The sequence below is a fragment of the uncultured Albimonas sp. genome (assembly GCF_963977235.1).
Taxonomy (GTDB): domain Bacteria; phylum Pseudomonadota; class Alphaproteobacteria; order Rhodobacterales; family Rhodobacteraceae; genus Albimonas.
Genome location: NZ_CAXBOD010000001.1, coordinates 112,231 through 166,836 on the forward strand (window position 1 = coordinate 112,231; position 54,606 = coordinate 166,836).

Sequence of the window (54,606 nt, forward strand, 5' to 3'; positions counted from 1 at the left end):
CCTGTGGATCCAGGTCGACGATCAGCACGCGCCGGCCCTGTTCCGCCAGCGCGGCGGCAAGGTTGATCGTGGTGGTCGTCTTTCCGACGCCGCCCTTCTGGTTGGCGACGGCAAGGATGCGGCGGCGAGCGCCGTCAGGTCCGGTGGAGGGGGCCACGCGAGAACTCCTGTATCTCCAGAATGACGGCGTCTGGGTCCGTCCTGGAGGGGTGAGCGCGGTGTCGAATATGCCAACTCCGAGCGGTCGCGGTCAATTCGTCACCGGCGCCTGCGCCCTTGGGAAACAGACAAATCGTGTCCGGACCGGCCAACCTCTCGGCAAAGCCGAGCAGTTTGTCGAGCGAGGCGAGCGCGCGCGCAGAGATGACGTCGCGGACGCCCGGCGTCACGGCCTCGATCCGGGAGGGCAAGATACTCATTTTCAGCCCCATTTCGCCGGCCGCGGTGCTGAGAAAGGCGCATTTTCGGACGTCGCTTTCAACCAGCGCCAGGTCCAGTGACGGATTTCGCTCCGCCGCCATGGCCCCGATCACCAGTCCCGGGAACCCTGCTCCCGACCCGAGGTCGATCCATGTCCGGGCCTCCGGCGGCGCGAGATCGAAGAGCTGCGCCGAGTCCGCGATATGCCGGGTCCAGACCGCCTCGACAGTCCCCCGCGCCACCAGATTGATTTTCGGGTTCCACTTCGCCAGAAGCGCGGCGAGGATCGCCAGCCGTTCGCGTGTTTCACGTGAAACACCGTAGGGGGCGAGGGCGGTCTCGGCCTCGGTCATGCCTTTGCCACCCGATTGGATTCGTCTCGTCCTGACCGGCGGGCATGAATCATCAGAAGCGTCAGGGCTGCCGGCGTCATGCCCTCGATCCGCCCCGCCTGGCCCAAAGTTGCCGGTCGAGCGCGCGCCAGCTTCGCGCGTAGCTCGTTGGACAGGCCCGCGATCGCACCGAACTCCATATCCGATGGCAGGGTCAGAGCGTCCTCCCGCCGAAGCTCTGCGATGTCCCTCGCCTGCCGCTCCTCATAGCGCGCATAGCGCGCATCGATCTCGATCTGGCGAGCGATATCCCCAGGGATATCGGAGAGCGCCGGCCAGATGCGGGCCAACGAACCCAACGTCTCCTCGCCATAAGCCAGCAATTCCAACGCACTACGACGTTGACCATCCTGGGACACGGCAATGGACCAGCTCCGCGCTTCTGTCGGCGTCAACATCAACGACTCGCCAACCGATCGCCCATGTTCCAGCGCTTCCGCCTTCACCCTGAAGGCCTCTGCTCGCGAGGCGCCGACACACCCCAACGCCATCCCCTTGGGCGTAAGTCGCTGATCTGCGTTGTCGGCGCGAAGAGTCAGGCGGTATTCGGCGCGGGAGGTGAACATCCGATAGGGCTCCGCAACCCCCCGAGTAACCAGATCGTCGATCATCACGCCAAGGTACCCCTCGGCTCGGTCAAAGACGACCGAAGGTTCCCCAGCAGCAGATCGGGCCGCGTTCAGCCCAGCAACCAGACCCTGCGCGGCCGCCTCCTCATAGCCGGTCGTTCCGTTGATCTGACCCGCGAGGAACAACCCGGCGACACTCTTCACAGCCAGCGAAGATGTCAGCGCGCGGGGGTCAACGTAGTCGTATTCGATGGCGTAGCCCGGCTGAAGGATCTCGACCCGCTCAAGACCCGGGATCGACCTGACATACGCCTCCTGGACATCCTCCGGCAGCGAGGTGGAGATGCCGTTGGGGTATATCGTTGTGTCGTCAAGCCCTTCAGGTTCCAGAAAGACCTGATGAGAGGTCTTCTCGGCAAACCGGACAACCTTGTCCTCGATCGATGGGCAGTACCGCGGTCCAACGCCTTCGATCCTGCCGCCATACATTGCCGAACGGGACAGGTTCTCCCGGATGATCTCGTGGGTCCGCTCGGTCGTGCGCGTGATATGGCAGGGGACTTGCCGGGCCAGAGGTCCACGCGAGAGGAACGAGAACAGCTCCGGCGAGTCATCGCCTGGCTGCGCCTCCAATTGCCCCCAGTCAATCGTGCGCCCATCAAGCCGCGGGGGCGTCCCTGTCTTCAGACGGCCAAGCGGCAAGGCGAAATCATCGATCCGCTCGGCCAGGCGGACCGAGGCGTTGTCGCCCATGCGCCCCCCCTCGATACGTCGATCGCCGATGTGGATCACGCCGCGCAGGAACGTGCCGGTTGTCAGCACGACCGTCCTACCAAGGACTCTCGATCCGTCTGACAAGACAACGCCCGATATCCGATCGCCTTCGAGGAGAAGATCGATGACCTCGCCGGACAACAGCGAAAGATTCTCCCGGGCATCAAGGGCTTGGCGCACTGCGCTGCGATAGAGGCGTCGGTCGCACTGGGCCCGAGGGCCCTGGACGGCGGGTCCCTTCCGTCGATTCAAAAGTCGAAACTGGATGCCCGCGGCATCGGCCGCGCGACCCATCACTCCGTCCAGGGCATCGATCTCGCGCACGAGGTGACCCTTGCCAAGACCGCCGATCGCCGGATTGCAGGACATCTCGCCAATTCGAGCGAGATCGTGAGTGATCAGCACCGTTGCAGCGCCGGTTCGGGCCGCAGCGTCTGCGGCCTCGGCGCCGGCATGGCCGCCGCCGATCACGATGACGTCGAAGCGGTGTTTCACGTGAAACGCTCCCGGAGGGGTTCGGAAAGGGCCGCCTTGCGGACTCACTTGCCGAGGCAGAACTCGGCAAAGATATCGTCCAGAACGCGCTCCGCATCAACCCGGCCGAGCAGCGTCTCGAGCGCGCGTGTGGCGAGCCGGAGTTCTTCAGCCGCGATGTCGAGCGCCTCTTCGCCTCGCGACAGCCAGACGGACGCGGTGGAGAGATGGGCGAGACCCTCCTCAAGCGCACGCCGATGGCGCGCCCGAACAACAGCGGAGGCGCCGGCAGCCCTCGCCGCCAGCCGCGCGCCTATCGCTGCGGTGAGCTCGTCGAGTCCCTCGCCACTGGTCGCAGAAATCCGCAATGGCCCCGCAGTCTTCGAGGGCAGGAGATCGGCCTTGCTGTCGACCCACAGGTCGTCGACCTGAAGGAGCCCGGCGGGCGGATCCACGCCATCCGGTGGCCTGAGATATACCCGAAGGTCGGCGTCCTCCGCCCTCTGGCGAGCACGGGCGACGCCCATCGCCTCGATAGGATCGCTTGTGTCCCGGAGTCCGGCCGTATCCAGAAGCGTGACCGGCAGGCCGGCAAGGTCCACATGAACCTCGATCACATCCCGGGTCGTTCCGGCGATCTCTGAGGTGAGGGCCGCGTCTCTCCGCGCCAGAGCATTGAGCAGCGTGGATTTTCCCGCGTTCGGGGCGCCGATCAACGCGACCTCGAACCCGTCCCGGATACGCTCGGCAGCGGCGGCGCCGGCCAAGGCCGATGTGATCTCAGCCTCGACGGAGGCGATCAGCGAAAGGACTTCCGGAGTGACATCCTGGGGGACCTCTTCATCGGCGAAGTCCATCACCGCCTCGACCAACGCGCGGGCGCGTATCAGGTGGCTTCTCCATGCGGCAGCCGAGTCCCCCAAGGCGCCGCGCATTGAGCGTAGCGCCTGGCGACGCTGGGCTTCGGTCTCCGCGCCGACCAGATCCGCAAGGCCCTCGGCCTCCAGCAAATCGATCCGCCCGGCCTCAAGGGCGCGTCGGGTGAATTCTCCTGGTTCGGCCAGGCGCAGACCGGGCAGGGCATTCAACGCCGCGAGCAAAGCGGAAACCGTAGCCGGCCCGCCATGCCCCTGGATCTCAAACGACTCTTCGCCGGTGAACGAGGCGCCCGAGGCAAAGCGGATCACCAGAGCCTGGTCGAGCAGCTCGCCACCGACGCGAAAATCGCGAAGCGCAGCACGGCGGGGTTCGGGGAGGTCGCCGACCAGGGCGAGCAGGGCGGCATCGGCGGACGGACCCGAAACCCGGATCACCGCGATGGCCGCCCGGCCCCGGCCGGTGGCCAAGGCAAAGATCGTGTCGCGAGGAGGAGCTGCGGGGGGCATGAGCCCCCGTCAGGCGTTCATCGAGTCGAAGAACTCGGAGTTCGTCTTGGTCTGCTTCAGTTTCCCGAGCAGGAACTCGATCGCGTCGGCCGGGCCCATCGGGTTGAGGATGCGGCGCAGCACGAAGACTTTGGCCAGCTCCGACTTCTCGACCAGCAGATCCTCCTTGCGGGTGCCCGACTTGAGGATATCGATCGCGGGGTAGACGCGCTTGTCGGAAACCTTGCGGTCGAGCACGATCTCGGAGTTGCCGGTGCCCTTGAACTCCTCGAAGATCACCTCGTCCATGCGGCTGCCGGTGTCGATCAGCGCAGTGGCGATGATCGTCAGCGAGCCGCCTTCCTCGATGTTGCGCGCCGCGCCGAAGAAGCGCTTGGGGCGCTGCAGGGCGTTGGCGTCGACGCCGCCGGTCAGCACCTTGCCCGAGGACGGAACCACGGTGTTGTAGGCGCGACCCAGACGGGTGATCGAGTCCAGCAGGATCACCACGTCGCGCCCGTGTTCGGTCAGGCGCTTGGCCTTCTCGATCACCATCTCGGACACCGCCACGTGGCGCGTCGCGGGCTCATCGAAGGTCGAGGCCACGACCTCGCCCTTGACCGAGCGCTGCATGTCCGTGACCTCCTCCGGCCGCTCGTCGATGAGCAGCACGATCAGGTAGACCTCGGGGTGGTTCTTCTCGATCGAGTTGGCGATGTTCTGCAGGATCACCGTCTTGCCGGTGCGCGGCGGCGCCACGATCAGGCAGCGCTGGCCCTTGCCGATCGGGCTGACCAGGTCGATGACCCGCGCCGTCTTGTCCTTGATGGTGGGATCTTCGATCTCCATCTTCAGCCGCTGATCGGGATACAGCGGCGTCAGGTTGTCGAAGTGGACCTTGTGGCGGGCCGCTTCAGGCTCATCGAAATTGAGCTTGTTGACCTTCACGATGGCGAAGTAGCGCTCGCCCTCTTTCGGCGCGCGGATCAGCCCCTCGACCGTGTCGCCGGTGCGCAGCGCGAACTTCCGGATCTGGTTGGGCGAGACATAGATGTCGTCGGGACCGGGAAGGTAGTTCGCTTCGGGGCTGCGAAGGAAACCGAAGCCGTCCTGAAGCACCTCGAGAACGCCGTCGCCCGAGATCTCCACATCGCGGTCCGCCAGTTCCTTGAGGATGGCGAACATCATGTCCTGGCGGCGCAGGGTGGAGGCGCCCTCCACCTCCAGCTCTTCCGCGAAGGTGAGCAATGCGGTCGGCGACTTCGCCTTTAGCTCGGCGAGCTTCAGTTCTGAGATGTCCATCTGGCGCCTGTGTGAGCCCGCTGATCGAACAAAGGAGGGTGCCGGCGGGATAGGGGAGGGGTGCGGGCACGCTGAACGCGTGCCACGGTTGCAGCGTCATACGCGCAACCGACAGGAAATGTCAAACGACCTTCACGTCATGCAGTCGTTTTCGCCCCGGCGAGCGCAGCCCGGCGAGGCGAAAACGTTCAGAACGGCTCCACGATCGCCATGATGACGATGCCGACCATCAGCAGGGCCGGGATCTCGTTCACCATCCGGAAGAAGCGGCCGGACCTGCGGGCGGGATCGAGCGCGAGCTCCCTCCGCCAGCGGGCGCACAGCATGTGGTAGACGGTCAGCAGAACCACAAGGGTGAGTTTGACGTGCAGCCAACCGGCCGTGGCCAGGACGTCCGGCCCCAGCGCCGTCAGCGTCAGCAAGCCGAACAACCATGACGCGATCATCGCGGGATTCATGATGCCGCGCAGCAGCTTGCGCTCCATTACCTCGAATGTTCGGGCCTGTGGAGAACCTTGTGGAGCGGTTTCGGCGTGATACACGTAAAGCCTTGGCAGATATAGCAAAGCCGCCATCCAGGCGATCACGGATATAACGTGGGCAGCTTTCCACCAAATGTAGTTAACGACGATCCAGTCCAGCACAGTTTTCAACCCCTGATGGCATCGAGCAGGATATGGACGTTTTCAGGGTCCGCATCCGGCGTGATGCCGTGGCCAAGGTTGAAAACGTGCGGCCCGCCAGAGAGATCCTCGCGGATCCGGCGCGCGGCCGCCGCCAGCGGCTCTCCGCCCGCCACCATCAGCAGCGGATCGAGGTTCCCCTGCACGCAGACATGCGGCTGGAGCCGCTCGGCGGCCCATCTGGTGGGGACATGCTGATCGATCGCGACGCAATCAGCGCCGCAAGAGTCGGCGAAACGCTCCAGCCAGGCGCCCGCGCCGCGCGGGAACGCGATCACCGGGAGACCCGGGAACCGCGATTTCAACTCTGCGGTGATCCTGCGGTTGGGTTCCAGGCACACCCGCTCGAAATCGAGCGCGCTGAGCGAGCCGGCCCAGGAATCGAACAGCTTCACCGCCTCGGCGCCCGCTTCGACCTGGCGCGCGAGATACTCGATCGTCGCCTCGGTGATCAGATCGAGGAGGGTGAAGAAGGCGTCCGGTTGCTCCAGCAGCATCCGGCGGGCGGGTTCCTGGTTGGGGGTGCCGCGGCCGGCGATCATGTAGGTCGCCACGGTCCAGGGCGCCCCCGCGAAGCCGATGAGCGCGACCTCGGGGGGGAGCGTCTGCGAAAGGATCCTCACCGTCTCATAGACCGGCGCCACGGTGTCATGGATCGCCTCGGCGGGTCGCAGGGCGGCGACCTCCTCGGCCGTGGCGACGGTCGAAAGGCGTGGGCCCTCGCCGGGAACGAAAGTCAGGTCCGCGCCTAGCCCCTGGGGCACCAGCAGGATGTCGGCGAACAGGATTGCTCCGTCGAAGCCGAAGCGCCGGATCGGCTGCATCGTCACCTCGGCGGCGAGCTCGGGCGTATAGCACAGGTCGAGGAACGAGCCGGCCTTCTCCCGCGTCGCCCGATACTCGGGCAGGTATCGGCCCGCCTGTCGCATGAGCCAGACGGGGGGAACCCGAAGGGTTTCGCCCGCCAGAGCGCGGAGCAGCGGTTTTGCCTGTGAGCTCATGGAACCTCGTCAGGGGAAGAGGGTAGATAGGATGTGGTTGTTTGTTGGTCGGTGGATAACGGGGATCACCGTTGAGCGCGAGGGAATCCACAGGTTAATCCACGGTCGTCCACAACGCTCCCCAGCCCGGGAAAACGTTGTGGGGATAAGTTTCACAAATCAGCCACATTTAAACGTCGAGAGATCAATCGCTTGCAGGCGTGTCTTGCCGCGCCGACTCCGGTCCGTTCTCCGACGTTCCCCGGCCTGTGAAAGACGCGGAAGTTATCCACAGCCTGAGGGGAAACGTCAGGCGCCGTCCTCCACAGCTTGGCGGAATGGACGGTTTTGCACACGGCTCTGAGGCGCCGGCGCCACAACGGCCGTTTCGCGCCGGTTATCCCCGATGTCCCCCCTTATCCCCACCCGGGTCGCTGCCTAAGGTGCCTGACAAAGATAAACGTCCGGTAACCAAGGGAGGCACGATCCGCGGTGATAGAGCGGTCGGCTCGGCACGTGCTGCATCTGCTGTCGGACTCGACGGGAGAGACGGTGTCGGCAGCCGCCGGCGCCGTGATCAGCCAGTTCGAGGGGCTGGAGCTGACCCGCCGGATCCACGTCTTCGCGCGCTCCCGCCGCGAGATCGACCAGGCGCTCGACTCCATCGCGGCCGAGCCCGGCCTGGTCGCCTACACCCTGCTCGACGAGAAACTGGCCGACCACCTCCGCGCGGGATGCGAGCGGATCGGCGTCCCGGCCGTGGCGCTGCTGGACCCGTTCTTCCGCGCGCTGACCGACTTTGTCGGCGCCCAGCGCGGCAAGAAGCGGCCGGGACGTCAGCATGACGTCGACCTCAGCTATTTCGACCGGGTGTCGGCCATCGACTATGCCATGGCCCATGACGACGGCGCGACCTCCAACCGGCTGAAGAAGGCCGACGTGATCCTGGTGGGCGTGTCGCGCACCTCGAAGACGCCGACCTGTCTCTATCTCGCGGTGCGCGGCGTGAAGGCGGCGAACGTGCCGCTGGTCCCGGGCGCCTCGCTGCCCAAGGGGCTGGAGGAGGCGATCGGCCTCGGCATCCCCACCGTCGGGCTGATCGCCTCGCCCTCGCGGCTTGTGCAGGTGCGCGGCCAGCGGCTCGAGGCGATCGGGGCCGCGCCCGGCATGAACTCCGCCGCCTACGCCGATCCCGAGCGGGTGCGCGAGGAGGTCTCCCAGGCGCGCCTGCTGTTCGACCGGCTGGGCCTGCCGGTGATCGACGTCACCCGACGCTCGATCGAGGAGACGGCGGCCTCGATCCTCGCGATCCTGCGCGCACACGGCGAGCCCGCCGCATGAGCGACCCCGTCATCCTCGCCTCCGCCAGCCAGGCCCGCGCCGAGATGCTGCGCGCCGCGGGCGTCGAGATCGAGGTCCAGCCCGCCCGCGTCGACGAGGAGGAGATCCGCATCGCCTTCCGCGCCGAGGGGGCGAGCGCGCGCGACCTCGCCGACGCGCTGGCCGAGATCAAGGCGAAGAAGATTTCCGCCAGGCGTCCCGGCGCGCTGGTGCTCGGCGCCGACCAGACGCTGGCCGCCGGAGAGGACCAGTTCGACAAGCCCCGTGACCGGAACGAAGCGCGGGCGCAGCTGTTGACGTTGCGGGGGCGGACCCACCATCTGCATTCGGCGGCGGTCATCGCACTGGACGGGAAGCCGATCTTCCGTCATGTCGGAACTGCGCGGCTGGCGATGCGTCCCTTTTCCGAACGGTTCGTGGATGACTATCTGGATCGTCTGGGAGCCGCCGTCCTGGACACCGTCGGCGGATATCACCTCGAGGGGTTGGGGGCGCAGGTGTTCGCGCGCGTCGACGGCGATCACTTCACGGTCCGGGGCCTCCCGCTGCTGGAGGTTCTCGGGTTTCTGCGGGCGAGAGGGCGTCTGATCGAATGAGTGCGAACCGACTGCCGCTCGCGGGCGTGCTGGGCTGGCCCATCGCGCATTCGCGCTCGCCGCGGCTGCACCGGCATTGGCTGTCCCGCTACGGGATCGAGGGCGACTACATCACCCTCGGGGTCGAGCCGCGCGACTTCGAGGCGGCGTTCCGCGCCCTGCCGCTGCTGGGATTCCGCGGCGTGAACGTGACCATCCCCCACAAGGAATCGGTGCTGCGCCTGGCGACCAAGGTCTCGGACCGCGCCGCGTTGATCGGGGCCGCGAACACCATCACCTTCCGCGAGGACGGCTCGATCTACGCCGACAACACCGACGGCTACGGTTTCCTAGAGAACCTGCGCGCCGGCGCGCAGGGGTGGAAGGCGGCCGAGGGGCCGGCGCTGGTGCTGGGCGCCGGCGGCGCCTCGCGCGCGGTGATCTCGGCGCTGCTCTCGGACGGGGCGCCGGAGATCCGGCTCGCCAACCGCACCCGCTCGCGGGCCGAGTTCCTGGCCGGAGAGTTCGGCGGCCGCGTGAAGGTGGTCGACTGGCTGCACATCGAGGACGCGCTGGACGGCGTCGCCACGGTGGTCAACACCACCTCGCTGGGCATGACCGGCCAGCCGCCGCTGCAGATCTCGCTGAAGCGCGCGCCCAAGACCGCGCTGGTCAACGACATCGTCTACTCCCCCCTGATGACCCCCCTGCTGGAAGAGGCGCAGAGCCGCCGGATGCGCTGGGTCGACGGCGTGGGGATGCTGCTTCACCAGGGCCGCCCGGGCTTCGAGGCCTGGTTCGGCGTGGCGCCCGAGGTCGACGCCGACCTGCGCGCCGCCGTGCTGGCGGGATGAGCGGCATGAAACTGATCGCGCTGACAGGCTCCATCGGCATGGGCAAGAGCACCACGGCGAAGATGTTCGCCGAGGAAGGCGTGCCGGTCTGGGACGCCGACGCCGCGGTCGCGCGGGTCTATGGCCCGGGCGGCGCGGCCGTGCCGATGATCGCGGAGCTGCTGCCCCACGCCGTTTCCGGCGAAGGCGAGCAGATGCACGTCGACCGCGCCGCCCTGCGGGCCGCGGCGACCGCCGATCCCGCGCTGATCCCGAAACTCGAAAAGATCGCCCACCCGCTGGTCGGCGAGGACCGCGCGGAGTTCCTCGCCCGGGCCGAGGCCGAGGGTCGGCCGCTCGCCCTCTGCGACATCCCCCTGCTGTTCGAGACCGGCGGCGAGCGACGCTTCGACGCCGTGGTGGTTGTCACTGCGCCGCCCGACGTGCAGCGCGCCCGGGTGATGGAGCGGCCGGGGATGAGCGAGGCGACCTTCGAGACGATCCTCGCCAAGCAGACCCCCGACGCCGAGAAGCGCGCGCGGGCGGATTACATCGTGGACACCTCGCAGGGGCTGGAGCCCGCCCGCGCCCAGGTGCGCGCGGCGCTGGCGAAGATCCGGGAGAGCTGAGCCATGCGCGAGCTGGTGATGGACACCGAGACCACCGGCTTCGAGCCGAAGGAAGGTCACCGCCTGGTCGAGCTGGGCGCGGTCGAGCTGTTCAACCACGTGCCCACCGGCCGCGTCTATCACCAGTATCTCAATCCCGAGCGCGACGTTCCCATCGAGGCGTTCAACGTCCACGGTCTGTCCTACGACTTCCTCTCGGACAAGCCGCTGTTCCGCGACGTGGCGGGGGCGTTCCTGGAGTTTCTCGGCGACGCGAAGCTGGTGATCCACAACGCCGAATTCGACATGCGCTTCATCAACGCCGAGCTTGGATGGCTGAAGCGGCCCCCCCTGCCGATGGAGCGGGCGATCGATACGCTGGCCATCGCGCGCAAGCGTTACCCCGGCTCGCCCAACACGCTGGACGCGCTGTGCCGGCGCTTTGGGATCGACAACTCGGGGCGCGAGAAGCACGGGGCGCTGCTCGACTCCGAGCTGCTGGCCGAGGTGTATCTCGAGCTGATCGGCGGGCGGCAGCCGGATTTCGCGCTGTCGACCTCGAGCGGGCGCAGCGGTGCGGGCGCCGAGGCCAGGGCCTACACGCCCCCGGCCCGCCCGCGTCCCCTCCGCCCCCGCCTGACCGAGGCGGAAGCCGAGGCCCACGCGAGTTTCGTCGCCGAGATGGGCGATGCGGCGCTGTGGACGAAGCTTTCGGCCGGGTCCTGAGCGCGCAGATCGCAATCCCCACGGGTCGAACTCGATAGATCGCGTCGGCCGTGCATCGCGCGCGGCCGGACGCTCGCGCCGGGTCAGCCTGCCGCGGCGGTTCTCCTGTCGGCGCTGGTCTGGGCCTCGATCAGCGCCTCGGTCGCGACGCGATCGGCGGGACGTCCGAACAGCCACCCCTGGCTCGACACGCAGCCGGCCTGGCGCAGGAAGGCGAGCTGCGCCTCCGTTTCCACCCCTTCGGCGAGGACCGGGATGTCCAGCGCCTCCCCCAGGATCAGGGTCGAGCGCACGATGGCCGCGCCCTGCCGGTCGTCGGGCAGGTTCTGGATGAAGCTGCGGTCGATCTTGATCTTGTCGAACGGGTAGGCCTTGAGCGTCGCGAGCGAGGCGTAGCCGGTGCCGTAGTCGTCCATCGCCACGCGCACCCCCGCCCGTTTCAGGGCCGAGATCACCCGGCGCGCCCGCTCCTGGTCGGCGATCAGGCTGGCCTCGGTGATCTCCAGCTCCAGCCGCCCGGCGTCGAGGCCGGAGACCAGCAGCGCGTCCATCACCGTCTCGGCGAAGTCGGGACGGGCGAGCTGTCGGGGGGCCACGTTGACCGCGATGCTGATCCCCCTGGGCCAATGCGCGGCGGTCTGGCAGGCCTCCTGCAACACCCAGTCGCCGATCTCGTTGATCAGGCCGGTGGTCTCGGCCAGCGGCACGAACTCATCGGGCGAGACCAGGCCGCGGGTTGGGTGACGCCAGCGCAACAGAGCCTCGAAGCCGACGATGCGACGGGTGGCGTTGTCGTTCTGGGGTTGGAAGAACAGCTCCAGCTCCAGGTTCTCAAGCGCGGCCTTCAGCTCCATCGTCAGGGCGGAACGCCCGCGGCTCGCCTCGTCCATGCGGGCGTCGTAGACCAAGATCGGCTCGTCCGCAGCGCCCTTGGCGCGATACATGGCAAGATCGGCGCGGCCCAGCAGCGCCTCGACCGAGCGGCCATGCTCGGGCGCCACGGCGACGCCGAGGCTGGCGCCGACCGAGAGCCGGGCGTCGGGCCATTCGACCTCGCCGGTCATGGCGTCGTGCAGGCGGCGGGCGAAGGCCAGCGCCTCGGCCCGGGCGGCGCCGACCTTCAGCGCGATGAATTCGTCCGCTCCCGCGCGGCCCAGGATCTCCCCCGCCTGCAGCCGGGCCGAGGCGCGATCGCTCAGGGTCTTGAGCAGGTGGTCGCCCGCGTCGAGCCCGTGCACGTCGTTGATCGGCTTGAAGCGATCGAGATCGAGGACGATCACCGCGATTCCCGCCTCCAGCGCCGCATCGGCCCGCAGCAGCCGATCGAGCGAATTGCGCAGACTGGCGCGGTTGGGCAGCCCGGTCAGCGGGTCATGAAAGGCGGCGTAGGTCAGCCGCTCCCCATGTTCCTGGCGGCCGGCCTCGTCGATCAGGAAACTGGACGCCCCGACCAGCAGGATCAGCGCCGTCACCGCGACCACCATCATCGCCAGCAGCGAGTCGGGGACCAGGTCCGCCCCTTCGGGCGGCGCCGCGCCGGTGGGCGAGACGGCGAGCGCCCCCATCGCCGTGAAATGGGTAACGCAGATCGCCAGCACGAAGAACCCGGCGCCGCCGCTCCAGCAGAACCGGGTGACGGGCCGCGCCAGACGGTTCGCGGTCAGCGCCCCCAGCGTGGGCCCGGCAATCGCCGAGGCCGCGACAAGATCGGCGTCCCACTCGAAGATCCCGGCCATCTGCACCGAGCTCATGCCCAGGAAGTGCATTCCCACGATGCTCGCGCCCATCACCGCGCCGCCGGCCTCGGCCAGCAGGGACCCGTTCGAGGCGCGGATCATCGTCTGCCCCACGAGCACGCCGACCATCGCGACCAGCAGAGAAAGCAGTGTGAGTTCAGCGTCGTAGCCGTGGGGAACGCCCGGATCGAAGCCCAGCATGGCCACGAAGTGCGTGGTCCAGATCGTGGCGCCGCCGATCACCGAGGACTGCACGATGAACCAGGCGCCGCGGCGCCCCCGCTCCTGCGGGACCATGCGAAACAGCCGCGCCGAGATCAGCGAGCCGATCAGCGCGGTCAACGCGGCAAGGAACACCAGGCGCAGGTCATGGCCGTCCTGGATGCAAGTTAGGATGCGGATCACGCTGGGCCCGTCGGGATGCTCTGTTTCTGTCCCGGGACCCTGACACGATTCGCTTTATGGAGAGTTTCGCCGCGCAGTGGCCGGTGCGGGCGCGGGGCGCCCGATCCGGGACCGCGGCGGTCCCGGAGCCCAAAGCGGGCCGACGGCGCGCCGTCGGCCCGCCCGCGTCCGGATCAGGCGGTGCCGGCGGGCTGGCCGCCCTGGGCGGCCTGGCGACGGGCGACTTCCTGGCGGTAGATGCTGACGAAATCGACCATGTCCAGCATCAGCGGGGGATAGCCGCCGTCGCGGGTCACGTCGGCCACGATGCGGCGCGCGAAGGGGAACAGCTGGCGCGGGCACTCGATCAGCAGCAGCGGATGCAGATGCTCCTGCGGCACGTTCTTGATCGAGAACAGGCCCGCATAGTCCAGCTCGGTGATGAACACCGTCTTCTCTCCGGCCTTCGAGGTGGCCGAGAGCTTCAGCGAGACCTCGTAGCGGTCCTCGCCGCGCGGCTTGGCGTCGAGGTTCACCGAGACCTGGATCTCCGGCTTGTCCTCGGGCAGCCCGCCGGACTGGGCGGCGACGTTCTCGAACGACAGGTCGCGGACATACTGCGAAAGAATCTGGACCTGCGGCTGCTGCTGAGGCTGCTGCGGCGGGATCTGGGCGTCGGCCATTGGCGCGGGCTCCGAGTGTTCCGTGGGTCGGACAGGCGAGAATTGCGGGCGCAGCGCTAGCACGCAGGCGTCCGGGCCGCAACGTGAACGGGCGCGGCGGCGGCGAACGAGCCGGGCCCGGGATCAGGGATCGCGGGTCCAGCCGCTCGCGCCCGGCGGAGGCGGGTTCGGGCGGTCCGAGGCGTCGTCCTCGGCGGTTTCGAACTCTCCGTCGATCACGTCTCCGCCAGCGGGACTGCGGCCCGGGCCGGCCTGCGGGCCGTGCGGACCGGGTCGGCCGGCATGGGCGCCCGCGCCCGGACCGGCCCCGAAACCGCCGGGGGAGGAGGTCATCACCACCCTGCCGCTGCGCACGCCCGCGGCAAGGCGCGCCGCTCCCCAGCGGATCAGCGCGGCGCGCACCGGGGGCAGCAGCAGGGCGATTCCGCAGGCGTCGGTGAAGAATCCCGGCGTCAGAAGCAGGATGCCCGCCACCAGGATCATTGCCCCGTCGGCGATGGGACCGCTGGGATCTCCGCCCCGCGACAGGCTTTCCTGCAGGCGCATCATCGCGCCCCGGCCCTGGCGGCGCAGCAGCCAGCTGCCGGCGAGCGCGGTCCCGATCACGGTCGCGAGCGTCGGCCACAGGCCGATGACGCCGCCCACCTGGATGAACAGGGCGATCTCGATGATCGGCACCACCGCGAGCAGGATGAACAAGGGCATGTCGGCGGGTCTCCTCCGTCGTAGTGTCGGTCGCGAACCTCTTCGCGAAGACCCCGTCCCGGACCGTCCCGCACGCCGGTCCGCTTGCGCGGCCGCGTCGCAGGCGTCTGGCCGTTGGACAGGGGCCGCCGCTCACCTTACATAGGCAGGCGGAAGCCAGCCCGCCACGTTCGCCGCTTCCCGGATCCGCATCCGGGGATCGGCGCCTGCATGAAGACGCTCGAGATGGACGACATGACCCAGCTCATTATCCTCGCCGCCATCGCGATCTTCGTCCTGTGGCGGCTGAAGGGCGTGCTCGGGACGCGCACCGGCTACGAACGCACGCCCGGCGAGCGGCCGGGGCCCACGCCCGCCCCTGCCCGCCGCAAGAGCGGATTCGAGGTGATCGAGGGGTCGGCCAACGCCGATGCCGCGATCGACGCCGACATCGCGCGGGTCGCCGACGTGGACGGCGAAACCGGCGAATCCCTGCGCCGCATGGCCCGCGCAGAGCCCGGCTTCCGCCCCTCGGAGTTCGTGGACGGCGCCAAGCAGGCCTACGAGATGATCCTGATGGCCTTCGAGACGGGCGACACCCGCTCGCTGCGCCCGCTGCTCTCCGACGAGGTCTACCAGAGCTTCGCCGCCGCCATCCGCCAGCGCGAGACCGACGGCCTGACCGTCGAGGCCCGCTTCGTGGGCGTGAAGGAGGCCCGGATCTTCTCGGCGATGTTCGCCGAGGAGGACCGCGAGGCCGACATCGAGGTGCGCTTCGTGGGCGAACTGGTCTCGGTCGTGCGCAACGCCGAGCACCAGGTGGTCGAGGGCGATCCCAACGAGATCCGCCGCCAGACCGACTTGTGGACGTTCACCCGCAAGATGGGGTCGAACGACCCGAACTGGATCCTCACCGCCACCGGCGGCTGAACGGCGCGCGGGGCCCCGGCATGGCCACCCGCCGCCGCCGGCGCGCCCCGCTCCTCTCCGAGGCCGACCGCGCCCTCTGGCGCACCGCCATGCGCGACGCAACCCCGCTCGAGGGACGCGATTCCGCCCGCGGCGACCTGCCCGGCGACGTCCCGGCGCCTCCCCAACCGCGTCCGCCCGAGGGCCGCGAGGCGCCGCCGCCCGAGGCGCCGCCCCCGGTTGCGGCCCCTCTGCGGGCGCAGCTTCCCGCGCATCCGCCGTCGGGCGGCGCGCTGCGCCCAACCGGCCGGCCGCGCCCTGCGACCACCGCGACGTTCCATCCGCCCGCGCTCGACACCTTCGATCCGGCCGCCGGGCTCGACCGCCGCACGGCCGAGCGTCTGAAGCGCGGCCGCCGCCCGCCCGAGGCGCGCCTCGACCTCCACGGAATGACCGCCGACCGCGCCCACGCCAGCCTGTCGAGCTTCATCCGCTCGACCCGCGCGCAGGGCCTGCGCTGCGTGCTGGTGGTGACCGGCAAGGGCGGCCGCAAGCCGGTCGAGGACGCCCCCTTCATGCCCGAGCGCACCGGCGTGCTGCGTCACTCGGTCCCTCTGTGGCTGGGGCAGGCGCCGCTCGCGCACATGATCGTGGGCATCTACCCCGCCCACCGCAATCACGGCGGCGACGGCGCCCTCTACGTCTACCTCCGCAAGATCCGGGGCTGAGCCAGAGCCGGAGCCGGCGCCGTCCCGCGGCGCCGACGGCGCGCCTTGCGAAGGCGGCGCGGCGACGTCCGGGCCGGATCTCGGGAGGCTGCGGGAGAGCCTCGCCCGGCGCGCAAAAAGAAGGCGGCGGCGAAGCCCCTGGCCTCGCCGCCGCTCTGAATCGTCAGGGATCGCCTGGCGGGCGACCCTCACTCTTCCCAGTGGACCTCGCTGAGATCGTTGGCCTGGGTGGGCTGGTTGTCCCACAGGCCCTTGAGCCCCTTCTTGGCCACCACGGTCTTACCCAGCTGGTGGATGAAGCCGTTGACCGCGTCCTCGGCGATCTTGGTCTGCACCGCCTGCTGGATCTCGATCCGCTTGGCCTCGTCGGCCTCGGCGGCGAGCTGCTCCATCAGCGCGCGGACTTCGGTCCCCTCATAATTGAAGTAGTAGTTGTCGCGGGTGTAGATCTGCAGGTCGTCGGGCTCGGTATGGGCCACGATCGTCAGATCGTAGTCGCCGCCCTTGTAGACCTGGTCCAGCCACTGGGCCCACTCGACCGGGATGATCTCCAGCTTGATGCCGACCTCGGCGAGCTGGGCGGCCACGATCTCGCCGCCGCGCCGCGCGTAGACCGGGGGCGGAAGCTTCAGCGTCGCCTCGAACCCGTCGGGAAAGCCCGCCTCGGCCAGCAGTTCGCGAGCCTTGTCGAGGTCATGGGGATAGAGGCCCGAGAGGTCGATGAACGCCGGTCCGGTGGGCGGATAATGCGTGTAGATCGGCGTGCCCGAGCCGAACAACGCCCCGTCGATGATCGCCTGGCGGTCCAGCGTGTGGGCGATGGCCTGGCGCACCTTCAGCTGATCGAACGGCGGCTTGGCGTTGTTGGTCGAGAGGATCGTCTCGCCCTCGGTCGAGCCGCGCACCACGCTGAAGCGGGGATCGGCCTCGATCTGGGGCAGGGTCTCGGGCGAGGGCCAGTTGGGGAACGCGTCCACGTCCCCGGCCATCAGCGCGGCCAGCGCCGCGGTGGGGTCGGAGATGAACTTGAAGGTCACCGAGTCGAGCGCCACCGGCTCCCCCCAGTAGTCGGGGTTCTTCTCCAGCGTCACCGAGGCGCCCTTGGCCCAGTCCCCGAACTTGAAGGGACCGGTGCCGACGGGGTTGGTGGCGGTGTCGGCGGCCGAGGCCTCGTCCAGGATCACCGCGTCGCCCCAGCCCATCTTGTAGACGAAGTTGCCGGTGGGCCGCTTGAGGGTGATCTTCAGCGTGGCGGGGTCGACGACCTCGATGCTCTCGATCGGCTCGAACAGGCCCTTCTGGGCGTTCTGGCTGTCGGGGCCCATGGCGCGCTCATAGGAGAACTTCACGTCGTCGGCGGTGAAGTCCGAGCCGTCGTGGTACTTGGCGCCCTCGACGAGGTGGAAGGTGTAGACCAGCCCGTCGTCCGAGATCTCCCAGGACGTCGCGAGCGAGGGCTGCACCTCGCCGTTCTTGTCGATGCGGGTCAGGCCCTGCAGGACGTTCTGGTAGACGATCTCGTCGATGGCCGCGGCGGCGCCGGCGGTGGGATCGAGGTTCGGCGGCTCCAGCGCGACGCCCAGGTTCACATGCGTCTGCGCGGCGAACGCGGGGCCGGCCACAAGGGCGGCTGTCGCGGCGCCGAGGAGGAAGCGTTTCATTCGTCTCTCCCGGTCGGGGGGTCATTCGGCGTCAGGCCCCGCTTTTCCTTGACGTCCGCGCCAGGGCGGAGGGGCCAGGGTCCTGCGCCCGCATATTCCCCGCCTTAGCCCGCCGCGTCCAGCGTTGCGGACCTTGCGTCGCCCGCGGCGGCGGCGTTGCCGCGGCGCCGGCGGCGATGCTATGCCCGCGCGTCGGGCCGCAGGGGCCCGCGCCAGGTCGGAAGGAGCGCCGCCATGACCATTCCCGCGACCGTCACCGGGGTTTCCGGCCGCATGGGCCGGATGCTGGTCGAGGCGGCGAACGAGCACCCCGAGATCGAGCTGACCGGCGCCACCGAGCGCCCCGGCCACGACTGGATCGGCCGCGACCTCGGCGAGTGTCTCGGCGGCGCCCCCTCGGGCGTGGTGGTCGAGGACGACCCGCTCGAGGCGTTCGCCCGCTCCCGCGCCGTGTTCGACTTCACCTCCCCGGGCGCCACGGTCGCCCATGCCGCGCTCGCCGCGCAGGCGCGCTGCGTGCACGTGATCGGGACCACCGGCTTCTCGGACGCGGATCTGGGGAAGCTCGAGGCGGCCTCGCGCCACTCGGTCCAGGTGCGGGCGGGGAACTACAGTCTCGGGGTCAACCTGCTGTGTGTGATGACCCAGAAGGTGGCCAAGGCGCTCGGCCCCGGCTGGGACGTCGAGATCGTCGAGATGCACCACCGCCACAAGGTCGACGCCCCCTCGGGCACCGCCTTGATGCTGGGCGAGGCGGCGGCGGCGGGGCATGGTTCCACCCTCTCCGAGGTGATGGACTCGGGCCGTCACGGCCAGACCGGCGCGCGCCGCGACGGGGCCATCGGCTTCGCGGCCCTGCGCGGCGGTGACGTGGTGGGCGAGCACGAGGTGATCTTCGCCAACGCCGGCGAGCGGATCATCCTCAAGCACATCGCCTCCGACCGGATGATCTTTTCCCGCGGGGCGATGACCGCCGGCGTCTGGGGGCAGGAGAAGAAGCCCGGCCAGTACACCATGACCGACGTGCTGGGGCTGTAGGCGGCCCGGGCGGCGCGTCCCCGCAATCTCCAGTTGAGGCGGCGGCCGGAAGCGGCGACACAGGACGGGTGAACACGCCCGCGCACCTGATCTTCGCCGCCGCCGCCTTCGCGCGCCCCGCCGCCGCGGGGCCCGAGGGCGCGGCCGCGCGCCGGCGCAACCTCGCGGCGCTGGCGGGCGGGCTCGCGCCCGATCTCGCGTTGTTCCTGCTGGTCGCCTGGGCGCGCTGGGGACTGGGCCACGACCTGCACCAGGTGTTCCGCGAGGACTATGTCTCCCCCCTCTGGCAGGGGATCTTCCGGATCGACAACTCGATCCCGCTGTGGGCGGCGCTGGGGGCGGCGGGGCTGGCGATCTTCGCGGGGGCGGCGCTGCTGCATCTCGCCTTCGACCTGCCGCTGCACCACTCCGACGCGCGGCCGCATTTCTGGCCGCTCAGCGACTGGGTGTTCCGCAGTCCGCTCAGCTACTGGAACCCCGCCCGACATGGCACGGCAGTGGCGCTGGCCGAGGGCGCCGCCTGCCTTGCGCTGGGCGCCCTGCTGTGGCGGCGGTTCCGCGGCGCCTGGGTGCGCGCCGCGATCGTCGCGGCGCTGGCGGTCGAGGCCGCGCCGACCCTGGTCTGGCCCTGGCTTCTGGGCTCGGGTTGAACCCCGCCCTCAGTGCTTCACGCTGCCCGAGAACAGGTTCATCACCACCACCCCGGCGATGATCAGCCCGATGCCGACCAGCGCGGGCGCGTCCAGCCGCTGGCCCATGAACACCCAGCCCACCAGCGTGATCATCACCGTGCCCACTCCCGACCAGATCGCGTAGGCGATGCCGGTGGGGATCGTCTTCAGGGTCAGGGACAGGAAGAAGAAGGCGATGAAATAGCCGATGGCCACCAGGATCGTGGGCCCGAGCCGGGTGAACCCGTCGGAGGCCTTCAGGAAGCTGGTCCCGAACACCTCGCCCGTGATCGCGATCAGAAGGTAGATCCAGACCTGCATCGCCCCGACTCCTCATCCTGCGTAGGCAGGCCCTCAGACCACGGCGCCCCGGCGCGAGGCAATAGCGCTACAGCCGCGCGCGCATCGCATCCGCGAAGGCCCGCGCCACCCGCCGGATCCGGGCGAGATCGGCCGTGTCCTGGTGCATCACCAGCCAATAGGCGCGGGTGATCCGGGTGACCTCGGGCATCACCGGGACCAGGCCGGGACGCCGGCGGGCCATGAACTCGGGCAGCATCCCCAGCCCCGCGCCGGCCGCCACCATCTCGAGCTGCACCAGCAGCGAGGTCGAGGCGACCGCGGGCTTCGGCGCCCCCGGGATCTCGGTCAGGTAGTCGAGCCCCTTGTCGAAGATCAGGTCCGGCACATAGCCCACCAGCCGCCATCGGCGCAGCTCCTCGGCCGTGCGGGGGGGACGGTCGCCCAGCATCTCGGCCGAGCCATAGAGCTGCAGGCGATAGTCCGCGATCTTGCGGATCCGCAGCCGGCCGGCGGCGGGCGGCGTCACCACGATGGCGAAATCCGCCTCGCGCTGGGACAGCGAGAAGGTCCGCGGCAGGGCCACGATCTGGATCTCGAGCCGCGGATAGCTCTCGATCAGCTCGGCCACGGCGCGGGGGGCGAGGTGACTCGCCGCCCCCTCCGGCATGCCGATGCGCACGGCGCCCGACAGCTCGTCCTGCCGCCCGCCCACCTCGGCGGCGGCGAGCATGCTGGCGCTCTCCATCGCCTCGGCCGTGGGCATCAGCGCGCGGCCCGCCTCGGTCAGCGCGTAGCCGCGGGGCGAGCGGTCGAACAGCCGCGCCGACAGCGCCCGCTCCAGCGCCCCCACCCGGCGCGAGACGGTGGCGTGGTCGACCCCCAGCGCGCGGGCGGCCTCGGTCAGGCGGCCGGTGCGGGCCACCTGCAGAAAAAAGCGCATGTCGTCCCAGTTCATCGGGCCATTGTGCAGGAATGCACATCCAAAGTGGAGATTCTCCCATTGCTTGCCGCGAAAATTCGTGGAGTGTGGCGACCGACTGATCGACAGGTCGACAAACGCGGGAGGAAACACGCGATGGTCACCGAGCTCACCCACTGGATCGACGGGAAGCACGTCAAGGGAACCTCCGGCCGCTTCGCGGACGTCTACAACCCCGCGACCGGCGAAGTTCAGGCCAGGACGCCGCTCGCCACGGCCGAGGAGATCGACGCCGCGGTGCAGTCGGCCAAGGCCGCCCAGCCCGCCTGGGCCGCGGTCAACCCGCAGCGCCGCGCGCGCGTGCTGATGAAGTTCGTGGAACTCCTGCACCGCGACATGGACAAGCTCGCCGAGGCGCTGAGCCGCGAGCATGGCAAGACCATCCCCGACGCCAAGGGCGACGTGATCCGCGGCCTGGAAGTGGCGGAGTTCTGCATCGGCGCCCCGCACCTGCTGAAGGGCGAGTTCACCGACGGCGCGGGTCCGGGCATCGACATCTACTCGATGCGCCAGCCGCTGGGCATCGCTGCGGGCATCACCCCGTTCAACTTCCCCGCCATGATCCCGATGTGGAAGTTCTGTCCCGCGATCGTGTGCGGCAACGCCTTCATCCTCAAGCCGTCCGAGCGCGACCCCTCGGTCCCCCTGATGCTCGCCGAGTTGATGTCCGAGGCCGGACTGCCCGACGGCATCCTGCAGGTGATCAACGGCGACAAGGGCGCGGTGGACGCGATCCTCGACCATGAGGACATCGGCGGCGTGGGCTTCGTCGGCTCGACCCCGATCGCGCAGTACGTCTATTCGCGCGGCACCGCGGCCGGCAAGCGCGTGCAGTGCTTCGGCGGCGCCAAGAACCACATGATCATCATGCCCGACGCGGACCTCGACCAGGCCGCCGACGCGCTGGTGGGCGCGGGCTACGGCGCGGCCGGCGAGCGCTGCATGGCGATCTCGGTCGCCGTGCCCGTCGGCGACAAGACCGCCGACCTGCTGATCGAGAAGCTGATCCCCAAGATCGAGGCCCTCAAGGTCGGCCCCTACACCGCCGGCAACGACGTGGACTACGGCCCCGTGGTCACCGCCGCGGCCCGCGACAAGATCCTCGGCCTGGTGGATCAGGGCGTGAAGGAGGGCGCGACGCTCGCCGTCGACGGCCGCGACTTCAAGATGCAGGGCTACGAGAACGGCTTCTTCGTCGGCCCCTGCCTCTTCGACAACGTCACCAAGGACATGTCGATCTACAAGGAGGAGATCTTCGGCCCGGTCCTCTCGACCGTGCGCGCGAAGACCTACGAGGAGGCGCTGAGCCTCGCCATGGATCACGAGATGGGCAACGGCGTGGCGATGTTCACCCGCGACGGCGACGCCGCGCGCGACTTCGTCAGCCGCATCAACGTGGGTATGGTCGGCGTGAACGTGCCGATCCCGGTGCCGCTGGCCTACCACACCTTCGGCGGCTGGAAGAAGTCGGTGTTCGGCGACCTCAACCAGCACGGGCCGGACGCCTTCCGCTTCTACACCCGCACCAAGACGGTCACCTCCCGCTGGCCGTCGGGCGTGAAGGAAGGGGCCGAGTTCGTCATTCCGACGATGGCCTGAGACCTGGCGCGGAGGGGCGGGTCAGCCGCCCTTCCGCCGCTGGTGGAACATCCCGCCGATGAAGCCGCCCAGGCCCAGACCGATGATGGTCGCCAGCGGCTCGGGCGGCGGGAATCCCGCCAGGATCATCAGAAGGTTGGCCAGAAAGCCGCCCAGCGCGCCCACGAGCGCGTATTTCACCGGCGTCTCGAACCGGCCGAGAAACGAAAACATGCCGCGCCCCCTGCGCCCCGTTGCGTGTCGGCGGACCCTATCCGCCCCGCGACCCCGGCCGCAAGGAACCGCCCGGCGGGAGGAGGATCCATGGATTTCGCGCTCAGCGAGGAAAGCCAGGCGCTTTACGACATGGCCCTGTCCTTCGGGCAGGACCGCATCGCCCCCCATGCCGCCGAGTGGGAGCATGAGGGCGCCATCCCCCGCGACCTGCTGCGCGAGGTCGGCGCCCTTGGCCTCGGCGCCATCTACTGCTCGGAGGAGCATGGCGGATCGGAGCTGACGCGCCTCGACGCCACGCTGATCTTCGAGGCTCTGGCCCAGAGCTGCCCCTCGGTCTCGGCCTTCATCTCGATCCACAACATGTGCGCGAAGATGATCGACACCTTCGCCTCCGACGAGATGCGGGCGGAGTGGATCCCCCAGCTGGCGACCTTCGAGAAGGTGGCGAGCTACTGTCTGACCGAGCCCGCCTCCGGCTCCGACGCCTCCGCGCTGAAGACCAAGGCCGAGAAGACCAACGAGGGCTATGCCCTGACCGGCAACAAGGCCTTCATCTCGGGCGGCGGGTTCTCCGACGTCTACCTGGTGATGTGCCGGACGGGGGACGCCGGGCCCAAGGGCATCTCCTGCGTGCTGGTCGAGGACGGGGCCGAGGGCCTCAGCTTCGGCGCACAGGAAAAGAAGATGGGCTGGAAGGCCCAGCCCACCGCCCAGGTGCAGTTCGACGGCTGCGCGATCCCCGCGAAAAACCTGCTGGGCGAGGAGGGGCGCGGCTTCGTCTACGCCATGAACGGGCTCGACGGCGGGCGGCTGAACATCTCGGCCTCGGCGCTGGGCGGGGCGCAGGCCGCGCTGTCGAAGGCCGTCGCCTACATGGGCGAACGAAAAGCCTTCGGGCAGCCGCTGGACCAGTTCCAGGCCCTGCAGTTCCGCCTCGCGGACATGGAGATCGAGCTTCAGGCCGCCCGCACCTTCCTGCGCCAGGCGGCGTGGAAGCTGGACCAGGGCGCGCCCGACGCCACCAAGTTCTGCGCCATGGCCAAGCGCTTCGTCACCGACACCGCCTTCAACGTCGCCAACGACGCCCTGCAGCTGCATGGCGGCTACGGCTACCTCGAGGACTACGGCATCGAGAAGATCGTCAGGGACCTGCGGGTTCACCAGATCCTCGAGGGCACCAACGAGATCATGCGCCTGATCACCGCGCGGGCGCTGCTCGCCGAGCGCGGCTGACGGCGAAGGGAGAGACCATGACCGACCTGATCGTCACCACCGAGGGCCGCGCCGGCCGCATCACCATGAACCGGCCCAAGGCGCTGAATGCGCTGAGCTGGGAGATGTCGCTGGCCCTCGAGGCCGGGCTGAACGCCTGGAAGGACGACCCCGCCATCGACCTGGTGGTGATCGACGCCTGCGAGGGCCGTGCGTTTGGCGCCGGCGGCGACATCCGCAACATGTGGGACCACGGCTCGAAGGGCGACTACGCCTATTCCCGCGGGTTCTGGTCCGACGAATACCGCATGAACGCGCTGCTGAAGAACTACCCCAAGCCGGTGGTCTCCTTCGTGGACGGCATCGTGATGGGCGGCGGCGTGGGCATCGCCTCGAACTGCTCGCACCGCTGCTTCTCCGAGAAGACGCTGCTGGCGATGCCCGAGACCGGGATCGGCCTGCTGCCCGACGTGGGCGGCACCTTCATCCTCTCGCGCTCGCCCGGCCGGACGGGCGAGTTCCTCGGTCTCACCGGGACCCGCATCGGCGTCGCCGACGCGATCTTCGCGGGCTTCGCGGACTTCTTCGTGCCCTCGGCCGACCACGCCGCCCTGAAGGCCGAGCTGTGCAAGACCGGCGACGTGCTCGCCATCGGCCGCTACAAGCAGGATCCGATGACGGCGCAGGCGCCCGAAGTCGCCCCGATGCTCGAAAGCCTGCAGTCCGAGATCGACGAGATCTTCGACAACTCCACCCCCATGGCCATCGTCGAGGACCTCAAGGCCTCGGAGGCCGACTGGGCCCAGGCCGCGGCCAAGGCGATCCTGCGCGCCTGCCCGCTGTCGGTCGCCTCGACCCTGATCGCCGTGCGCAACGCCCGCGAGATGACCACCATCGAGGAGGCGCTGGCCGAGGAATACCGATTCACCTTCCGCTCCCAGGAGTTCGGAGAGCTGAACGAGGGCGTGCGCGCCCAGATCGTGGACAAGGACCGCAACCCGCAGTGGGCCTCACCCCGGCTCGAGGATGTGTGGCCGGACCGGGCGATGTTCATGCTCTCGGACCTCGGCGAGAACGAGTGGAAGCACGGGAAGGCCTGATCGCATGATCCTCACCGGCCTCTACGACTCGCCCTTCGCCCGCCGGGTGGCGCTGGCGCTGCATGTGCACGCGCTGCCTTTCGAGCGGCAGGTCCTGTCGGTCTTCGGCGACTTCGAGGCGGTGATGCGCGCCAACCCGCTGGGCCGGGCGCCGGCGCTGCAGCTCGACGACGGGCGGATCGTCTCGGACAGCCGGGCGATCATCGAGTGGATCGAGGACCCCGCCGCCGGCTTCGGCGGCCCGAAGCTGATCCCCGAGGCGCCCGCCGCCCGCGTCGCCATGCTGGAGGCCGAGGGCCTGGCCATCGGCCTCGCCGACAAGGGCGTGGCGCGTTCGGCCGAGAACCGTCGCCCCGCCCAGCTCCAGGACCGCGAGCAGATCCTTCGGCTGGAAAAGCAGCTGTCGTCGGGTCTCGACTGGCTGGAGCGCTGGGCCGACCGGCGCTCGACCTCGGGGGAGCCGGACCGCGCCGACCTCGCCGCCGTCTGCGCGGCGACGTATCTCGCGCACAAATGGCCGGGGGTGTTCGACGCCGACGCCCGCCCGGCGCTGGAGCACTACCGGGCCGGGTGGGAGGCGCGCGCGCCCTTCACGCAGGCCCCTTTCCCGGCCGAGTGACCGGGACGCCAAACGACACGGGAGGAGACGACATGAAGATCGGGTTCATCGGCCTGGGCAACATGGGCGCGCCCATGGCCGCCAATCTCGCCAAGGCGGGTCACGAGGTGACCGGCTTCGACGTGGCCGGGACGACGGCCGAGGGCGTCGGGACCGCCGCCACCGCCATCGAGGCGGCGGAGGGCAAGGACGCCGTCCTCACGATGCTGCCCAACGGCGACATCCTGCGCACGGTCGCGGCCGAGGTGATCCCGGCCATGCGCAAGGGGGCGGTGTTCATCGACTGCTCGACCGTGGACGTGGACAGCGCCCGCGCCGCCCACGATCTCGCGGCCGAGGCCGGCCTGCTGTCGGTCGACGCCCCCGTCTCGGGCGGCATCGGCGGCGCGGCGGGCGGCACGCTGACCTTCATGGCCGGCGGGTCGGAAGCCTCGTTCGAAGCGGCCAAGCCGCTGTTCGACATCATGGGCCAGAAGGCCGTGCACTGCGGCGAGGGCGGCGCCGGGCAGGCGGCGAAGATCTGCAACAACATGATCCTCGGCATCTCGATGATCGGCGTGTGCGAGGCGTTCAACCTCGCCGACAAGCTGGGCCTGTCGCGCCAGTCGGTGTTCGACGTCGTGTCCACCTCCTCGGGCTACTGCTGGTCGATGAACGCCTACTGCCCCGCGCCGGGCATCGGGCCGCAGAGCCCGTCGGACAACGACTACAAGCCCGGCTTCGCGGCCGAGCTGATGCTCAAGGACCTGCGGCTGAGCCAGCAGGCCGCGGACTCCGTCGGCGCGCCCACCCCGATGGGCGCACGCGCGATGGAGCTCTACGAGGCGTTCGTGGGCGAGGACGGCAAGGGGCTCGACTTCTCCGCCATGCTGCCGCGGCTCTCGAAGATGGCCCGCTGAGGCGCACCGCCTGCAACACGGGCGCCCCCGGCCTGACCCGGGGCCTCCTGCGCAACGCCTGCCGAGACCGAAACGGCCGCCGGGGGGATCCTCCCGGCGGCCGCTCTCGTCTCCGGCGCAATCACTCCGGATGGTTGGGGTCGATCCAGCGCACCGGCTCGGGGTTCTCGACCGGGGTGATGTCGAGGTTCACCACCACCGGCTCCTGGTCCGAGCGCACCAGCACGCATTCCAGCGACTGGTCGTCGGCGGCGTTGATCTCCTGGTGGGGCACGTAGGGGGGGACATAGATAAAGTCGCCCGCCTCCGCCTCGGCCACGTACTGCAGCTCATCGCCCCAGCGCATCCGGGCCCGGCCCTTCACCACGTAGATCACCGATTCGAGATGGCCGTGGTGATGCGCCCCGGTCTTGGCGTCGGGGTGGATCGAGACGGTGCCCGCCCAGATCTTCTGCGCCCCGGCCGTGGCGTGCGTGATCGCCGCGGCGCGGTTCATGCCGGGCGTCTGCGCGGTGTTCGCGTCAAGCTCCCCGGCCTTCACGATGCGGATGCCGTGCAGGCGCCAGTGATCGGTCTCGGCGGTCTCTGACATAGCGGTCTCCATGGCGCTCAGGGAATGTCGGGACCCATCCTAGGACGGTCCCGCTCGCGACCCAAGGCCCGACGGGCGCGTCAGGCGGCGAACCTGACCCCCGCGCGCCGGCGCGAACTTGACCCCCGCGCGCCGGCGCGCTTCAAACCGGGCTCCGCCGCCGCCGCTCCGGAGCCGCCGATGACCGCCCTGCCCTGCGACGCCCTCGTCGACCCGTTCGCCGCCGAGGCGGCGCTGCTGGCCCGCCTCGACGCGCTGGGCATCGGCTATGTCCGCCACGCCCACCCCGCCCTGCGCACGGTCGAGGAAAGCCGCGCCCTGCGCGGGACCCTGCCGGGGGCGCACTGCAAGAACCTGTTCCTGAAGGACAAGAGGACCGGCTTCTGGCTCGCGGTCTGCGAGGAGGACCGCGCGATCCGCATCCCCGATCTCGCCCGGGCGCTGGGCGCCAAGCGCTTCAGCTTCGGGGCGCCCGAGGACATGGGGCGCCTGCTGGGGGTGCGGCCCGGCGCGGTGACCTCGCTGGGGCTGATCAACGACACGGGCGGGGAAATGCGGCTGGCGCTCGACGCGCAGATGATGGCGGCCGAGGCGCTCAACGTGCACCCGCTTCACAACGAGGCGACCGTGGCCATCGCGACCGCCGACCTGCGCCGCTTCTTCGCGGCCACCGGCCACGCCCCCGTCGAGGTCGATTTCGACGCGCTCGAGGCGCAGGCCCGGGCCGCCGCGCCAGCCCCCGGCGCCTGAGTCCGCGGCAGGCCGCGCCGCGCGGTCCCGTCCCGCGACAGCGGCATCCCGCGCGCCGGGGTTGTCCTTCACGCTTCGGGCCCCACCTTGCGCCCTCGAGATCGCCGCCGCCGAGAGCAGTCGTCCCGAGCCGCCGCTTGGTTGCGGCCCGGGCGCGCGGCCTCTACTTAGGGGTCGACATCCGGCGGGGCGTCCGCCGGCGCGACGGAGGGACCCGAGCGATGCTGGAACTGGGCCAGGGACAGGCCGCCGCCCCCGCGGGGGGCGACCTGATCAAGGATGTGAACGAAGCGACCTTCATGGCCGACGTCGTCGAGGCGTCGCGTGAGGTGCCTGTCATCGTCGACTTCTGGGCCCCGTGGTGCGGCCCCTGCAAGCAGCTGACGCCGGCGCTTGAGCAGGCGGTGACCGCGGCGGGCGGCAAGGTGCGCCTCGTCAAGGTGAACGTCGACGAGAACCAGATGATCGCCGGCCAGCTGCGCGTGCAGTCGATCCCGACCGTCTACGGCTTCGTCGACGGGCAGCCGGTCGACGGTTTCATGGGCGCGGTGCCGCCCTCCGAGCTCAAGGCTTTCGTCGACAAGCTGATCGGCATGGCCGGCGGCGAGACGCTGGCCGACGCCGTCGCCGCGGCCGAAGAGATGCTCGAGCAGGGCCAGGCCGAGGACGCCGTGCAGGTCTTCGCCGCCATCCTCGAGGAAGACCCCGAGAATCTCGCGGCGCTGGGCGGCCTCGCGCGCGCCTTCGTGGCGCTCGGCCGGCTGGACGAGGCCGAGGCCGCGCTGACCCGCGTGCACCCCGCCAAGACGCAGGACGCCGCCATCTCCCACGCCCGCGCCCAGATCGAGCTGGCGCGGATGACCGAAGGCGGCGCCGACGCCTCCGAGACGGACGCCCTGCGCGCGCGCCTCGAGGCGGACCCCAACGACCACGAAGCCCGGCTCGAGCTTGCCAAGGCCCTGATTGCCGCCCGCGAGCACGACGCCGCCGTCGACGAACTGCTGGACCTGTTCCGCCGCGACCGCGAGTGGAACGAGGGCGCCGCCAAGGCGCAACTCACCCAGTTGTTCGAAAGCCTGGGGCCGAAGGATCCGCTGGTCGGCAAGGGCCGGCGGCGCCTCGCCTCGATGATCTTCGCCTGAGGAAATATGGGTCGCAGGTTCAGCCAGGCCGATCTTCCGGAAACGGTGCCGGTGTTCCCCCTTCCCGGGGCGCTTCTGCTGCCGCGCGGACGTTTGCCGCTGAACATCTTCGAGCCTCGCTACCTGGCGATGATGGACGACGTCCTGCGCTCGGACCACCGCCTGATCGGCATGGTCCAGCCGTTCGAGTGCGAGGAAGGCGATGAGCCTCGCCTGCACTCGATCGGCTGCGCGGGGCGGGTGATCGCCTTCTCCGAGGCCGAGGACGGGCGCTATCTGATCACGCTCGCCGGCGTCTCGCGCTTCCGCCACCGCGGCGAGGTCGAGGGCTTCCACCCCTATCGCCGGGTGAAGGCCGAGTGGTCGGACTTCGCCCGCGACCTCGGCGGGACCGAGAAGGACCCCGGCTTCAACCGCGAACGCTTCCTCAAGACGCTGGGCAAGTTCTTCTCGGTCGCGCAGCTCAGTTCCGACTGGGAGACGCTGCGCGAGGCCGAGGCGGAGATGCTGATCAACTCCCTCTCGATGCTCTGCCCCTTCGAGGTCGAGGAGAAGCAGGCCCTGCTGGAAGCCCCGACGCTCGCCACCCGTCGCGAGACGCTGGCCGCCCTGATGCAGTTCGCCATCGCCTCGGGCGGCGAGGACGGGACCACGCTGCAATGAGCGATCCGGAGGAGCCCGGCCCCGAGGCCCCTCACGACGCGGGGCCGATGGCCCCGCAGCCCGCCCCGGCCGCGCCGCAGGTCTCGCTGGCCGCGCCCTTGCCGACGGGCGGCTCCGGCCGGCTCGCCGTCGACCGGCGCATGCTCGAGGCGCTGGTCTGCCCGGCCACCCAGTCGGCGCTCGACTACGACCGCGAGGCGCAGGAGCTGATCTCCCGCCAGGCCGGGCTCGCCTACCCGATCCGCGAAGGCATCCCGGTGCTGCTGGTCGCCGAGGCGCGGCGGCTGGAGGGCTGAGGCCCCCGCGCCCCGGTCTTCAGATCGGTCTTCAGATCCCCTGCACCAGGCTTCCGCGTTCGAACCGGTAGGTCCAGGTCTCGGTCAGGGGCTCGCCGTTCAGCGCGAGATAGAGGCGCAGGTCCGCCGCCTGCTCCGGCTCGTCCAGCTCCAGGTCGAAGAAGGCGCGCCAGACGTTGCCGCCGGGCACCGGCTCGACCAGCGTGCGCGCGATGCGGCCGACGGAGGTCCAGGCGACCACCTCGGGCATCACGCCGTAGGGGATCTTGCGCATCACCTCGGGACGGTCGAACTCGACGGCCGCCTTCCAGACGTTGTCGGGACGCGCATGCCCCGGCTGGCCGCCGCGGCCGAAGCGGCTTGCCACGGCCTGGGCGATGTTGGTGGCGGGATAGGGCTCGCCGTCCAGCCAGTGCATCCGGTAGCGCAGGCGATAGGCGTTGCCCGCCCGCGCCGGCGCCTCTGGCACCCAGAACACGCCGATGTTGTCGTGGATCTCGTCGTTCGTCGGGATCTCGAGCAACTGCACCGCGCCGCGCCCGAAGGGGCTGAGCGGCTCGATCCACAGGCTGGGGCGGCGGTCGTAGAAGACGCCGTCGCGGTAGTGGTCGAACTCCCGGTCGCGCTGCAGCAGGCCGAAACCGCGAGGATTCTCGTCGACGAAGGCCGAGACCTGGGTGTAGGCGGGGTTGTTCAGCGGCCGCCACAGCCGCTCCCCCGACGAGGTCCACAGCGCCAGGCCGTCGGAATCGTGCACCTCGGGGCGCCAGTCGAAAGGCCGCTCGCGCCCGTATTCGCCGTACCAGAACATCGAGGTCAGCGGGGCGAGGCCCAGCCGCTCGACATCCCGGCGCAGGTGCAGGTTCGCGTCCACCTCGATGATCACCCCGCGGGAGCGGTCGGTCCCGCGCACCGCCCTGAAGCGATAGGCGCCCGTGACCGAGGGCCCGTCGAGCCGCGCATAAACCGTGCAGGGCGCGTCGGGATCGCCGGTCTGCTCGATCCAGAACTCGGTGAAGTCGGGGAATTCCTCCGGCCGGTCGGGCAGCGCGGGGTCGAGCGCGATGCCGCGCGCCGACAGCCCGTACTGCCCCGAGGCGCCGATCGCGCGCAGGTAGGAGGCCCCCAGAAACGCCAGCCAGTCCTGTTTCGCCCAGTCGTCGGCGCCGTTCCATTCCTGGAACCGGAACCCGGCGAAGCCGCTGTCGGCGGGCAGCCGGCGGGCGGGGTTGTCGGCGGGCATGTCGAACAGCCCCGGGTCGTAGGCGAATTCCTGGGCCTGCCCGTCGGCGACCGTGTGCATGCGCACGGATCGCTGGAAGTACTGGCCGAGGTGGAAGAAGGTGACCGGATAGCCGTCCTGGAAGGGCGAACGGTCGGTGCGGAAGGCGATCTCGCCCCAACGCTGGTAGTCGATGACCGAGGTGACCTCGGGCATCGGACGATAGGGCTCTCGCCAGGGCTCCGAGGCGGCGCGTTCGGCCTGCGCGACCAGCTGCTCCCAGGAGAACGGGCGGCGCTCGCCCTGGGCTCGCGCGGGACCGAAGCCTGCGGCCGAGAGGGCCCCGAAGGCTGCGGCGGTTCCAAGAACGGCGCGGCGGGTTGCGGTCATGCGGCTCCTCGCGATCGACAGTCCGGGCGGCGGAAATGAAATGCGCGCGCTTGCGGTATCATGGCCATATGGGCGTCTATCGCGGCGCGCGCCAACGCATCGCCGTCACGGCGCCCGGCGGACCGCTGCGACCCAGCGTCGCCCGAACCCCCTTCCGCGGCGCGTCCGCGGAGGGGCATGCGCGGTCAGTCGTCGGCCAGATCGATCTCGATCAGCTTGATCTCGCCGCGACGGGCGAGGGTCTGGATGCCGTTGACCAGCTCGGCCTGGGCCGCCTCGCCTTCCTTCTGGCGGACGTCGGGCATGCCGGCGAGATCCTCGCGCATGCGGTCCGAGAGGCGCTTGGCGACGTTGCCCAGGATGAACTCCGCCGAGGGGTTCTCCTGCGTCTGGGCGAGCTTCAGGGCGGCCATCAGCACCGGCTCGTCCACGCCGCGGATCACCTTGGAGATGTCGCGCGGGTTCACGCGGCTGGCGATGTCGGCGAAGGTGAACATCACCCGCTGCACCTCCTGCGCCAGCTTCGGGTCGTCCTGCTCCATCTGGCTCAGGAACGTCTCGCGCGCGGCGTTGGAGACGTGGTTCATCAGGCTGGCGATCAGCTCGGCGGGCTTGGCGGCGCCCTGCGTGCGCTCGATCGCCGAGACGAAGTCATGCTCGATGGCCGACTTCAGCATCTCCAGCGCGGCGTTGTCGGGGGTGGGCACCCGGGCCATGCGCAGCACCACGTCGTGGGCGAAGGCGGGTTCGAACCGCTCCAGCAGGCGGGCGGCCTGGTCGGCGCGCAGCTTGGCGAGCACGAGGCACGCGACCTGCGGGTGCTCGGCCGAGAGCCAGTTGGCCAGCGCCGCGTCCGAGGCGTCGGCCAGGCGCAGCCAGATCGAGCGGGTGGAGCGGGCGTCGATCTCCTCCATCACCCGGGCGAGCTGGTCTTCGTCCAGCACCTGGCCGAGGAACTTGCGCGCCTCGTCGAGACCGCCGCGCACCGACAGCTCGTCGCCCATGGCGCCCAGGAACTCGGCCACCACGGCGTCGACGGTCTCGTGGGGGACGCCCTTGAGCTTGGCCACCGCGGTGGCGAAGCGGCGGATGTTGGTCTCCCCCAGCGAGCGCAGGATCTCGGTCGCCGCCTCGGGGCCCAGCGCGACGATGACGATGGCGGCCTTCTGCGCCGGAGTCAGGGCCTCGGGCGCGGGACCGGCCTTCGCCTGCCCGGCGGGATGGCCGCCGGCGGGCAGGTTGCTCTGGGCGGGAACCAGCGCCTCGGCGGGCGGGCTCATGTCGCGTACCCCCGGACCAGGGCGCCGGCCAGCAGCGACCAGCCGTCGGCGGCGACGAAGAAGGCGAGCTTGAACGGCAGCGAGACCACCGCCGGCGGCACCATCATCATGCCCATCGACATCAGCACCGAGGCCACCACCAGGTCGATCAGCAGAAACGGCAGGTAGACGAGGAACCCGATCTCGAACGCCCGCTGCACTTCGGACAGCAGGAAGGCGGGCACCAGCAGCCGCGTCTCGGCGGTGGCGGGCGAGGGCGCGGCCTCCGGCTGCGGGACGGGCGCGCCGGCGTCGGGCGCGGGCGCGGGCGCGGGCAGCGCGGCGGCGGGCACGGCCGAAGCGAGCGCGTCGAGCGCGTCAGGGTCGACGCGCGCTGCCATGAACTCGCGGAACGGAGCGATCACCAGGGGGGCGGCCTCCTCGATCCCGATCTCGTCGTCGAGGAGCGGGCGGATGCCGGTCTCCCAGGCGACGTCGAACACGGGCGCCATCACGAACCAGCTGAGGAACAGCGCCAGGCTGACGATCAGCATGTTCGGCGGCGATTGTTGCAGGCCTATGGCGGAACGCAGGATCGAGAGCACGGTGACCATGAACGGGAAGCAGGTGACGGTCACAGCCAGCGCCGGGGCGAGGCTGAGCAGGGTGATGATGATGAACATCTGGATCGCGCGCAGGGTCAGGCTTTCCTGACCCCCGAGATCCAGCGTCAGCTCCTGCGCCGCGGCCGCGGCGGGGAGCAGAAGGACGACGAGCGCGGCCAGCGCGCACGCCGCCCTCGGCCACGGGCCGGGGCGGCGCGGGCGTCCAGGTATCGCTTCCGCCGCGGCCAAGGTCTCAGACGCCCTGCGAAAGGTCGGCGACCTCGGTCAGGCGCACGGCGAGGCGACCGCTGTCGTCGTCCATCTCCTGCAGTTCGCCCCGCGCGATCAGGCGGTCGCCGATCAGGATTTCGACCGGATCGTCGATGCGGCTGTCGAGCGGCAGCACGGAATCGCGGCGCAGGTTCACCAGGTCGGAGACCAGCGGCCGGGCGCGCCCGACCGAGACCACCACCTCGATCGGCACGCCCAGCACGGCCGAGCCTCGCTTGCTCTTGCCCGAGTCCGAGCCTTCTGCGCGGGCGGGGAGCGGGGCGTCGTCGTCGAGATCGTCAGCCATGGGCGGTTCTCCTATCGGGCGCGGGCAGGTGGCGGTCGAGGGCGGCCCGGGCGGCGGCCAGCGCGGCGTCGAGGTCGATGCCGTCCTCGCCGTCGGCCCAGTCGAGCCGGGCGGAGAGGTCGCCCAGCTCCGGATCCGAGTCGACCTGGGCGGCGAGGCCGCCTTCGGCGAGCGCGGCGCGAACCGCCTCGACCTGGCCGGCGCCGACGCGAACCCTGAGCGGCGCGGGATCGGCCGAGGCGCGGGTGGCGCGCAGCGCCTCGGACACGGCCGCGGCGACCTCGGCGGCGAGGCCCTGTCGGGCGAGCGCGGGCGCGACGCCCGACAGCAGCGCCTCGGCCAGGTCGCGGGCGGCGCGGTCGAGCGTCTGCTCCTGCTCGATCCGGGCGTGGAGCGCGTCGGCGAGCTGTTCGGACAGGTCCGAGAGGATCATCCGCAATGCCGCCTGTCCCTGCGCCTCGGCATGGGCGACGCCTTCCTCGAATCCGGCGGCGCGGCCCTCGCCTCGGGCGCGGGCGAGCAGCGTCTCGACCGGTTCCGCCGGAGGGGCGGACGGCTCGGGCGGGGGGGCCGCTGCAGGCGCGTCCCGCGCGCCGCTCTTGCGTGGCGCGGAGGCGGAGGCCTGCTTGCGGCCGGGCGTCTTGTCGGAGGGGCGCGGCGGCGCGGCGCCGATCACCGAGGTCTCATCCCCTTCGAAACTTTCCCATTTCATCGTCATCATGCCGTCTCACGGGTGGGTTCGCCCTGCTCGAGCCAAAGGCCGAGTAGAGCCGCCGCATCGTCTTTGCGCTCGCCGGTCAGGTCGCGCAGCGAGCGCAGCCGGTCGGCGGTGATCTGGCCGGCGTCGATGACCTCTCCGGCGAGCGCCACGGCGGCCTCGGCCTGCAGCCGCGCGCCGGGTGCGTCGGGCATCGCCTCGAGCTCCAGGGTCTGGGCGTCCTCGATCCGGCGCGTGATCATCGGGCGGAGCACGAACAGGCCCAGCAGCAGCGCCACCAGGCTCAGCGCGCCCAGCTGGATCAGGGTCATGGCGTTGGCGGCCAGGAAATCCGCCGCGCCCGAGGCGCTGGCCGATGTTCCCAGCTCCGTCGGCGCGGTGAACTCCAGCGTGCGCAGGGTCACCACGTCGCCGCGGGCGGGGTCGAAGCCGACGGCCGATTCCACCAGTTCGCGCAGGGCCTGGAGCTCGGCCTCCGGGCGGGGCTCCCAGGCGGTCTCGCCGGCGTCGTTCACGGTGCGGACGCCGTCGACCAGCACGGCGACCGAGATCTTGCGGACCTCGCCGGGGCGCCGGATCCGCTCGCGCAGGACCTCGGAGACTTCGTAGTTCACCCGCTCCCGGGTTTCGTTGGCGGTGCTCGAGGCGCCGCCGCCGCCCTCCTGGCCGCCGTCGGGCAGGTTCGAGGCGACGGTGACGCCGCCGCCCGCGCCGCCCTGCGACTGCTCGCTGGTCTCCTGCGTGTCGGTGTGGATGGCGACGCGTCCCTGGGGGTCGAGCACCCGCTCGGTCACCGTCTCGGAGTTCATGTCGGCGTCGACCATAACCTCGACCACCGCGGCGCCGGGGCCGACCCGGGCCTCCAGCAGGCGCTCGACATTGGCCTTCAGGCGGGCGGCGCGATCCTCGGCCGCCTTGGGGGAATCGGGGCCGCCGTCCTCGGTCAGCACGGCGCCGTTCTCGGCGTCGATCACCGTCACCTGCGCGGCCGTCAGGCCCGGCACCGCCGAGGAGACGAGGTGGCGGATGGCGCTGGCCTGCAGTTCGCCCAGGGCGCCGGAGCCGACGCTGACCGAGACCGAGGCCGAGGGCGTGGGCGCCTGTTCGAACGGGCGCCGCGGCGGGTTGGCGATATGCACGCGCGCCTGGCGCACCGAGGGCAGGGCCAGGATGGTGCGCGCCAGCTCCCCCTCCTTCGCGCGCCAGTAGGCGGCGTCGAACATCTGGGCGGTGGTGCCGAATCCCGACAGGTCGTCGAGCAGTTCATAGCCCCGCGCGCCGGCCTGCGGCAGCCCGTCGGCCGCCAGCGCCATGCGCAGCGCATCGCGCTGGCCCTCGGGCGCCCAGATCGAATCGCCGCGCGCCTCGTAGGGGATTCCGCGCGCCTCCAGCGCCGAAATCACCTGACCGGACGCGGCGGGGTCCAGGCCTGCGTAAAGCAGGCTCATCGACGGTTCGGTCGCCATTCGCGCCAGGCCCCAGACGGCCAGCATGGCCGCGGCGGCGGCAAGCAGGGCCACGATCCGGCGCCGGGCGTCCAGCCCGTTCCACAGGGACGACAAGCGGTCCACGCTGATCCTCTCGCGCAGGGTCCCCCGCCGGTTCACGGGCGAGGGGCGGGCCGTTCTGGCCGCCTCCCTCCCTTGCGGCGTGCGCACTTAAGATTCGGTTAGCCCCTCCCGGTTACCTCATGCCTCACGCCGCTCCGGCCCGACCGGGGTCGGCGCGGACGCAGAATGTGCAGATCCCCGGCGCCAGGCCGGTGCGCGCCGCCGCATTGCGGGGCGCGGGAGATGGGACCGAACGATGGCCGAAGCCGCCGACGTCGACGTCGATGACGCGCCGCCCAAGAAAAAGGGCGGCAAGGGGATGCTGATCGGCCTCCTGGCGATGCTGCTGCTGGGCGGCGGCGGCTTCTATGCGACCTTCTCGGGCATGCTCGCCCTGCCCTTCGGCGGCGGAGACGCCGAGGAAGCGCATCAGGAGCCGCCCGAGGATCATGGCGAATCGGCCGACGTCGCCTTTGTCGAGATCCCGCAGATGCTGGTCACGCTGGGCCCTTCGGCGCGCAGCCGCCTCCTGCGCCTGTCGGCCACGCTCGAGATCGAGCCGGGCCGGGAGGAGGAGGTGACCAAGCTGATGCCTCGGGTGAAGGACGTGATCAATTCCTACCTGCAGGCGCTCGACGAGGCGGATGTCGAGCGGCCGGCCGCCATGGCCCGTATGCGCGCGCACCTGCTTCGCAGGATCCGAATCGTCGCCGGCGAGGACGCGGTTCGCGACCTGCTGATCACCGAGTTCGTCCTGCAATGACCGGTGCGCGGCGGGCGACGCTCGCGTCCCGGTTCGGTCATGGACGACAAACTGGAAGGAGAGGCCGATGGGCCTGATCGCGGACGGACTGCTGATCGCGGCCGCGCTGACCGCGGCGATCTACTGCCATGTGCTGGCCGGCCGGTTGCGCAGCTTGCGTCGCCTGGACGGGGGCGTCGGACAGGCGGTGGCCACGATGGCCTCCCAGACCGACGAGCTGCGCCAGGCGCTGCGCGCCGCCCGCGCGGCCGCGGGCGAATCGACCCGCACCCTGTCCGAACGGACCGCTCGGGCCGAGATGGCCGCCGGACGGCTGGAGCTGCTGCTGGCCGCGATCCATGACAACCAGGGCGGCGCCGCGCCCGCCAACGTCGCCGCGCGACGGGAGGCTCGCCAGGCCGCGGCCTTCTCCTCCCGCCCCCGCCCGCAGGTTGTCGGCGGGACCGGCGCCGCCGCGGCCCGGGCCGCCGAGCCCTTCGACGCCGCCGCGGCGGTCGCCGCCCTGCGTTCGCGCGAGGCGGCGCCCGAGGACGACGAGGATCTTGACGACGGGGAGGACGAATCGGTCGAGGTCGGCTTTCTCGACGCCGATCCCGATGCGGACGCTGGCGCCGCTGCGACGTCGGACGAGCGGGACGCGGACGACCTGGCCGACAACGAGAGCGCGGACGCTGACGACAGCGCGGACGCTGGCGACTCCGCTCGCCCCGCCGCCGTGCGCCGCCTTTTCCGGATCGAGGTCGATCCCGCCGCCGAACCGGACGCCGCCGCCGAGACAGAGAGCGTCCAGCGCACGGCCCGGGGCGCTCCGCGCGCGCGGCCGCCCCGCGGTCGCGGCCTCGCCGATTCCAGCGACGGGACAGAAGCGCTGCGCGCCGCGATCGAGGCCCTCGCCAGGGAGAGCGGCGAATGATCGACCTTCGCGCCCTTTTCCGACGCGGCGCCGGGTCGCCGCCGGAACCTGACCGCGCCGCTGCGGAGGGGTCCAGAGATCGGATGTTTCCCGCAGGTCCTTCGCCCCGCCGAGCCAGCGCGGCGAAGGGCGCGGCGACGGGCCGCCAGGCGGCGCGGGCCCCGGGCGCGCTGCTCCTGATGGGCCTGTGCTTCGTGGGCTCGGCCGGCCTGCGCCTTGCCGATCCCGACGGGGCGCTCGCCAAGGAAGCCGCCGCCACGCTTTCTGGGGCCGGTTCGCAGACGATGGCCGCCGATCCCTGCGGTCCGGGCGCCGACCCCACGGGCCTGCTCTCGGCGTTGAAGCAGCGCGAGAGCCAGCTCGACGCCCGCGCCGCCGAGATCGCCGACCGCGAGCGTCTGCTGCAGGTCGCCGAGGCCAAATACAAGGAGCAGCTCGAGGCGCTGCGCACGGCCGAGGAACGGCTCGCCGCCACGCTCGCCGTCGCCGACGAAGCCGCAGAGCAGGACATTGAGCGTCTGACGGCCGTCTACGAGAACATGAATCCCAAGAACGCGGCGAGGATCTTCGAGTCGATGGACGTGACCTTCGCCGCCGGCTTCCTCGCGCGGATGCGCAAGGACACCGCCGCCAAGATCATGGGCGGCATGAGTGCGGAGCGCGCCTACGCCATCTCCGCCGTCATCGCCGGCCGCAACGCCCGCGCTCCGCGCGAGTGATCCGGCCGCCTGCGCTCCGGATTGGCGGGACGGCAAGGATCGCGCGGCGCGGTCCCGCGGCCGGATCGAGGCGCGGCTGGGCCGACCGCCGTCGCCCGAGCTGTCGCCTGCCCGCTCCCGCGCCTCGGCGAGCGGCACGGAAGACGCGCCTGCGCCGACCCTCTCCCGCTGTCTCGCATTGTCGGTTTTGGGCGCGCCGCGATTCCGCCCTCGCCCCCCGCCTTCAGCGCTTTCTTAACCTCGTCGGCGCACCTTCCGCCCCGGGTCGGACGGGTCCAGCACGGGCCCGATGTCCGAAGCGTGAGGAACGGGGACGCGGAATGTTCGGATTCGTTGGAATTGCGGTGACCTTCATCATGGTCTTCGGCGGCTACATGGCTGCCGGCGGCAAGCTGGGGATCATCCTTCACTCGCTGCCGTTCGAGATGATGATGATCGGCGGCGCCGCGGTCGGCGCCTTCCTGCTTTCGAACGACATGCACACCGTCAAGCACACGCTCGGCGACGTCGGGAAGGTGTTCAAGGGCGCCAAGTGGAAGCCTCAGGACTACCGCGATCTGCTGTGCCTGCTGTTCGAGCTGATCCGCATCGGCCGCGCCAACCCGATGGATCTCGAGGGTCACGTCGAGAATCCCAGCGAGTCTGCGGTCTTCTCCCGCTACCCCAGGATCCAGCTGGACGCGGGCGCCGTGGATCTGATCTGCGACACGCTGCGCGCCAGCTCGATGAACTACGACGATCCCCACCAGGTCGAGGAGGTGCTCGAGAAGCAGTTGGAGACGCGCAAGCATCACGCGCTGCACTCCTCCCATGCGTTGCAGAACATGGCGGACGGTCTGCCCGCCCTGGGCATCGTCGCGGCGGTGCTGGGCGTGATCAAGACCATGGCCGCGATCGACCAGCCCCCCGCGGTGCTGGGTGGAATGATCGGCGGCGCCCTCGTCGGCACCTTCCTCGGCGTGTTCCTCGCCTACGGATTTGTCGGGCCCTTCGCCTCGCGCGTGAAGGGCGTGATCGAGGAGGATCACCAGTTCTACCTGCTGATCCGCGAGGTTCTCGTGGCGGCGCTGCACAACCATTCGCCCGACATCTGTGTCGAGGTCGGCCGGCAGAACACGCCGCGCAGCCTCAGGCCGAGCTTCTCGGACCTCTCCGAGGCGCTGCGCGAAGCGAAGGCCGCATGATCTCCGGCGCGTTCCACTCCGCCTCCCGGGACGGCGGTCCCGGGAGGCGCCCGGCGCGCACGCCGCAGACGCGGCGCGCGCGTCTCGTCGTTCGCCTCGTCGGCGTCGTCGCAGCGATCGCCTGCCTGGCGCTGGCGCTTCCGGCGGAAGCGCAACAGCAGATCCGGCTGCGGGCGGGCGAACATGCGGAGTTCAGCCGGATCGCGCTGGACGTTCCGCAGCTGGTCGAGTGGTCGATCGAGCGCAACGGCCGTCTCGTGACCGTCCTGTTTCCCGATCGCGAGCTGCTGTTCGCCACCGAGCAGATCTTCCCGCAACGCCGCGTCTCGCGCGTGACGAGCGCACGGAGCGAGCGGGGACGCGACGGCACTCGCCTCATCCTGTCGATGTCCTGCAACTGCGTGGCCGAGGCGTATGAGTTCCGGCCGGGCATGTTGGTGATGGATATCCGCGCCGAGCCTGACGAGACCGAAGCCGCCCAGGTGCAGGAGGTCGACGCTGCCGGCCCTGACGGACGCCAGGCCGATGCCCGGCCCGGCGAGGCCGGCGATCAGGCGGGCCAGGGCACGGGCGGCGGTTCGGGCGGCAGTGGCCATGACGCGGCCTCGGGCGCCATGGACGCGCTTGCCATCCGACGGGCCGAGCCCCCGCCGGCGACATCGGGCAGCGTGCTCTCCGGCCCCTCTGGCGGGACTTCGGGGTCCCAACCGGACATGGCGACGACAACGCCCGCCGAACCTCCGACGGCGGACGTCACGCCCGCTGCCGAATCGGGGCAGGACGGTCCCGCCGATGCGGTGTCGATCACCGAGGCGCAACGCCGACTGCTCGAACAGCTCGCGCGCGCAGCTGACCAGGGGTTGGTTCAGTTCCGGGATCCAGGCGGCCCCGACGACCCCAGGACCGAGAAGGAGGAGCAGGCGCATGCCGCGTCCGGCGATCCCGCCGGCGGCACGCCACCCGTGCCCGACCCGCATGCGGCAGCCGATCCGCGCACGCCTGGGTCAGGTCGGCAGCCTGCCGACGGAACCGACCGCGAGGAAGAGGCGAACGCCGCCGGCGGCGCAGAGCTGCCGGAGCCCCAGCCCCAGGTGCAGCTCGATGCGCGGACAGTCTGGGACCGCGATCGCCGCCCGCCGCCGCATCGCGCGGTGACATGTCCTGACGACGCCCTGCTGGACCCGGAGCCCTGGCGCCGCTCGGCCCAGTTCTATGACCGAATGGGCGAACTGCGCGCGAAGATGATGCTGGAGTTTGACAAGCCCGACCCGCGCGCCGCCCTGGACCTCGCCTGGCTGCAGGTCGGCTACGGCTTTGGGGCCGAGGCCCGCCAGACCCTGGACCAGTTTGTTCCCGCGGTGCGCGAGGCGGCGCTGCTGCGCGACATCGCGCTTCTGGTGGATGATGCTGCGCCGATCGAGGGGGGGCCGCTGTCCCAGGGCGACGATTGTCCGGGGCGCGCGGGCATGTGGCGTCTTGCCGCCGGCATGACGCCCGATCCCGCGGCCCTGCGCGATCCGGCCTGGCGCGACTCGGTCCTGGACGCCTTCGCCGAGCTTCCGATCCGCCTCCGGCGTCGCGCCGGCCCGCCGCTCGTCGAGACGCTGACGGCGCTGGGCGAGCTCGACTTCGCCGACGCCGTGCGGCTGCGGCTGGATCGAGCGCCAGGCGATCATGGCGCGCCCTGGCGGCTGGCGCTCGGCCGCCTCGCGCTCGCGCGAGGAGAGGTCGAGCAGGGCGAAACCCTGCTGCGAAACGTGTCCCTGACCGACGGGCCGGAGGCGGCCGAGGCGATGCTGGCGCTGGCCGACAGTCTGCTCGGCCGCCGCGACACCCTGCCCGAGGACCTCATCGAGGACATCGCCCTCAAGGCTTTCGAGCATCAGGGGACCGAGCTTGGCCGACGACTCCTGGTGGCCGAGATCCTCGGCCGCGCCGGTCGCGACCAGCTGGGCGAGGCGTTGCAGGTGATCGAGACCGAGCTCTTCGCCGGCGGCGCTCGCGGCGCGGACCTGGAGGCCGCGATGCGCGCCATCCTGGAACGGGCGCGCGCCTCCGATGTGGGCGAATACGCCTATGCCAGCGCGATCATGCGTCATCGCGACCTGCTCCGTGACCCGGAGGTCTTCGACCCCGCGCGGATCCGCGTGGCGCGGGAAATGACCGGCATCGGGCTCGCGAATGTCGGGATCGAGCTGCTGGCCCCCGCGCTGGCGCGTGGCGGCGGCGAGGCGCGTCTCGCCGCCGCGGCGGCCGAGGTGGCGCTGGACCTGCCCCTGGATACGCTCAAGCGGCTCGAGGGGCTGGCCGGCGACGATGCGGCCCGCCTGCGCGCCCGCGCCCTGCTGGCGCTGGGCCGCGACGCCGAGGCCTTCGCGGAGGTGGCGAGTTCCCTGCCCCAGGGCTCGCCAGAGCGGGCGCAGCTGGCCTGGCGCGCCGCGATCTGGCCCGACGCCGCCCGTCTGCCCGGCGAGGATCCGCGTCGCCTCCTCGCCGCCTGGATGGCGGGCGAGCCACCGCCCGACCCGGCCGACGTGATCGCCCGCGCGCTTGGCGCAGGCGCCGTGCCGCCCGCCGACGCCGGGGAGGGAGCCACGCCGGATCCGGCGGTTGAGGCGGCCGCGGGCGAGGCGTTGTTCCTCTCCCCGCCGGTGGTTGCCGAGCCGCCCTCGCTCGCCGCCGCCCGCCGCCTGATCGAGGCGTCGGAGGCCGCCCGCGCTCGTATCGAGGAGGCTCTGGGCGGGGTCTGACCCGCTCGCCATGCCCGCCTCCCCCTGGAGACGACCCGAGGAGAAACCCGGATGGACAATCCCACATACCTGGCGCTCAGCCGCCAGTCCGGCCTGCTCAAGGAAATGCAGGTCGTGGCCAACAACATCGCCAACGTCTCGACCACCGGCTACCGGCGCGAGGGCGTGGTCTTCGCCGAGATGATCGAAACGCTCCCCGGCGAGGCCGAGTCGATCTCGATGACCGAGGCGCGCGTGCGCCGAACCGACTTCTCGCAAGGGGCGATGACCCGCACCGGCGGTCCGCTCGACGTGGCGATCGAGGGCGACGGCTTCTTCATGGTGCAGACGCGGCAGGGACCGACCCTGACCCGCAACGGCGCCTTCGCCCGGGACGCCGCCGGGGCCCTGGTCACCTCCGACGGCTACCCGGTGCTGGACGAGGGCGGCGCCGCGCTGTTCGTGCCCGCGGTCGGAGAGGTCGTGGTCGCCACCGACGGCACGATCTCGGTCGATGGCGAGGTGCAGGGCCGGCTCGCCGTGGTGACGGTGCCCGAGCCCGAGAACCTGATCCGCGAGGGCGGCGTGATGTTCCGCGCCGACCAGCCGCTGGAGCCCGCCGACGGCGTGATCTTCCAGGGCTTTGTCGAGGACGGCAACGTCCAGCCCGTCGTCGAGCTGGCCCGGATGATCGAGGTGCAGCGCGCCTACGAGCTCGGACAGGCGATGCTGGAGCGCGAGGACGAACGCATTCGCGCCGCCGTTCGCCAACTGGGCGGCCAGGCATGAGCGCGCGGACCCTCAGGCGAGCCCCGGATCGCCAGCGCGAACTCGCCCATGATCCGGGCGGCGCCGACCCGGCGCGCCCGACCCGCCGGTCGCGTCCCGCGTCGGCGGTCGCAAGCCGCGCCGGGCGGTCGCCGAAACCGCGGCTCGCCGCGCCGTCGCTCTCTGTCGCCGTCGAAGGCCGCGCCCGGTCCCGACGTCCCGTCGTCGCCCAGTCCAGGAGGATCCTGCCATGCGCGCGCTGAAGATCGCCGCCACGGGGATGGAAGCCCAGCAGCTTCGGGTCGAGGTCATCTCCAACAACCTCGCCAACATGTCGACCACCGCCTACAACCCGCGCCGGGCGGAGTTCGCCGACCTGCACTACCAGCAGGCGCAGCGCGCCGGCACGGTCAACGCCGCCGACGGCACCGTGCTGCCCGCCGGCGTCCAGCTTGGCCTGGGCGTGCGCACGGCCGCCGTCTCGATGGATGTCGAGCAGGGCTCGCTCCGCCAGACCGGCGGCGAGCTCGACGTGGCGATCGAGGGCGGCGGATACCTCGAGGTGATCCTGCCCAGCGGCGCCTCGGCCTACACCCGCGACGGGACGCTCAAGCGCAACGGGGAGGGGCTGATCGTCACCTCCGACGGCTTTCCGGTCGCGCCCGAGATCACCATCCCCACCGATGCGGTCTCGATCTCGATCAACTCCGAGGGCGAGGTCTACGCCTATTTCGAGGATCAGGTGGGCGGCCAGCTGCTGGACCGGTTCAACCTGGTCAGCTTCGTCAACCAGAAGGGGCTGGAGGCGATCGGCGGCAACCTCTACCTCGAAACCGAGGCCTCCGGTCCGGCGGAGATCGGCGACGCCGGCGTCGAGGGCCGCGGCATCTTCCGGGCCGGCTACCTCGAGGACAGCGCCGTCGATCCGGTCCGCGAGATCACCCGCCTGATCGAGGCGCAGCGCGGCTACGAGCTGAACGCCAAGGTGATCACCGCGGTCGATCAGATGATGGCCGCCACCGCGCAGGTGCGGTGATCGCCATGGCCTTGCCGAGAACCGATCCGTCCCCCGATCCGGCCCGCCCCCGCCGCGCGCGCTCGAGCCCCCGCGGCGCGCAGGGGCGCTCGCGCCTGCGCGCGGGCGTCGTCGTCGCGGCGTTCGCCTGGCTCGCCTGGGCCGCCGCGGCGACGGCCCAGGCGACGTGGGGGCCGCCGGGATGGTCGCCCGGCGGCGTCTCCGCGGGCGCGGCGGGCGAGCCCGGGGTTGTCGCCACCCGCCCGATCCCGAGCCGCACGATCCTGACCGAGGGTGACGTCGCCCTGCGGCCCAGCCCCTTTGGCGTCGGGCTCACCGATCCGGCCGAGGCCGTTGGACTGGAGACGCGCGTCGCCCTCTACGCCGGGCGCCCGATCCGGGCCGAGGACCTCGGCCCCCCGGCGCTGATCGAGCGCAACGCCCTGGTCCTGATGCGATATCAGCGCGGCGCCCTGTTCATCATCGCCGAGGGGCGCGCGCTGGATCGCGGCGCGATCGGCGACCGCATCCGCGTCACCAACCTGTCGTCCCGCCAGACCGTCGTCGGCCGCATCGCCGCGGACGGGGCGGTGGAGGTCAGCCCATGAGCCCCCGTCTCCCCCTCGCCTGGCTGCTGCTTGCGCCGCTGCTGCTCGCGGCCTGCGGCGACCGCCTGGACAACGTCGGCAAGGAGCCCGAGTTCACCGCTCCCGGCCACGCCGTGCGGCCGGCCCCGCCGGTCACCCCCCAGCGGCGCGCCATCGCCACGCCGCCCCAGCCGACGCCGCCGCCGCCCTACGCGGTCGCCTCGCTGTGGCGTTCGGGCCCGGAGTCGCTGTTCGGCGACCGCCGCGCCCAGTCGGTCGGCGACATCCTGACCGTGGTGATCGAGATCGACGACGAGGCCAACATCAACAATGCGTCCGAGCGCAACCGCTCCGCCTCCGAGGATGTCAGCGTCAGCGCGCTGGTGGGCCTGCCCGCGTTGATCGACAACGCCTTCGACGTCAGCACGGACCCTGCGGCGGGGATCGGGTCGTCCTCGTCCTCCTCGGGCGACGGCAGCGTCACCCGGGCCGAGCAGATCACCCTGCGCATCGCCGTCACCGTGGTCGACCAGCTGCCCAACGGCCACCTGGTGGTGGCCGGCAACCAGGAGGTCCGGGTGAACTACGAACTGCGCGACCTGCAGGTCGCCGGGATCGTGCGGCCCGAGGACATCTCGCGGCGGAACGAGATCACCTACGACAAGATGGCCGAGGCGCGCATCGCCTATGGCGGCCGCGGACAGATCTACGACGTGCAGCAGCCGCGCTACGGCCAGCAGGTGCTGGACGTGGTGATGCCGTTCTGAGCGCGGAGGGGCCCCGATGAAGAAGCTGATACCCGTGATCCTCGCCCTGATCGGCCTCGGCGGCGGCCTCTTCGCCGGCCAGACGCTGCGGGCGCCGCCGGAACCCGAGGAGGGGGCCGAGCATGCCCCGGCCGCCGCCGAGCACGGCGAGGAACCGGCTGCCGGCGGTCAGGACGTCTCGCGCGCCCATGCCGACGGGCCCCCGCCGGCCTATGACCCCGACCTGAATCGCGAGTATGCCCGGCTCGACCGCCAGTTCGTCGCCCCCGTGGTCGAGCATGAGCAGGTGGCCGCCCTGCTGATCCTCACCCTCTCGGTCGAGGTCGACGCGGGCCAGACCGCGGTGGTCTTCGAACGCGAGCCGAAGCTGCGCGACCGCTTCCTCAAGGTGTTGTTCCGGCACGCGCAATCGGGCGCCTTCAACGGCGCCTTCACCGCCGCCCCGGTGATGGAGGATTTGCGCGGCGCGCTGCTGGAAGCGGCGCAGAGCGTGCTGGGACCGATCGCCCACGATGTGCTGGTCACCGACATCATCCGCCAGGACCTCTGAGAGCGACCGGGCCGCCCGCCATCGGGCGGCGGCCGGCTCCCCTCCCGGACGAATTTCATCGACCGGCCGGCAAGTCCATGACAGTGATATCCCCCGAGCGACAGGCGCCCGGCCGAGGCGCCGCGACCCGGGAGGATCCGATGACCGACGTGCTGACGCGCGAGCTGAAGGACGGCCTGCTCGTCCTGACCATGAACCGCCCCGAGCGGAAGAACGCCCTGAACTCGGACCTGACCCTGGCCCTGCGCGACGCCACCGCCGCCGCCGCGCTCGACCCCGAGGTTCGCGCGGTGATGCTGACCGGCGCCGGCGGCGCCTTCTGCGTGGGCGGCGACGTGAAGGCGATGAACGAGGGCGAGGGCCGCGACGTCCCGACCGGCGAGCGGCTGCATTCGCTGCGCGACCGCATGAACGCCTCGCGCTACCTCCACGAGATGGAGAAGCCGACCATCGCAGCCATCGAGGGCGCCGCCGCCGGCGCCGGCCTGTCGCTGGCCCTGGCCTGCGATTTCCGGATCTGCGCCGAGGACGCCAAGATCACCACCGCCTTCGCCAAGGTGGGCCTGTCGGGCGACTACGGCGGGACCTTCTTCCTGACCCACCTGCTCGGCGCGGCGAAGGCGCGGGAGCTCTACCTGCTCTCGCCGATCCTCTCGGGCGTCGAGGCCGCGGCCATGGGTCTCGTCACCCGCGCCGTTCCCGCCGCCAGGTTGAGGGAGGAGGCGACCGCCTTCGCCGCGCGCCTCGCCGCCGGGCCGACCCTGACCTACGGCCGGGTGAAGCGGAACATCGCCGCGGCCGAGGCTGGCGGCTCGCTCGCCGACTGCTTCGACGAGGAGGCGCGCAACCACACGCTCTCGGCCCAGACCGACGACCATCGCGAGGCCGCCCGCGCCTTTGTCGAGAAGCGCGCGCCGGCGTTCACCGGGACCTGAGCGGCCGCCGCGGCACGGATCGACTTGCCATCTGCAAGAAAATCCCCATATGATGTCACATGAAAGGCGAGCGCCCTCTGGCGCCCGCCGCCCCCGATCCGGGAGGTCCGTGATGACGCTGCTGCGCGACGCCGCCTCCGCCGCCCCCGATGCGGGCGCGGTTCTGGGCCGGGCCGCCCTGCGCGCCGCCGGCCGGCTGGGCGTGACGCACGATCAGCTTGCGCGCGTGATCGGCGTCTCGCCCTCCACCGTCTCGCGGCTGAAGAGCGGCGCGGCGCGGCTGGAGGCCGACCAGAAATCCTTCGAACTAGCGGCGCTGTTCGTGCGTCTGTTCCGCTCGCTCGACGCCATCGCCGGGGGGGACGAGCGCACCGCCCGCGCCTGGATGCGCGCCGAGAACCTCGCGCTCGGCCGCCCGCCGATCGAGCGCATTCAGACCGTGGCCGGACTGGTCGATGTCGTCGATTACCTGGACGCCCGCCGCGCTCCGCTCTGAGGCGCGCCCCCTGCGGGGGTCCGCCTGGCGGATGGTCGAGGCGCAGCATGTCGTCTCGACCCTGAAACTGGTCGACACCCTCGCCGAGCAGGAGGCGCTGGAGCGTCTGCTGGAGGAGACCAAGCCGCCCCTGCCCGAGGCGTGCGCGGGCCTCGACTACCTCCTCTCGACCCCGTTCCGCTACAAGAGCTATCCGCGCGGCTCCCGCTTCCGTCGGGCCGGCCGAACGCCCGGCGTGTTCTATGCGGCCGAGCGGCCGGAGACGGCGATGGCCGAGATGGCCTTCTACCGCCTGCTGTTTTTCCGGGTCGAGAGCCCGGACACCCCGCTGCCCGACGCGCCCGCCGACTACACCGCCTTCGCCGCCGCGGTGCGCACGCCCGTGGCGCTGGACCTGACCGCCGGCGCGCTGGCCGGCGACGCGGGCCTGTGGACCGACCCGGTGGACTACGCCCCCTGCCAGGATCTGGCCGAGGCCGCCCGGGCCGCCGGCGCCGAGGCGATCCGCTACGCCTCGGTCCGCGATCCGGAGGGGGGCGCGAACCTCGCCGTGCTCACCTGCGCGGCCTTCGAGGCGCCCAGGCCGACCCAGCGGCAAAGCTGGAAGATCCGCGTCACCCGGACCGGCGTGCAGGCTCTGCGCGAGAACCCGCCCCTGCGCCTCGACCTGCCGCTGAAGGCGTTCCTCGACGATCCGCGGCTCGCGGCGGCCGTGGGGCCGGGAAAGGGCGCGCCGGGCGGCGAGTGACCGCCGAACTGCTCTGCCCCCTGAGAACTGGACCGCTCGAAGTCGGACTCCCGGGTATCTTTCCCCCGGCCGGGAGAGGAGTAGCGAGCGGCGACGTCTGCCGGAAGGCCGGGATCAGCCGGGCGACGCCTCTCGCGCCCGGCGGAAGACGTGCGCAGGGCTGCGACCGGGTCGTTTCGATCCGCCGGGCTTGCGGGACCCTGCGGATGGAACGGTCGACGCGCCCCTGCCAAGCCCGTCGCTCCGATCCTGTGGCGCTCCTCGAGCGCACCAGGGAGATCTGCCAGACGCGCGTGCGATGTGGATATCGCCGCGCGCACGTGCAGCTTCGGCGCGAGGGCCGCGCTCTGCACCACAAGACAGGTCAACGCGTCCGCAATTGGGACTTCAGCTGCGCCGCAGGTCGCCGAAGCGGTAGGCAAGGGGAAGCTGCGCGAAGATCGCCGCGTCGCGACCCGGGCCCATGAGACCTGGCGGATGGACTTCGTGCACGACCAGCTCGCCACCGGCCGCAAACTGCGGGCGCCGAGCATCGTCGACACCGGATCGCGGCATTCCCCGGTCGTGACTCCACGGTTCAGCTGCCGAGGCGAGGACGCGGTCGCGACGCTGGACGGGATCTGCGCCGACGTCGGCTTCCCGAAGGCCATCGGCGTGGACCGGGGCAGCGAGTTCATCTCCCGCGACCTGGATCTGTGCGCCTGTCGGCACGGCGTCGTCCCGGACTTCTCCCGCCCCCCCAGCGCGATCGGGCGCAAGGCGCCGATATCGCTCAGCGACGTCAGCGGCGCCCCGGCCGCGTCTCGACAAATAATGTAAACACATTATAATCGAGTCGTTCGACGCAGGATCGGGAGAAAGGCGCCATGCCGGCAGACGACGACATCGAGGCTTTCCGGGGCGAAGTCCGGGCATTCCTGGACACGCGCCTGCCCGCGCGATTGCGTCGGCGCGTGGCGGACGGGTGCTACCCGAGCTACGAGGAGCTCAAGGACTGGATCCGCATTCTCGCCGACCACGGCTGGTCCGCGCCGTCCTGGCCGAAGGCCCATGGCGGCGCCGGCTTCACGCCCCGCCAGCGCGCCGTCTTCGATGAGGAATGCGCCCTGGCCGACGCTCCGGCGATCGAGACCCTGGGGCTCAGCGTGATCGGTCCGATGATCATCACCCTGGGCAGCGAGGCGCAGAAAGCGCGCTACCTGCCCAAGATCCTGACCGCCGAGGAATACTGGTGCCAGGGGTTTTCCGAACCGGAGGCGGGCTCCGACCTCGCCTCGCTGACCACGCGCGCGACGCGCGACGGGGACGGCTGGCGGCTCGATGGAACCAAGATCTGGACGAGCGACGCCCATGTCTCCGACCGGATGCTCTGCCTGGCGCGAACCGATCCCGAGGCGCCCAAGCACAAGGGCATCTCCGCCTTCCTCGTCGACATGCGCGACCCGGGCGTGACCGTGCGCCCGGTCCCGTGGATGAACGGCGTGCACGGCTTCAACCAGGTGTTCTTCGACGGCGTGCGGCTCGAGGCCGACCAGATCCTCGGCGAAGAGGGGCAGGGCTGGACCGTCGCCATGCGCGCCCTGGTGCCGGAGCGGGTCTACGTTTCGCGCATCGCCGAGAACAAGCGGCTGCTCAAGCGCCTGAAGGCGGCGATGCAGGAGCCGGACGAGACCGGCCGGCCGCTCGCCGAGGACTCCGGTTTCGCCGCGCGTGCGGCGCGGCTGGAGATCCGGCTCCTGGCGCTGGAGGCGCGCTTCGACCAGTTCCTCGAGGAGCTGGAGGCGGGGCGAGAGGTGGGTCCCGAGACCTCGTTGCTGAAGCTGACGGGCAGCCGCCTGATCCAGGGCTTCGAGGAGCTGCTGATCGAGGCCTATGGCCCTGCCACGCTTCCGTTCGACGCCGAGCGGGTCGCCGCCACCGGCGGAAATCTCCAGATCGGCCCGCCGCTTGCCGGGATGACCGCGCTGCGCGCCTTCCACCACCGCGGCTACACGATCGGCTCGGGCGCCAGCGAGATCCAGCGGGAAATCCTGGCGCGCCGCGTCATCGGACTTTGAGGGAGACCGAAATGGACAGTGGATTCCAGGGCGACGATCCGATCGTCGCAGCCGCCGCCCGCTTCGTGGATCGGGCGTTCGACTTCGAGCGTCGGGCCCGGGTCGTCGCGGATCCGGAGGGCGAGGGCGCACGTCTGTGGTCCGAGCTCGGCGACGCCGGCATGCTCGGTCTGCGGGCGCCGGAGGACGCGGGCGGCGTCAACGCGACGGCGGCGCAGACGGCCAGGGTGCTCGAGGCGTTCGGCAGCGGCCTGATGATTGCGCCGTTCGTTCCGGGCGCGGTGATCTGCATGGAGATCCTGCGCGGATCGACCACGCCCGCCGCCGCCAGCTTGATCGAGCGCGTGGCGCTGGGCGAAGCGCGCCCGGCGCTCGCCTATCTCGAGCCCGGCCGGCGCCATGCGGATGCGCGGTTCGGCGCGACCCTCGGCGCCGACGCCCGGATCTCCGGCCGCAAGACGGCGGCCTGGGGGGCGGCCTACGCGGACGCGCTGGTGATCGCGGCGACGGATGCGCAGGGCGCGACGGCGCTGGCGCTGGTGGATCCGGCGGGGCCGGGCGTCGAGGTGCAGGGCTATGCGACCTATGATGGAGGGGACGCGGCGGAGATCGTCCTCGACGGCGCGCCCGCGGTCGAGATCCTCGCAGCCGGGCCAGGGGCGGAGGCGTTGCTGCGGCGCGCGCTCGACCTTGGCGCGCTGGCGCTGGCGGCGGAAGCCGTCGGCGTGATGGCGCAGGCGGTGGACATCACCCGCGAATACCTGGTCACCCGCAAGCAGTTCGGCCGTCCGCTGAGCGCCAACCAGGCCCTGGCCCACCGCATGGTGGAGATCTGGTGCGAGGTGGATCTGTCGCGCGCGCTGGTCGCACGGGCCGCGCACGCCTTCGACGCCGATCCGGAGGGCGAGGGTCATCGCATGGCGGCGGCGGCCAAGGCCTTCGCGGCCGAGGCCGGTCGGCTGGTGGGTCAGGAGTGCGTCCAGATGCACGGCGCCATGGGCGTCACCGCCGAGGCGCGGATCTCCCACCACTACAAGCGGCTGGTGGCGATCGACACGGTCTGCGGCAGCGTCGCGACGAACCTCGCGCGGTTCGCCGCCGCAGCCTGAGGCGGCCGGGTCGCGCCCCGCCTCGGGCGGGGCGCGACGCTCACTCCAGCGCGCCCATCTTGCGCGCGATCTCCGTCGCGCGGCGGCGGAAGCCCTGCCAGCCGAAGCTCTCGATCATCGCCGGATAGACCTCGTCGATCGCCTCGTCGAGGGACTGCACCAGCCCGCGGTAGATCTGTCGCTTCATGACGGCAAGCGACTCCGGTTCCGTCGAAGCCGCCAGGCTGCGGGCGTAGTCCTCGGCCGCAGCCAGGGTTCCACCCCCGGACACCGCGTTGTTCACGAGGCCGAGGCGCTCGGCCTCGGCGCCGTCGACGAAGCGGGCGGAAAACAGCAGGTCCGCCGCGACATGCGGCCCCGCGATGCGGGCGAGCAGCCACGGCAGGCCCATCTCGCCGATCAACCCCATGCGCGCGAACCCCGTCGACAGCTTCGCCTCGGCCGCGGCGAAGCGGACGTCGCAGAACATGGCCAGCGCAAAGCCGGAGCCGACGGCGGGCCCGTTGATCGCCGCCACGATCGGCTTGGGAACGCGCGCGAGCCAGGACCAGCGGTCGTCGTAGCCGGGCGGCAGGTCCAGCGCGCCCGGCACCGGCGGGTCGGGCCGCGTCTCGGGCACGTCCATCGGCTCGCCGCGCGCAAAGCCCGCCAGGCGCTTCATGTCCGCGCCGGCGCAGAAGGCCTTGCCGGCGCCGGTCAGCACGATGACCCGCGCCGCCTCGTCCGCGGCCGCGGCGCAGACGGCGGCGTGGACCGCCTCCCACAGGGGTTGGGTCATCGCGTTCGCCTCGTCCGGGCGGTTCAGCGTCAGCACCGCCACCCCTTCCGTTGTCCGCGTCGTCACCAGGTCGGGCGCGTCTGATCCGGCCATGCTCGTCTCCCTGTCTCGAATCCTCAGTTGATGTATTTACATTAAAAGATAATGACGGCATATTCAAACCGACTCGAAACGCCTCATGCTCCCGGCCGCCGCCGCGGGGTCCGGGGCGGGCAGCTGGAAGGGCGCGGCATGCGGAGCGGACGAGCGGTCGAAGACGAGGGCGCCCCTGAGGCGGAGGACGCCGCCGGCGAGCCCCGCCGCGGCGAGCGCCGGCGTGGAGACACGCGGCTCGCCCTCACGCTGACGGCGGAGCGGGTGTTCGCGCAGGAGGGGGTCTCGAACACGCCCCTGCGGCGCATCACCCAGGCCGCCGGACAGAAGAACGAGTCCGCGATCCAGTATCATTTCGGCTCCCGCGAGGCGATGGTCCAGGCGATCCTCGAGCTGCGCACCACCGCGGTGAACGCCGAACGCGAGCGGATGCTGGAGCTCGAGCGCGCCCGCGCCGACGGCCGGACCCTGTCGGCCCGCACAATCGCCCGCTGCATGGTGGAGCCGCTGGCCGACCACCTGCGGCGATCCGGCGGAGACAGCCACTACATCCGCTTCCTCGCCCAGCTGTGGCTCGACCGAGCGATGTGGCGGAAGCTGGAGAACAAGGCGCAGGACTCCGGCATCGTCGCCTGTCTCGCCGCGCTGGAGGCCGCCAATCCCCACCTCCCGCGCGAGGTGGTCCATCAGCGCTTCGGCCTTGCCATCCAGATGCTGAACCTCGGCCTGGCGGCGATGGAGCAGCTGATCGACGACCGCGGCGCCGCCTACGACTGGAAGAAGGGCGAGCTGCGGCTGGCCAACATGGTCGACTGCATCGAGGCGGTCTTTCAGGCGGCGCTGTCGCCTGACTCGATCGACGCCATGGCGCAGATCAGGCGCGACCCCTGACGGCGACCCCGCGCGGCGACGACCGCGCGGGTCCCGGACATCGCGACGCAGAGCGCGGGCCGGACCTCCTGGGAGGATAGGCATGACCAGAGTGCTCGACGCGACGAACGGCGTCGTCTTCTTCGCCCTGGCGCTGTTCGCGCTGTGGACGGCCTGCTTCGGCGGCTTCGATCCGATCTACCAGCGCGGCCTGGCGGTCGCCGCAGCCTTCGCGGCGGTGGTCTGCGCGCGCCGTCTGGCGCGGCCGAACCGATGGCTGGCCGCGCTCGACCTCGGACTGGTCGCGGCCTTCGCCTGGGGCGTCTGGCTGTTCATGGAGCGCACGGCCGAGGCGGTCGACCTGTTCGTCGACTACTCCCCCGTGGACCAGTGGAGCGCGCTGGCCGCGACCCTGGCCCTGATCGAGGTCACGCGGCGCGAGTTCGGCGGTCCCCTCGCGGCGGTTGCGGGCCTGAGCCTGGGCTATTGCTTCGCGGGCCCCTGGCTCCCGGGCGCGCTCTACCACGCGGGCTTCAGCCTGGATCAGACCATGCAGTTCGTCTGGTATGGCTTCCAGGGCGTGTTCGGCCTGCCGGTCGGCGTGGTCCTGGACACCATCCTGGTCTTCATCGTGTTCGGCGTGGTCCTGGGCGGCACCGGCGCGGCCGACACGCTGATGAAGGTCGCCTTCGCGCTCACCGGCCGCCTGCGCGGCGGTCCGGCCCACGCGGCCATCGTGTCGAGCTGCGTGTTCGGGACCATGTCCGGCAGCGTGACGGCGAACGTCGTCGGCACCGGCACCTTCACCATCCCGATGATCCGTCGCCGCGGCTTTCCCCCTGTCTTCGCCGGCGCGCTGGAGACGGCGGCCTCGACCGGCGGGCAGATCATGCCGCCGGTGATGGGGGCCGCCGCCTTCCTGATGGCCGACCTGACGGGCACGCCCTACGCGCAGGTCTGCCTGGCCGCGCTGGCGCCGGCGCTGCTCTACTATCTTTCCCTGTTCCTCTCGGTGATCTTCGAGGTGCGGCGCATCGGGGTGGAGCCGATCCCGCTCGCGGAGCGGACGGGACTGACGTCCCGCGACCTGGTGCGGTCGCTGTCCTTCGTCGCGCCGATCGCCGTGATCATCGGAGTGCTGGTCATGGGCCGCTCGCCGGCGCTCGCGGGGTTCTGGGCGACCGTCGCGGCGCTGGTCTTCGGCCTGGTCAACGTCGAATTCCGCGAGGACCCGCTGCGCATCCTGCGCACCCTGCGGGCGGCGGGGGCGGCTTCGGCGAACATCCTGATCGCGGTCGC

General features: G+C 70.9%; 58 protein-coding genes (2 of these 58 cut by a window edge). 36 read left to right on the forward strand and 22 right to left on the reverse strand.

The features are described from left to right. The 7 genes from AAC134_RS00515 to hemE all read right to left on the reverse strand — a co-directional run. Positions 1–157, reverse strand: partial view of an AAA family ATPase gene (locus AAC134_RS00515; protein WP_339947078.1) — the 5' portion only. 656 nt of this gene lie to the left of the window's left edge; 157 of the gene's 813 nt are visible here — the first part of the coding sequence; its start codon is at positions 155–157; its stop codon lies off the left edge, out of view. Further along, positions 135–773, reverse strand: a complete 639-nt coding sequence (gene rsmG, locus AAC134_RS00520; protein WP_339947079.1) for a 16S rRNA (guanine(527)-N(7))-methyltransferase RsmG — start codon at positions 771–773, stop codon at positions 135–137. The genes AAC134_RS00515 and rsmG overlap by 23 nt, the downstream gene beginning before the upstream one ends. Next, positions 770–2,650, reverse strand: coding sequence for a tRNA uridine-5-carboxymethylaminomethyl(34) synthesis enzyme MnmG (mnmG, locus tag AAC134_RS00525; RefSeq protein ID WP_339947080.1), 1,881 nt, complete (start codon positions 2,648–2,650; stop codon positions 770–772). Before mnmG ends, rsmG begins: the two co-directional genes overlap by 4 nt. Before the next feature lie 44 nt (positions 2,651–2,694). Next, positions 2,695–4,014, reverse strand: a complete 1,320-nt coding sequence (gene mnmE / locus AAC134_RS00530) for a tRNA uridine-5-carboxymethylaminomethyl(34) synthesis GTPase MnmE (RefSeq protein WP_339947081.1) — start codon at positions 4,012–4,014, stop codon at positions 2,695–2,697. 9 nt (positions 4,015–4,023) lie between these two features. Then, the gene (gene rho, locus AAC134_RS00535; protein ID WP_339947082.1) at positions 4,024–5,295 is read right to left on the reverse strand and encodes a transcription termination factor Rho; all 1,272 of its coding nucleotides are present in this window, start codon (positions 5,293–5,295) and stop codon (positions 4,024–4,026) included. Between the two features lie 188 nt (positions 5,296–5,483). Next, entirely contained in the window at positions 5,484–5,939 is a 456-nt protein-coding gene (gene hemJ / locus AAC134_RS00540; RefSeq protein WP_339947083.1) for a protoporphyrinogen oxidase HemJ, read from the reverse strand. 5 nt (positions 5,940–5,944) lie between these two features. Beyond that, positions 5,945–6,979, reverse strand: a complete 1,035-nt coding sequence (gene hemE, locus AAC134_RS00545; RefSeq protein WP_339947084.1) for a uroporphyrinogen decarboxylase — start codon at positions 6,977–6,979, stop codon at positions 5,945–5,947. Between the two features lie 495 nt (positions 6,980–7,474). Between hemE and AAC134_RS00550 the strand changes: the two genes are divergently transcribed. From AAC134_RS00550 to dnaQ, 5 genes are read left to right on the forward strand one after another with little or no spacing between them, the layout of a single operon-like run. After that, on the forward strand, positions 7,475–8,299 hold the full coding sequence (locus AAC134_RS00550; RefSeq protein ID WP_339947085.1) for a pyruvate, water dikinase regulatory protein: 825 nt from the start codon (positions 7,475–7,477) through the stop codon (positions 8,297–8,299). Continuing rightward, complete coding sequence (locus tag AAC134_RS00555) at positions 8,296–8,895, forward strand: Maf family protein (protein WP_339947086.1); 600 nt, start codon at positions 8,296–8,298, stop codon at positions 8,893–8,895. The genes AAC134_RS00550 and AAC134_RS00555 overlap by 4 nt, the downstream gene beginning before the upstream one ends. Beyond that, on the forward strand, positions 8,892–9,728 hold the full coding sequence (locus tag AAC134_RS00560) for a shikimate dehydrogenase (RefSeq protein WP_339947087.1): 837 nt from the start codon (positions 8,892–8,894) through the stop codon (positions 9,726–9,728). The genes AAC134_RS00555 and AAC134_RS00560 overlap by 4 nt, the downstream gene beginning before the upstream one ends. Continuing rightward, positions 9,725–10,336, forward strand: a complete 612-nt coding sequence (coaE, locus tag AAC134_RS00565) for a dephospho-CoA kinase (protein WP_339947088.1) — start codon at positions 9,725–9,727, stop codon at positions 10,334–10,336. The genes AAC134_RS00560 and coaE overlap by 4 nt, the downstream gene beginning before the upstream one ends. Before the next feature lie 3 nt (positions 10,337–10,339). After that, positions 10,340–11,041: a DNA polymerase III subunit epsilon gene (gene dnaQ / locus AAC134_RS00570; protein WP_339947089.1), complete on the forward strand. Its 702-nt coding sequence runs from the start codon at positions 10,340–10,342 to the stop codon at positions 11,039–11,041. Between the two features lie 83 nt (positions 11,042–11,124). Here dnaQ and AAC134_RS00575 read toward each other — a convergent pair whose 3' ends face one another. From AAC134_RS00575 to AAC134_RS00585, 3 genes are all read right to left on the reverse strand, one after another. After that, on the reverse strand, positions 11,125–13,182 hold the full coding sequence (locus AAC134_RS00575; RefSeq protein WP_339947090.1) for an EAL domain-containing protein: 2,058 nt from the start codon (positions 13,180–13,182) through the stop codon (positions 11,125–11,127). Between the two features lie 173 nt (positions 13,183–13,355). Further along, positions 13,356–13,844, reverse strand: a complete 489-nt coding sequence (gene secB, locus AAC134_RS00580) for a protein-export chaperone SecB (RefSeq protein ID WP_339947091.1) — start codon at positions 13,842–13,844, stop codon at positions 13,356–13,358. A 123-nt stretch (positions 13,845–13,967) separates the two neighbouring features. Next, complete coding sequence (locus tag AAC134_RS00585) at positions 13,968–14,549, reverse strand: FxsA family protein (RefSeq protein WP_339947092.1); 582 nt, start codon at positions 14,547–14,549, stop codon at positions 13,968–13,970. 210 nt (positions 14,550–14,759) lie between these two features. Between AAC134_RS00585 and AAC134_RS00590 the strand changes: the two genes are divergently transcribed. Beyond that, positions 14,760–15,458, forward strand: coding sequence for a Tim44/TimA family putative adaptor protein (locus AAC134_RS00590; protein ID WP_339947093.1), 699 nt, complete (start codon positions 14,760–14,762; stop codon positions 15,456–15,458). Between the two features lie 20 nt (positions 15,459–15,478). After that, positions 15,479–16,165 carry a Smr/MutS family protein gene (locus tag AAC134_RS00595; protein ID WP_339947094.1) on the forward strand — a complete coding sequence of 229 codons (687 nt, stop codon included), beginning with the start codon at positions 15,479–15,481 and terminating at the stop codon, positions 16,163–16,165. Between the two features lie 188 nt (positions 16,166–16,353). Here AAC134_RS00595 and AAC134_RS00600 read toward each other — a convergent pair whose 3' ends face one another. After that, positions 16,354–17,826, reverse strand: coding sequence for an ABC transporter substrate-binding protein (locus AAC134_RS00600; RefSeq protein WP_339947095.1), 1,473 nt, complete (start codon positions 17,824–17,826; stop codon positions 16,354–16,356). A gap of 234 nt (positions 17,827–18,060) precedes the next feature. On the opposite strand from AAC134_RS00600, the gene dapB reads away from it, so the two are divergent. Beyond that, a complete protein-coding gene (gene dapB / locus AAC134_RS00605) occupies positions 18,061–18,864 on the forward strand; it encodes a 4-hydroxy-tetrahydrodipicolinate reductase (RefSeq protein WP_339947096.1) in 804 nt (267 codons plus the stop codon). Between the two features lie 68 nt (positions 18,865–18,932). Further along, entirely contained in the window at positions 18,933–19,514 is a 582-nt protein-coding gene (locus tag AAC134_RS00610) for a cobalamin biosynthesis protein CobQ (RefSeq protein ID WP_339947097.1), read from the forward strand. Between the two features lie 9 nt (positions 19,515–19,523). Here AAC134_RS00610 and AAC134_RS00615 read toward each other — a convergent pair whose 3' ends face one another. Together AAC134_RS00615 and AAC134_RS00620 are read right to left on the reverse strand one after the other, a co-directional pair. Continuing rightward, positions 19,524–19,856, reverse strand: a complete 333-nt coding sequence (locus AAC134_RS00615) for a multidrug efflux SMR transporter (protein WP_339947098.1) — start codon at positions 19,854–19,856, stop codon at positions 19,524–19,526. Between the two features lie 67 nt (positions 19,857–19,923). Further along, complete coding sequence (locus tag AAC134_RS00620; RefSeq protein ID WP_339947099.1) at positions 19,924–20,778, reverse strand: LysR family transcriptional regulator; 855 nt, start codon at positions 20,776–20,778, stop codon at positions 19,924–19,926. A 135-nt stretch (positions 20,779–20,913) separates the two neighbouring features. Between AAC134_RS00620 and AAC134_RS00625 the strand changes: the two genes are divergently transcribed. Next, the gene (locus AAC134_RS00625) at positions 20,914–22,416 is read left to right on the forward strand and encodes a CoA-acylating methylmalonate-semialdehyde dehydrogenase (protein ID WP_339947100.1); all 1,503 of its coding nucleotides are present in this window, start codon (positions 20,914–20,916) and stop codon (positions 22,414–22,416) included. 21 nt (positions 22,417–22,437) lie between these two features. Here AAC134_RS00625 and AAC134_RS00630 read toward each other — a convergent pair whose 3' ends face one another. Next, on the reverse strand, positions 22,438–22,629 hold the full coding sequence (locus AAC134_RS00630) for a hypothetical protein (protein WP_339947101.1): 192 nt from the start codon (positions 22,627–22,629) through the stop codon (positions 22,438–22,440). Positions 22,630–22,719: 90 nt separating this feature from the next. Here AAC134_RS00630 and AAC134_RS00635 point away from each other — a divergent pair, with 90 nt between their 5' ends. From AAC134_RS00635 to mmsB, 4 genes are read left to right on the forward strand one after another with little or no spacing between them, the layout of a single operon-like run. After that, positions 22,720–23,865: an acyl-CoA dehydrogenase family protein gene (locus AAC134_RS00635; RefSeq protein WP_339947102.1), complete on the forward strand. Its 1,146-nt coding sequence runs from the start codon at positions 22,720–22,722 to the stop codon at positions 23,863–23,865. A gap of 17 nt (positions 23,866–23,882) precedes the next feature. Then, positions 23,883–24,944, forward strand: a complete 1,062-nt coding sequence (locus tag AAC134_RS00640; RefSeq protein ID WP_339947103.1) for an enoyl-CoA hydratase/isomerase family protein — start codon at positions 23,883–23,885, stop codon at positions 24,942–24,944. 4 nt (positions 24,945–24,948) lie between these two features. Beyond that, entirely contained in the window at positions 24,949–25,563 is a 615-nt protein-coding gene (locus tag AAC134_RS00645; RefSeq protein WP_339947104.1) for a glutathione S-transferase N-terminal domain-containing protein, read from the forward strand. Between the two features lie 32 nt (positions 25,564–25,595). Next, positions 25,596–26,462: a 3-hydroxyisobutyrate dehydrogenase gene (mmsB, locus tag AAC134_RS00650; RefSeq protein WP_339947105.1), complete on the forward strand. Its 867-nt coding sequence runs from the start codon at positions 25,596–25,598 to the stop codon at positions 26,460–26,462. A 121-nt stretch (positions 26,463–26,583) separates the two neighbouring features. Here mmsB and AAC134_RS00655 read toward each other — a convergent pair whose 3' ends face one another. Further along, entirely contained in the window at positions 26,584–27,054 is a 471-nt protein-coding gene (locus AAC134_RS00655; RefSeq protein WP_339947106.1) for a cupin domain-containing protein, read from the reverse strand. Between the two features lie 180 nt (positions 27,055–27,234). Here AAC134_RS00655 and AAC134_RS00660 point away from each other — a divergent pair, with 180 nt between their 5' ends. The 4 genes from AAC134_RS00660 (at position 27,235) to AAC134_RS00675 (ending at position 29,905) form a co-directional block, all read left to right on the forward strand. Then, complete coding sequence (locus AAC134_RS00660; RefSeq protein WP_339947107.1) at positions 27,235–27,804, forward strand: prolyl-tRNA synthetase associated domain-containing protein; 570 nt, start codon at positions 27,235–27,237, stop codon at positions 27,802–27,804. A gap of 221 nt (positions 27,805–28,025) precedes the next feature. Next, a complete protein-coding gene (trxA, locus tag AAC134_RS00665) occupies positions 28,026–28,946 on the forward strand; it encodes a thioredoxin (RefSeq protein WP_339947108.1) in 921 nt (306 codons plus the stop codon). A 6-nt stretch (positions 28,947–28,952) separates the two neighbouring features. Further along, positions 28,953–29,609, forward strand: a complete 657-nt coding sequence (locus tag AAC134_RS00670) for an LON peptidase substrate-binding domain-containing protein (RefSeq protein WP_339947109.1) — start codon at positions 28,953–28,955, stop codon at positions 29,607–29,609. Between the two features lie 140 nt (positions 29,610–29,749). Continuing rightward, positions 29,750–29,905 carry a Trm112 family protein gene (locus AAC134_RS00675; protein ID WP_339947431.1) on the forward strand — a complete coding sequence of 52 codons (156 nt, stop codon included), beginning with the start codon at positions 29,750–29,752 and terminating at the stop codon, positions 29,903–29,905. 31 nt (positions 29,906–29,936) lie between these two features. On the opposite strand, the gene AAC134_RS00680 is transcribed toward AAC134_RS00675, so the two are convergent. From AAC134_RS00680 to fliF, 6 genes are all read right to left on the reverse strand, one after another. Next, complete coding sequence (locus AAC134_RS00680; protein WP_339947110.1) at positions 29,937–31,517, reverse strand: glucan biosynthesis protein D; 1,581 nt, start codon at positions 31,515–31,517, stop codon at positions 29,937–29,939. A gap of 185 nt (positions 31,518–31,702) precedes the next feature. Further along, complete coding sequence (locus tag AAC134_RS00685) at positions 31,703–32,797, reverse strand: FliG C-terminal domain-containing protein (RefSeq protein ID WP_339947111.1); 1,095 nt, start codon at positions 32,795–32,797, stop codon at positions 31,703–31,705. After that, on the reverse strand, positions 32,794–33,459 hold the full coding sequence (locus AAC134_RS00690; protein WP_339947112.1) for a flagellar type III secretion system pore protein FliP: 666 nt from the start codon (positions 33,457–33,459) through the stop codon (positions 32,794–32,796). The genes AAC134_RS00685 and AAC134_RS00690 overlap by 4 nt, the downstream gene beginning before the upstream one ends. 175 nt (positions 33,460–33,634) lie before the next feature. Beyond that, positions 33,635–33,958: a FliM/FliN family flagellar motor switch protein gene (locus AAC134_RS00695; RefSeq protein WP_339947113.1), complete on the reverse strand. Its 324-nt coding sequence runs from the start codon at positions 33,956–33,958 to the stop codon at positions 33,635–33,637. After that, positions 33,951–34,679, reverse strand: coding sequence for a hypothetical protein (locus AAC134_RS00700; RefSeq protein ID WP_339947114.1), 729 nt, complete (start codon positions 34,677–34,679; stop codon positions 33,951–33,953). Before AAC134_RS00700 ends, AAC134_RS00695 begins: the two co-directional genes overlap by 8 nt. Continuing rightward, positions 34,676–36,247 carry a flagellar basal-body MS-ring/collar protein FliF gene (gene fliF, locus AAC134_RS00705; RefSeq protein WP_339947115.1) on the reverse strand — a complete coding sequence of 524 codons (1,572 nt, stop codon included), beginning with the start codon at positions 36,245–36,247 and terminating at the stop codon, positions 34,676–34,678. The genes AAC134_RS00700 and fliF overlap by 4 nt, the downstream gene beginning before the upstream one ends. A gap of 235 nt (positions 36,248–36,482) precedes the next feature. Between fliF and AAC134_RS00710 the strand changes: the two genes are divergently transcribed. The 16 genes from AAC134_RS00710 (at position 36,483) to AAC134_RS00785 (ending at position 51,566) form a co-directional block, all read left to right on the forward strand. Further along, positions 36,483–36,989 (forward strand): flagellar basal body-associated FliL family protein, encoded by a 507-nt coding sequence (locus AAC134_RS00710; RefSeq protein ID WP_339947116.1) that lies wholly within the window; start codon positions 36,483–36,485, stop codon positions 36,987–36,989. A gap of 67 nt (positions 36,990–37,056) precedes the next feature. After that, positions 37,057–37,902, forward strand: a complete 846-nt coding sequence (locus AAC134_RS00715) for a hypothetical protein (RefSeq protein ID WP_339947117.1) — start codon at positions 37,057–37,059, stop codon at positions 37,900–37,902. An 83-nt stretch (positions 37,903–37,985) separates the two neighbouring features. Further along, positions 37,986–38,621 carry a hypothetical protein gene (locus AAC134_RS00720; RefSeq protein ID WP_339947118.1) on the forward strand — a complete coding sequence of 212 codons (636 nt, stop codon included), beginning with the start codon at positions 37,986–37,988 and terminating at the stop codon, positions 38,619–38,621. Between the two features lie 320 nt (positions 38,622–38,941). Further along, entirely contained in the window at positions 38,942–39,805 is an 864-nt protein-coding gene (motA, locus tag AAC134_RS00725; protein WP_339947119.1) for a flagellar motor stator protein MotA, read from the forward strand. Then, entirely contained in the window at positions 39,802–42,555 is a 2,754-nt protein-coding gene (locus tag AAC134_RS00730) for a hypothetical protein (protein WP_339947120.1), read from the forward strand. Before motA ends, AAC134_RS00730 begins: the two co-directional genes overlap by 4 nt. Before the next feature lie 51 nt (positions 42,556–42,606). Beyond that, the gene (locus AAC134_RS00735) at positions 42,607–43,323 is read left to right on the forward strand and encodes a flagellar hook-basal body complex protein (RefSeq protein ID WP_339947121.1); all 717 of its coding nucleotides are present in this window, start codon (positions 42,607–42,609) and stop codon (positions 43,321–43,323) included. Between the two features lie 229 nt (positions 43,324–43,552). After that, positions 43,553–44,338: a flagellar basal-body rod protein FlgG gene (gene flgG, locus AAC134_RS00740; protein WP_339947122.1), complete on the forward strand. Its 786-nt coding sequence runs from the start codon at positions 43,553–43,555 to the stop codon at positions 44,336–44,338. A gap of 5 nt (positions 44,339–44,343) precedes the next feature. Further along, complete coding sequence (gene flgA / locus AAC134_RS00745; RefSeq protein WP_339947123.1) at positions 44,344–44,925, forward strand: flagellar basal body P-ring formation chaperone FlgA; 582 nt, start codon at positions 44,344–44,346, stop codon at positions 44,923–44,925. After that, complete coding sequence (flgH, locus tag AAC134_RS00750) at positions 44,922–45,671, forward strand: flagellar basal body L-ring protein FlgH (protein WP_339947124.1); 750 nt, start codon at positions 44,922–44,924, stop codon at positions 45,669–45,671. The genes flgA and flgH overlap by 4 nt, the downstream gene beginning before the upstream one ends. A gap of 16 nt (positions 45,672–45,687) precedes the next feature. Further along, positions 45,688–46,221, forward strand: a complete 534-nt coding sequence (locus AAC134_RS00755) for a flagellar basal body-associated FliL family protein (protein WP_339947125.1) — start codon at positions 45,688–45,690, stop codon at positions 46,219–46,221. A gap of 140 nt (positions 46,222–46,361) precedes the next feature. After that, on the forward strand, positions 46,362–47,156 hold the full coding sequence (locus AAC134_RS00760; protein ID WP_339947126.1) for an enoyl-CoA hydratase-related protein: 795 nt from the start codon (positions 46,362–46,364) through the stop codon (positions 47,154–47,156). A 112-nt stretch (positions 47,157–47,268) separates the two neighbouring features. Next, positions 47,269–47,652 (forward strand): MbcA/ParS/Xre antitoxin family protein, encoded by a 384-nt coding sequence (locus AAC134_RS00765; protein WP_339947127.1) that lies wholly within the window; start codon positions 47,269–47,271, stop codon positions 47,650–47,652. Next, on the forward strand, positions 47,612–48,400 hold the full coding sequence (locus AAC134_RS00770) for an RES family NAD+ phosphorylase (protein WP_339947128.1): 789 nt from the start codon (positions 47,612–47,614) through the stop codon (positions 48,398–48,400). Before AAC134_RS00765 ends, AAC134_RS00770 begins: the two co-directional genes overlap by 41 nt. A 300-nt stretch (positions 48,401–48,700) precedes the next feature. Continuing rightward, the gene (locus AAC134_RS00775; protein ID WP_339947129.1) at positions 48,701–49,219 is read left to right on the forward strand and encodes a transposase family protein; all 519 of its coding nucleotides are present in this window, start codon (positions 48,701–48,703) and stop codon (positions 49,217–49,219) included. A gap of 47 nt (positions 49,220–49,266) precedes the next feature. Next, entirely contained in the window at positions 49,267–50,457 is a 1,191-nt protein-coding gene (locus AAC134_RS00780) for an acyl-CoA dehydrogenase family protein (RefSeq protein WP_339947130.1), read from the forward strand. An 11-nt stretch (positions 50,458–50,468) separates the two neighbouring features. Further along, positions 50,469–51,566 carry an acyl-CoA dehydrogenase family protein gene (locus AAC134_RS00785; RefSeq protein WP_339947131.1) on the forward strand — a complete coding sequence of 366 codons (1,098 nt, stop codon included), beginning with the start codon at positions 50,469–50,471 and terminating at the stop codon, positions 51,564–51,566. Positions 51,567–51,606: 40 nt separating this feature from the next. Here the strand turns inward: AAC134_RS00785 and AAC134_RS00790 are convergent, their stop codons facing one another. After that, on the reverse strand, positions 51,607–52,437 hold the full coding sequence (locus tag AAC134_RS00790) for an enoyl-CoA hydratase-related protein (RefSeq protein WP_339947132.1): 831 nt from the start codon (positions 52,435–52,437) through the stop codon (positions 51,607–51,609). Positions 52,438–52,575: 138 nt separating this feature from the next. Here AAC134_RS00790 and AAC134_RS00795 point away from each other — a divergent pair, with 138 nt between their 5' ends. Then, complete coding sequence (locus tag AAC134_RS00795; RefSeq protein WP_339947133.1) at positions 52,576–53,328, forward strand: helix-turn-helix domain-containing protein; 753 nt, start codon at positions 52,576–52,578, stop codon at positions 53,326–53,328. An 82-nt stretch (positions 53,329–53,410) separates the two neighbouring features. Further along, positions 53,411–54,606, forward strand: the 5' portion of a protein-coding gene (locus AAC134_RS00800; RefSeq protein WP_339947134.1) for a TRAP transporter fused permease subunit. 730 nt of this gene lie beyond the right edge of the window; only the first 1,196 of its 1,926 coding nucleotides appear in the window; its start codon is at positions 53,411–53,413; the stop codon falls past the right edge of the window.

What these genes read in the sequence shown, in the direction of transcription:
- AAC134_RS00600 (WP_339947095.1), bottom strand. Translation starts at nt 17,826, where the DNA reads ATGAAACGCTTCCTCCTCGGCGCCGCGACAGCCGCCCTTGTGGCCGGC.
- AAC134_RS00795 (WP_339947133.1), top strand. Translation starts at nt 52,576, where the DNA reads ATGCGGAGCGGACGAGCGGTCGAAGACGAGGGCGCCCCTGAGGCGGAG.
- AAC134_RS00780 (WP_339947130.1), top strand. Translation starts at nt 49,267, where the DNA reads ATGCCGGCAGACGACGACATCGAGGCTTTCCGGGGCGAAGTCCGGGCA.
- AAC134_RS00555 (WP_339947086.1), top strand. Translation starts at nt 8,296, where the DNA reads ATGAGCGACCCCGTCATCCTCGCCTCCGCCAGCCAGGCCCGCGCCGAG.
- AAC134_RS00585 (WP_339947092.1), bottom strand. Translation starts at nt 14,549, where the DNA reads ATGCCCTTGTTCATCCTGCTCGCGGTGGTGCCGATCATCGAGATCGCC.
- coaE (WP_339947088.1), top strand. Translation starts at nt 9,725, where the DNA reads ATGAGCGGCATGAAACTGATCGCGCTGACAGGCTCCATCGGCATGGGC.
- AAC134_RS00625 (WP_339947100.1), top strand. Translation starts at nt 20,914, where the DNA reads ATGGTCACCGAGCTCACCCACTGGATCGACGGGAAGCACGTCAAGGGA.
- AAC134_RS00590 (WP_339947093.1), top strand. Translation starts at nt 14,760, where the DNA reads ATGAAGACGCTCGAGATGGACGACATGACCCAGCTCATTATCCTCGCC.
- AAC134_RS00695 (WP_339947113.1), bottom strand. Translation starts at nt 33,958, where the DNA reads ATGGCTGACGATCTCGACGACGACGCCCCGCTCCCCGCCCGCGCAGAA.
- trxA (WP_339947108.1), top strand. Translation starts at nt 28,026, where the DNA reads ATGCTGGAACTGGGCCAGGGACAGGCCGCCGCCCCCGCGGGGGGCGAC.
- AAC134_RS00785 (WP_339947131.1), top strand. Translation starts at nt 50,469, where the DNA reads ATGGACAGTGGATTCCAGGGCGACGATCCGATCGTCGCAGCCGCCGCC.
- AAC134_RS00710 (WP_339947116.1), top strand. Translation starts at nt 36,483, where the DNA reads ATGGCCGAAGCCGCCGACGTCGACGTCGATGACGCGCCGCCCAAGAAA.
- AAC134_RS00720 (WP_339947118.1), top strand. Translation starts at nt 37,986, where the DNA reads ATGTTTCCCGCAGGTCCTTCGCCCCGCCGAGCCAGCGCGGCGAAGGGC.
- AAC134_RS00685 (WP_339947111.1), bottom strand. Translation starts at nt 32,797, where the DNA reads ATGAGCCCGCCCGCCGAGGCGCTGGTTCCCGCCCAGAGCAACCTGCCC.
- secB (WP_339947091.1), bottom strand. Translation starts at nt 13,844, where the DNA reads ATGGCCGACGCCCAGATCCCGCCGCAGCAGCCTCAGCAGCAGCCGCAG.
- AAC134_RS00770 (WP_339947128.1), top strand. Translation starts at nt 47,612, where the DNA reads ATGTCGTCGATTACCTGGACGCCCGCCGCGCTCCGCTCTGAGGCGCGC.
- flgH (WP_339947124.1), top strand. Translation starts at nt 44,922, where the DNA reads ATGAGCCCCCGTCTCCCCCTCGCCTGGCTGCTGCTTGCGCCGCTGCTG.
- AAC134_RS00670 (WP_339947109.1), top strand. Translation starts at nt 28,953, where the DNA reads ATGGGTCGCAGGTTCAGCCAGGCCGATCTTCCGGAAACGGTGCCGGTG.
- AAC134_RS00760 (WP_339947126.1), top strand. Translation starts at nt 46,362, where the DNA reads ATGACCGACGTGCTGACGCGCGAGCTGAAGGACGGCCTGCTCGTCCTG.
- AAC134_RS00655 (WP_339947106.1), bottom strand. Translation starts at nt 27,054, where the DNA reads ATGTCAGAGACCGCCGAGACCGATCACTGGCGCCTGCACGGCATCCGC.
- AAC134_RS00615 (WP_339947098.1), bottom strand. Translation starts at nt 19,856, where the DNA reads ATGCAGGTCTGGATCTACCTTCTGATCGCGATCACGGGCGAGGTGTTC.
- dapB (WP_339947096.1), top strand. Translation starts at nt 18,061, where the DNA reads ATGACCATTCCCGCGACCGTCACCGGGGTTTCCGGCCGCATGGGCCGG.
- rho (WP_339947082.1), bottom strand. Translation starts at nt 5,295, where the DNA reads ATGGACATCTCAGAACTGAAGCTCGCCGAGCTAAAGGCGAAGTCGCCG.
- flgG (WP_339947122.1), top strand. Translation starts at nt 43,553, where the DNA reads ATGCGCGCGCTGAAGATCGCCGCCACGGGGATGGAAGCCCAGCAGCTT.
- mmsB (WP_339947105.1), top strand. Translation starts at nt 25,596, where the DNA reads ATGAAGATCGGGTTCATCGGCCTGGGCAACATGGGCGCGCCCATGGCC.
- AAC134_RS00675 (WP_339947431.1), top strand. Translation starts at nt 29,750, where the DNA reads ATGCTCGAGGCGCTGGTCTGCCCGGCCACCCAGTCGGCGCTCGACTAC.
- AAC134_RS00755 (WP_339947125.1), top strand. Translation starts at nt 45,688, where the DNA reads ATGAAGAAGCTGATACCCGTGATCCTCGCCCTGATCGGCCTCGGCGGC.
- AAC134_RS00595 (WP_339947094.1), top strand. Translation starts at nt 15,479, where the DNA reads ATGGCCACCCGCCGCCGCCGGCGCGCCCCGCTCCTCTCCGAGGCCGAC.
- AAC134_RS00790 (WP_339947132.1), bottom strand. Translation starts at nt 52,437, where the DNA reads ATGGCCGGATCAGACGCGCCCGACCTGGTGACGACGCGGACAACGGAA.
- hemE (WP_339947084.1), bottom strand. Translation starts at nt 6,979, where the DNA reads ATGAGCTCACAGGCAAAACCGCTGCTCCGCGCTCTGGCGGGCGAAACC.
- AAC134_RS00620 (WP_339947099.1), bottom strand. Translation starts at nt 20,778, where the DNA reads ATGCGCTTTTTTCTGCAGGTGGCCCGCACCGGCCGCCTGACCGAGGCC.
- AAC134_RS00640 (WP_339947103.1), top strand. Translation starts at nt 23,883, where the DNA reads ATGACCGACCTGATCGTCACCACCGAGGGCCGCGCCGGCCGCATCACC.
- AAC134_RS00730 (WP_339947120.1), top strand. Translation starts at nt 39,802, where the DNA reads ATGATCTCCGGCGCGTTCCACTCCGCCTCCCGGGACGGCGGTCCCGGG.
- rsmG (WP_339947079.1), bottom strand. Translation starts at nt 773, where the DNA reads ATGACCGAGGCCGAGACCGCCCTCGCCCCCTACGGTGTTTCACGTGAA.
- mnmE (WP_339947081.1), bottom strand. Translation starts at nt 4,014, where the DNA reads ATGCCCCCCGCAGCTCCTCCTCGCGACACGATCTTTGCCTTGGCCACC.
- flgA (WP_339947123.1), top strand. Translation starts at nt 44,344, where the DNA reads ATGGCCTTGCCGAGAACCGATCCGTCCCCCGATCCGGCCCGCCCCCGC.
- AAC134_RS00735 (WP_339947121.1), top strand. Translation starts at nt 42,607, where the DNA reads ATGGACAATCCCACATACCTGGCGCTCAGCCGCCAGTCCGGCCTGCTC.
- AAC134_RS00560 (WP_339947087.1), top strand. Translation starts at nt 8,892, where the DNA reads ATGAGTGCGAACCGACTGCCGCTCGCGGGCGTGCTGGGCTGGCCCATC.
- AAC134_RS00630 (WP_339947101.1), bottom strand. Translation starts at nt 22,629, where the DNA reads ATGTTTTCGTTTCTCGGCCGGTTCGAGACGCCGGTGAAATACGCGCTC.
- dnaQ (WP_339947089.1), top strand. Translation starts at nt 10,340, where the DNA reads ATGCGCGAGCTGGTGATGGACACCGAGACCACCGGCTTCGAGCCGAAG.
- AAC134_RS00700 (WP_339947114.1), bottom strand. Translation starts at nt 34,679, where the DNA reads ATGATGACGATGAAATGGGAAAGTTTCGAAGGGGATGAGACCTCGGTG.
- AAC134_RS00660 (WP_339947107.1), top strand. Translation starts at nt 27,235, where the DNA reads ATGACCGCCCTGCCCTGCGACGCCCTCGTCGACCCGTTCGCCGCCGAG.
- motA (WP_339947119.1), top strand. Translation starts at nt 38,942, where the DNA reads ATGTTCGGATTCGTTGGAATTGCGGTGACCTTCATCATGGTCTTCGGC.
- AAC134_RS00715 (WP_339947117.1), top strand. Translation starts at nt 37,057, where the DNA reads ATGGGCCTGATCGCGGACGGACTGCTGATCGCGGCCGCGCTGACCGCG.
- AAC134_RS00645 (WP_339947104.1), top strand. Translation starts at nt 24,949, where the DNA reads ATGATCCTCACCGGCCTCTACGACTCGCCCTTCGCCCGCCGGGTGGCG.
- AAC134_RS00680 (WP_339947110.1), bottom strand. Translation starts at nt 31,517, where the DNA reads ATGACCGCAACCCGCCGCGCCGTTCTTGGAACCGCCGCAGCCTTCGGG.
- AAC134_RS00635 (WP_339947102.1), top strand. Translation starts at nt 22,720, where the DNA reads ATGGATTTCGCGCTCAGCGAGGAAAGCCAGGCGCTTTACGACATGGCC.
- AAC134_RS00690 (WP_339947112.1), bottom strand. Translation starts at nt 33,459, where the DNA reads ATGTTCATCATCATCACCCTGCTCAGCCTCGCCCCGGCGCTGGCTGTG.
- AAC134_RS00765 (WP_339947127.1), top strand. Translation starts at nt 47,269, where the DNA reads ATGACGCTGCTGCGCGACGCCGCCTCCGCCGCCCCCGATGCGGGCGCG.